This is a genomic window from Microbispora cellulosiformans (assembly GCF_008728085.1).
Classification (GTDB): Bacteria; Actinomycetota; Actinomycetes; order Streptosporangiales; family Streptosporangiaceae; genus Microbispora; species Microbispora amethystogenes.
This window is the reverse complement of sequence record NZ_VYTZ01000006.1, coordinates 57,290-114,388: the sequence shown is the minus strand read 5'-3', so window position 1 is coordinate 114,388 and position 57,099 is coordinate 57,290. Positions and strand designations below refer to the sequence as shown.

Sequence of the window (57,099 nt, the reverse complement as noted above, 5' to 3'; positions counted from 1 at the left end):
CTTCGGCCATCCGCGAGGACTGGCCACCCTGTTCGGCACGGAGATGTGGGAGCGCTTCAGCTACTACGGCATGCGCGCCGTGCTCGTGCTGTTCCTGACGGCGCCCGCCACCCGTGGCGGCATGGGCCTGCCGGAGACGACCGCCGTGGGCGTCTACGGCGTGTACGTCGCCTCGGTGTACCTGCTGGCCCTCGTGGGCGGCTGGCTGGCCGACCGGTTGCTTGGGGCGCGCAGGACCGTCCTCGTCGGCGCGTCGGTGATCATGGGTGGCCACCTGAGCATGGCGATGCCCATGGGCGGCGGCTTCGTCTGGCTCGGACTCGTGCTCATCGCGCTGGGCAGCGGCCTGCTCAAGCCGAACATGGCGGCGCTGGTGGGCGAGCTGTACCGGCACGAGGACGACGCCCGGCGCGACTCCGGCTACACAATCTTCTACATGGGCGTCAACCTGGGCGCGTTCCTCGGCATCATGATCGTGCCCTGGCTGCAGACCGGCGGCCGCTGGCACCTCGCCTTCGGCGCGGCGGCGGTCGGCATGCTCTTCGGCCTCGTGCAGTACATACGGGGCCGGGCGACCCTGTGCGGCGCCGGCGAGGAGCCCGACCACCGGCTCACGCCCGCCGAGGAACACCGCTTCAAGCTCGTCGCCGGGCTCGGCCTCGCCGTCGCCGCGGGCGGGCTGGCCCTGTGGGCGGTCAGCGGGACGCTCACCGTCGACCGCTTCGCCCTCGTGCTCACGGTCGTGACGGCCGTCGTGCCGATCGCGTACTTCGCCTTCCTGTTCTCGTCCCACGAGGTCACCGCGGAGGAGCGCAGGGGGCTGTTCGCGTACGTGTGGCTGTTCCTCGGCGCCGCGATCTTCTGGCTCGTCTACGACCAGGCCGGAAGCTCGCTGCTGCTGTTCGCCAAGAAGGACACCGACCTCGACGTGTTCGGCTTCACGATCCCGCCGGGCTGGGTGGGGAACATCAACTCTCTCGCGATCATCGTGCTCGCCCCGCTGTTCGCCGAGATGTTCCTCCGGGCCGGCACCCGGATCAGCACGCCGCTCAAGTTCGCGATCGGGCTGGTGATCGTCGGGCTGAGCTTCGTCGTCATGTCCGTCGCGGCGGGCGTCGCCTCGGACGGGGTGAAGGTCTCCATCATGTGGCTGCTGTCGGTCTACCTCATCCAGACCATCGCCGAGCTGTTCCTCAGCCCGGCCGGGCTCTCCGCCACCAACAAGCTCGCCCCCCGCGCCTTCGAGAACCAGCTCATGGGCGTGTGGTACCTCGCGATGGCCCTCGGCGACTCCGTCGGCGGCCAGACCTACCGGCTGACCACGGTCGTGCCCATGCCCGTGTACTACCTGGTCCTCGCGCTCGCCGCGGTCGCCGCGGGTCTCCTCATGCTGCTGTTCGTCCGCAGGCTCCGCGTCCTCATGGCCGAACACCACCTGCCCCCCGTGCCCGCCTCGTCCTGACCGCTTCGACTGGCCGAAGCCGGGTCAGGACGCTGAGAGGGGACGATCGCGCCGTACGCAGAATCCGGCCTGGCCCTGCCGACGTCCGCGTCTACACCCGCAATCGGGTGGTGCGGGGGTTGCGGTAGGTGAAGGCCCAGCGGTCGTCGCCGATCTTTCGGCGGGTGTAGCGGGTGGGGTGGCGGTAGCGGTCGCGGTTGTGGAACTGGCACGCCGGCCCGAGCAGCTTCAGGTCGGTCAGCCCGCCGCTGCACCAGTTCTCCACGTGGTCGATCTGGCACATCGTGGCGGGCAGGGGGCAGCCGTCCACCCAGCAGGTGGCATACCGGGCGAAGATCGCCCGGCGCTGGGCAGGGGTCGCCAGGCGGACCTTGCGGCCCATGTCCAGCACCTGCCCGGCAGCGTCCATGACGATCCGCACCAGAGTGCTGGTGCGAGCCAGCCGGTGCACACTGGAGGCGGGCAGCAGATGCCCGGTCGCCAGGATCAGCCCCGGCAACCCCCGCAACCACACCCCCGGCGGACCGTTCAAGCCCACCCCCAGCGGACTGTCCCCCAGCGGGGCATCCGCTCCCATCCCCGCCCAGGCCTCACCGCCAAGCCAGGCGCCACCTCTCAGCCAGGTGTCGCCGCCCTGTTCCGCACCCGGCGGAGCGTCGGCTCCCGCACCCGGCCTCCCGCGCGGCGCCGCACCAGGCGCGGAGGAATGCCGGTGGTCCCCCGCCTCACAGTCACCAGCAGGACAGTCGCCACCGCAGCGGTCCCCACCGACCTCACCACGGTCGGCGGGGCGAGCGGCGTCGGCACGCTCGTCGCCGTCGGCCGAGTGGGAGTGCGGGCCAGCGAGGTCCGGGCCGCCCGTGGCCGAGCGCTCCGGAGCGGAACGCTCGTCGCCGGAGGCGGGAGCATCCGTGGCAGGGTCCTGGCCGATAAGGGGCTCAGCCCACTGCTCATCGGCGCGCATCGGCGCATCATCGCTCCCGAACCGGTCACCGTCGCACTGGGGTGTGTCGCTCGCGCAGTGCCCACTGTCACGCCCCGGAACCTCACCGGCGGGGGGTTCGCCACCGGGAGCAGTCGCGGAGTGCCCGGGGCCCGGACGCTCGTCGTTGGGATCGGCGGCGGGCTGGTCTGTTGAGGGATCCGTGCCTGCGGGGTCGTCTGCTAGATCGTCTGTGGGGTCCGTGCCTGCGGGTTCGGTGCTCGCGGGGCCGGTGCTCGCGGGATCGGCGCCTGGGGAGTCGGCTGTGGGGTCGTCGGGGAGGGATTCGGCGTTGACCAGTACCAGAAGCTCGGTCGCGATCTTGTTCTCCAGGAACGCGATCAGCGCGTCCGCGTTCCGCACGCTCAGCGTCCGGTCGTCACCCTCGGCCTTCGGCTTGGCATAGGCGTCGAACAGGTGCTGCAACCGCGCGGCGGCCTCCACCGGCAGGTAGAACTCCCCCTCCACACCGCCGTTCCTGCGCCGGCGCACCCGGAGGAACCGGCGATCGAAATCGGCCTGCTCATCTTTCTCATGCCCGTCGGGGGCCAGCACCGCGCGCAGATACCGCCCGGCCTTGGCCACCTCCGCCGCACCCGCCGAGTTCGCCAACTCCAGCAGGATCCGCTCAGCGGTGGTCGCCTGGTCGTCGGTCAGACCGAACATGGCGGTGCAGATCGCCTCCACGATCCCCTCGGGCAAGGTGCCCTCGGCGAACCGCTCGCGCACCTCCGGGAGGCGGTGCAGTTCCATGCTCATCGTCACCAACCGGGCGGCTCCCGCAGGGGTCATCCCCCCAGCAGAGCGCAACCACAACTTGGTGGAGGCATGCCCGTGGTTCTTCGCCTCCCCGGCCCGGTGAACGCGGCCGACCCGGGCGGCCAACGCCGAGGTGATCCGGTCGCGCGCCGACAGCAACTCCTCGGCCTCGGCCAGGCACACCTCCGCCGCCTCCGGCACCGGTACCAGCGCCACCGCCCGCGCCGCCTCAGCAACCGTAGCCACCGCCACCCACGACGACCCCGCGCCGGAAGCACCACCACAAGCACCGCCGGAAGCCCCATCAGAAGCAGCACCGGCGGCGCCACCAGGGACGTCACCGGACTCGCCACCGGCAGGCCCATCACGGCGCGCATCCCGATTCTGGCCCGCAGCGTCCCGGTCAGTGTCAGAGGCGCCACCGGACGCACCGTCGGGAGCGGCGCCGAAAGCATCAGCAGGGTCACCGCTGTCGGCGCGCCTGATGCCGCCAGGAAAGACACCGTCGGGAGAGAAACCACCCGCGGTCTCGTTACCGGTGTATTCAGCGCCGGGGACATTGCCTCGACGAGTATCGGATGGACGGGCAGAGTCGGACGATTCCGTGGATACTGCCGAGTCGTCGAACCGGCTCGCGTGCTTTCGTGTCGCAGGGTCGACAATCGGCACATATTCGCGGGCGAGTGAATCTTCGGCGGACCACAGGGGCGAGCGGGCGATGAGCTGCTCCCACCAGCCGTCCGTACCAGCATCGTCCGAACGAGGGAGGCGCTCAGGATCAACGTCGAACAGATCCATCGCACCTCCCCGTTAGATTCGAAATCCTGTTTCAATTCTTCCACATCGGCCGGTCAAGAACAGCCCTGCGCGACGATTTGGTTGGAGCCACAGGCCGATTCCCAATCGTCGAATATGCGACCCTGTCGATCTATTGTCGATCTATTTCTGAATAGTCAGCCAGAACAGCTACAGCGTCGGCGTGAGCGGCTCCCGGGATGGGTATCCCGATCGGAAGCCGGCCGGAGAGCCTCCCGGGAAGGCCACGCCGGAGACGCCGTGCGAGGCGGCGGAGGAGGCAGCCGGGGAGGCGGCGAGGCGCCGTACCGCGTCCTCCAGCACCGCCGGAGGCTGGGTGAACGCCAGCCGCACGTATCGCTCCAGCGTGCCGTCCACGCCGAACCACGGCCCCGGGGCCAGCCGTACGCCCCGGGCGGCGGCGGCCTCGGCGACCGCGCTCGCCACCGGCGTGTCGAGCCGCACCCACAGCGACCCGCCGCCGGGCGGCGGGGTGAAGGCCCATCCCGGCAGTTGCTCGCGCAGGGCCTCGGTGAGCGCGGCGAGCGAGGCGCCGAGCGTGCGGCGGCGCTCGGCCCGCGCCTCCTCGATGCGCTCGAACAGGCACGCCACCACGAGCTGGTCGAACACGGCGCTCGCGATGTCCACGGCGGCGCGCAGCAGGGCCAGACGCCGCACCATCGCCGCGGTCGTCCGGATCCAGCCGACCCGCAGGCCGCCCCACCACAGCTTCGACGCCGATCCCACGCTGATCACCCGTCCGTCGGTGTCGAACGCGGCCAGCGGCGTCGCGCGTACGGCGGGGTCCAGCGCCATCTCGGCCCAGACCTCGTCGGCGACGAGCGTCGTGCCGTGACGCCGGGCGGCCCCGACCAGGGCGGCGCGGCCGGCGTCGTCCATCAGGTGCCCTGTGGGGTTCTGGAAGTCGGGGATGACGTAGGCGAGGCGGGCCGCCGACTGGCGCATCGCACCGCCCACCAGGTCGAGGTGCCAGCCGTCCTCCTGGACGCCCACCGGCACCAGGCGGGCCGACCGCAGGCGGGCCGCGTCGATCGCGTGCGGGTACGTCGGCGATTCGACCAGCACGGGGTCCCCCGGCCCCGCGAGCAGGGACATGACCAGGTGGACGGCCTGCTGCGCCCCGCCCGTCACGAGGATCTGCTCGGGCCGGGTGGGCAGCCCCCGCTCGCCGTACCGGCGGGCGATCGCCTCCCGCAGCGGCGTGAGCCCGAGCGGGTGGTAGCCCGTGCCCAGCGCGTAGCGGTGATAGACCCGCCCCGCCTCCTCCACGGCCTCTCCGAGGAGGCCGGTCGCGGGCGGGGCGGCGGCGTGCAGCGGCAGCAGCCCGTCCTCGTCGGAGGCGAGCCACGGGTTGTCGGCGCCCAGTGCGCCGGGGTCCGGCAGGGCGGTGCGGCTTCCCGACCCCTGCCTGCTCTCCAGGTAGCCCTGCTCGCGCAGCCGGTCGTACGCCGTGGTCACGGTGGTGCGGCTGACCCCGAGCGACTCGGCCAGGTGCCGTTCGGGCGGCACGCGCACCCCCACGGCGAGCCTCCCGTCGAGGATCAGGCCGCGTACGGCGTGCGCGAGCGCCCGGTAGTACGGGCGCGAGCCGGGCGGCACCCGGAGGAGCCTGGCGAGTTGAGGAGCGCTGACATACCGGTCCATGCGGTCCAATTTCGTTGATTGGCCCTTTTATGGCAAGCCCTTGGCCTGCACCATTGAGCCCACTATGACCGAACTCTCCCTTTCGCGTCCCCGCTCGCTCACGTTCCGGCTCGTCCGTCTCTATGTCGGCCTGGCGCTCTACGGCGGCGGGATCGCGCTGCTCGTCGAGTCGGGCCTGGGCCTCGACCCCTGGGAGGTCTTCCACCAGGGCCTCTCGATCCGCACCGGCTGGTCGATCGGCATGTGCATCAACCTGGTGGGCGCGCTGGTGCTGCTGCTGTGGATCCCGCTGCGGCAGCGGCCCGGCCTCGGCACGATCAGCAACGTCCTGGTGGTGGGCACGAGCGCCGACGTGGTGATGTGGCTGGTGCCCGCGCCCGGCGTGTGGCCGGTCCAGTGGACCTTCCTGCTGAGCGGGATCGTGGCCATCGCCGCCGCCTCCGGGCTCTACATCCACGCCGGCTTCGGCCCGGGGCCGCGCGACGGCCTGATGACCGGCCTGCACCGGATGGGCCTGTCGATCCGGCTCGCCCGTACGATCGTCGAGCTCGCCGTGCTCGCCGCCGGCTGGCTGCTCGGCGGCACCGTCGGGATCGGCACCGTCGTCTTCGCCCTGGCGATCGGCCCGCTGACGCAGGTCTTCATGAAGCTGTGGGCCCCGGCCGGGGTCACCACCCGGTCACCGGGTACGCAGCCGTCATGACGCGCCGCGCGGGGAGGTGAGCGCATGCGGATCGAGGACTACGCCCTGGTCGGCGACACGCAGTCGGCCGCCCTCGTCGGCCGGGACGGTTCGGTCGACTGGCTGTGCCTGCCGCGCTTCGACTCCCCGTCGTGCTTCGCCCGCCTGCTCGGCGACGAGACCAACGGCTTCTGGCGCCTGGCCGCCGCGGGCCGGGACACGGCCGCCCGGCGGGCGTACGTCGGCGACTCGCTGGTGCTCGCGACCGACTGGGAGACCTCCACCGGGACGGCCAGGGTGCTCGACTTCATGCCGGTCCGGTCCGGCAACCCCGACCTGGTACGGGTGGTGGAGTGCCTGTCGGGGACCGTCGAGATGACGACCGAGATCCGCATCCGCTTCGACTACGGCCGCATCGTGCCCTGGGTCCGCCGCACCGGCGGGCACCTGCACGCGGTCGGCGGGCCCGACTCGGTCTGGATCCACTCCCCCGTCCACCTGCAGGGCGGCGACTACCGGCACCAGGCCGCCTTCACCGTCTCCGCCGGGGACCTGGTGCCGTTCGTGTTCACCTGGCACCCCTCCCACCAGCCGCGGCCGAAGGCCATCGACCCTCTCTCCGAACTCGGCCTGACCGTACGGCTGTGGCAGGACTGGGCGGCGCGCTGCGGCTACCGCGGCCCGTGGCGCGACGCCGTGGTCCGATCGCTGATCACGCTCAAGGCCCTGACGTACAGCCCGACCGGCGGCATCGTGGCCGCGCCGACCACGTCGCTGCCCGAGCACCTCGGCGGGGTACGCAACTGGGACTACCGCTACTGCTGGCTCCGCGACGCCGCGATGACGCTCGACGCGCTCCTGCGGGCCGGGTACGTCGAGGAGGCCGACGCCTGGCGCGTGTGGCTGCTGCGCGCCATCGCCGGCCGCCCCGAGGACCACCAGATCATGTACGGCGTGGCCGGCGAGCGCCGCCTGCCGGAGACGACGCTCGACTGGCTGTCCGGGTACGAGGGCGCGCGGCCCGTCCGCATCGGCAACGGCGCCGCCGGCCAGTTCCAGCTCGACGTCTACGGCCAGGTGGTCAACGCGCTCTACCGGGCCCGCAAGCAGGGCATGGCGCCTGACGACTACACCTGGGCGCTGCTGGTGAAAGGGGCCGAGTTCCTCGAACGTCACTGGGACCAACCCGACGAGGGCCTGTGGGAGGTGCGCGGGCCGCGCCGCCACTTCGTCCACTCGAAGATCATGGCCTGGCTCGCCATGAACCGCATGACCCGGGGCGCGGCCGAGCTGGGCCGCACCGGGCCGTTCGAGCGGTGGGGCGCCCTGCGTGACCGCATCCACGCGGAGGTGTGCGAGAAGGGCTACGACCCGGTCCGCAACACCTTCACCCAGTCCTACGGCTCAACCGAACTCGACGCCGCCCTCCTGCAGATCCCCATCGTCGGCTTCCTGCCCCCCGACGACCCCCGCGTCACCGGCACCATCGACGCCGTCGAACGCGAACTCATGACCGACGGCTTCGTCCTGCGCTACCCCAGCCCCGAACACAACCCCGCCGAACACAACCCCGTCGACGGCCTCCCCGGCGGCGAAGGCGCCTTCCTCGCCTGCAGCTTCTGGCTCGCCGAAGCCCGCGCCCTCACCGGCCGCCACACCGAAGCCGTCCACCTCTTCGAACGCCTCATCAACCTCACCAACGACGTCGGCCTCCTCGCCGAGGAATACGACCCCCGCACCAGACGCCAACTCGGCAACTTCCCCCAAGCCTTCAGCCACATCCACCTGATCCACACCGCCCAGGCGCTGAGCGGCGCGCCCGCGCGCCCGGAGCCGGGCACCCTGTGACCGTACGGAGAGCTCTCAGGCGGGGAACGCGATCCACACGTCCGGCGGCAGGTCGGGCCGCCCCGGCACGGGCCTGCGCTCCTCGCTCCACGCGCCCGGGGCGATCTCCCCGGCGACGCGGCGCCAGAAGCGTACGGCGGCCGTGTTGGCGTCCTGGAAGGCCACCTCCCAGGAGCCGGGGTGCCTGGCCGTCACCTGCCGCACGGCGCGCAGCCCGATCCCCGACCCCCGCACGCCGCGTACGACGAAGAAGGCGCTGAGGACGCGCGTCCGCGCGGTGAGGCCGCGGACGAGAGCGAGACCGGCGGGGCGTTCGCCGCTGGTCAGCAGGTACGCCGCCCAGTCCGGGTCATGGAACGCCGCCTGGAGCCGCTCCCCGCGGAAGGTCCCGTCGGGATTGGGCAGCACTCTGCCGAATTCCGACATGTCATGCCGGAACATCAGCCACAGACGCTCCAGTACGGGATGGTCGGCGGCATCGGCAAGGCGGACGGCGAGATCGGGCATGACGGGTCCTTCACGACAGGAACGGGAGCAGGAGCGGAAGCAGGCGCCGGAAGCAGGCACTGGAAACGGGGCCTGAAAACGCCGAGAGCCTCCCGGCGGAATGTCCGGCCGGGAGGCTCTCAGTAGTGCACGGATAATATCAAGGCCCCTATACCGCAGTAGTAGGGGGAAATTGGCCTGTCCCCGGCCGGCCAGGCCGCGCGTACGGTGACGGCAGCCCCACCCGAGGTGCGCCTCGCGGTGGCAACCCCCCGATCGAGGAGACCCCGATGCGCCTGTCACGGTTCCTCCGCGCCCTCCCGGCCCTGGTCCTGGGCCTCGTCCTGCTGTCGCCCACGCCGTCCGCCCACGCCGGGGCGAGCGGGGTGAGCACAGTGAGCGCCGTGCGCGTGCTCCGGTACGACGCGAGCCGGGCGGCCGAGTTCCGCACGGTGATCGACCAGGCGGCCCAGGTCTGGAACGCCAGTGTCACCAACGTCCGGCTCGTGGCGGGCACACCGGCCGACTTCACCGTGCTCGCCGACAACGGCTGGCCGCGTACGAGCCGCACCAGCCTCGGCCGGGGCACCATCTGGATGGGCAGGGAGGCGACGAGCGAGGGCTACTACCCGCTGCGGATCGCCACGCACGAGATCGGCCACATCCTCGGCCTGCCCGACCGGCGCACCGGCCTGTGCTCCGACCTGATGTCCGGTTCCAGCGCCCCGGTGAGCTGCACCAACGCCAACCCCAGCGCGGCGGAGCGCAGCGCGGTCAACGCCAACTTCGCCGGTTCCGCCCTGCTCGGCGGATCCGCGGCGCTCTTCGTCGACCGCCCGGACGCCGCGCGCCTGGCTCCAGCGGCATAGGAGCAGGGTAGGAGCGGCGTAGGAGCGGCGTACGCACCGCGCCCCCCGGGTAGCGTGGCGGGCATGCGGATCGAGGACTACGCCCTCGTGGGCGACATGCAGTCGGCCGCCCTCGTCGGCCGGGACGGCTCGGTCGACTGGCTGTGCCTGCCGCGCTTCGACTCCCCGTCGTGCTTCGCCCGCCTGCTCGGCGACGAGTCCAACGGCTTCTGGCGCCTGGCCCCCACCGGCCACGAGGAGGCGGCCCGCCGGGCGTACGCCGGGGACACGCTCGTCCTGGAGACCGTCTGGGAGACCTCAACCGGCGCGGTCAAGGTGATCGACTTCATGCCGCCCCGCTCCGCCAACCCCGATCTCGTACGGATCGTGGAGGGCCTGTCGGGCACGGTCGAGATGAGCACCGAGATCCGCATCCGCTTCGACTACGGCCGCATCGTGCCCTGGGTCCGCCGCACCGGCGGCCATCTGCACGCCGTGGGCGGGCCCGACTCGGTCTGGATCCACTCCCCCGTCCACCTGCGGGGCGGCGACTACCGGCACGAGGCGACCTTCACGGTCTCAGCCGGGGAGCGGGTGCCGTTCGTGTTCACCTGGCACCCCTCCCACCATCCGGAGCCCGAACGGATCGATCCCCTGGAGCAGCTTGCCGAGACCACGGCCATGTGGGAGGCGTGGTCGTCCCGGTGCGGCTATCAAGGCCCCTGGCGCGACGCCGTGGTCCGCTCGCTGATCACGCTCAAGGCCCTGACCTACAGCCCGACCGGCGGGATCGTCGCGGCGCCGACCACCTCGCTGCCCGAGCACCTCGGCGGGGTGCGCAACTGGGACTACCGCTACTGCTGGCTCCGCGACGCCGCGATGACGCTCGACGCACTGACCGGCTCGGGGTACGTCGAGGAGGCCGACGCCTGGCGCTCCTGGCTGCTGCGGGCCATCGCCGGCCGCCCGGAGGACATCCAGGTCCTGTACGGCGTGGCCGGCGAGCGCCGCCTGCCGGAGACGACGCTCGACTGGCTGTCCGGCTACGAGGGGTCCCGGCCGGTGCGGATCGGCAACGGCGCGGCCACGCAACTCCAGCTCGACATCTACGGGGAGGTCGTGAGCGCGTTGTACGAGGCGCGCAAGCAGGGCATGCCGCCCGACGACCACGCCTGGGCGATGATCACCGCGGTGATGAGGTTCTTCGAGAACAACTGGGACCAGCCCGACGAGGGCCTGTGGGAGGTGCGCGGGCCGCGCCGCCACTTCGTCCACTCGAAGGTGATGGCCTGGGTCGCGGCCGACCGCATGGTCCGGGTGATCGAGGAGCTGGGCCGGGAGGGCGACGTGGAGCGGTGGCGGGCGCTGCGTGACCGCATCCACGCGGAGGTCTGCGAGAAGGGCTACGACCCGGTCCGCAACACCTTCACCCAGTCCTACGGCTCAACCGAACTCGACGCCGCCCTCCTGCAGATCCCCATCGTCGGCTTCCTGCCCCCCGACGACCCCCGCGTCACCGGCACCATCGACGCCGTCGAACGCGAACTCATGACCGACGGCTTCGTCCTGCGCTACCCCAGCCCCGAACACAACCCCGCCGAACACAACCCCGTCGACGGCCTCCCCGGCGGCGAAGGCGCCTTCCTCGCCTGCAGCTTCTGGCTCGCCGAAGCCCGCGCCCTCACCGGCCGCCACACCGAAGCCGTCCACCTCTTCGAACGCCTCATCAACCTCACCAACGACGTCGGCCTCCTCGCCGAGGAATACGACCCCCGCACCAGACGCCAACTCGGCAACTTCCCCCAAGCCTTCAGCCACATCCACCTGATCAATACGGCGCTGGCTCTCCAGTAGCCGTCAGGGCGTCTCAGGCAGCGGGCCGTCGGCGTGCGGGACCCGCTCGGCGGGGATGACGCCCAGGCGTCCCGCCTGGTAGTCCTCCATCGCCTGGATGATCTCGGCGCGGGTGTTCATCACGAACGGGCCGTAGTGCGCGACCGGCTCGCGGATCGGCCGCCCGCCGAGGAGCAGCACCTCCAGCGCGGGCTCGGCCTGCGGCTGGGCGGTGTCCGCGGCGAGGGTCAGCGACCCGCCCGGGCCGAAGAGGGCGAGCTGCCCCTTGCGGACCGGCCGCCGCTCGGCGCCCACGGAGCCCTGACCGGCCAGCACGTAGGCGAGGGCGTTGAAGTCCGGGTTCCAGGGCAGGTCGAGCCGGGCGCCCGGGCTGACGGTCGCGTGCACCATCGTGATCGGGGTGAACGTGACACCGGGGCCGGCGTGCCCGTCCAGGTCTCCGGCGATGACCCGGAGCAGCGCGCCGCCGTCGGCCGAGGCGAGCAGGGCCGCCTCACGCCCCCGGATGTCCTGGTAGCGGGGCAGGTGGAACTTGTGCGCGCGGGGGAGGTTGACCCACAGCTGGATACCGTGGAAGAGCCCGCCCGAGACCACCAGGTGCTCCGGGGGCTTCTCGATGTGCAGCAGGCCGGACCCGGCGGTCATCCACTGGGTGTCGCCGTTGGTGATGGTGCCGCCGCCTCCGTTCGAGTCCTGGTGCTCGAAGACGCCGTCGATGATGTAGGTGACGGTCTCGAAGCCGCGGTGCGGGTGCCACGGCGTGCCCTTCGGCTCGCCGGGGGCGTACTCGACCTCGCCCATCTGGTCCATGTGGATGAACGGGTCGAGCAGCGACTGCGGCACCCCGGCGAACGCGCGCCGTACGGGGAAGCCCTCGCCTTCGAAGCCGCTGGGGGCGGTCGTCACCGACCGTACGGGGCGGGGTCCGGCGACGGCCGGATCGGGTGCGGCGACGCGGGGCAGGGTCAGGGTGTCTGCGGTGACGGCGGGCATGGCCACCTCTCCTGGTTTAAAGTTCAACTTCTTACGCGTTGAACCAAGCCCGCCCGCAGGACATTCCCCACAGCTCAGGACCGGCGGCTCAGGACCGGCCGGCGATGCGGGCGAGGAGCCGGGCGAACTCCGGCGGCGGCGCGACGACAAGCCGGGTCTGCCCGTCGTGGCTGATCAGGTCGGCCTGGATGCGGGTCAGCTTGCCCCGGCGCCACCAGTACACGTGCGGGCTGAGCCCGTCGGCGTGACCGGCGTGCTCCCGGTGGGCGAACAGCCGCAGCCGCTCGATCGCCCGCACCACCCCGATGCCGGCCACCGGATGCACCGCGACCAGCCCCCGGTGCGGCAGCACGGCGAGCATGCCGTCCTCGGGCACGTGCGTGTGGGCGGGCAGGCGGCGCAGATGGGCGGCCGCGCTGGGCGCGGCCAGCAGCGTGACCTCGGTGCCGCCCAGGTCCAGCCGGGACACCGTGGGCCGCTCGTCGGCCAGGGCGTTGCCCACCGCGACGTCGAGCGCCTCCCCCGGCGGGATCGGCCAGCAGAAGGCCTCCTCGGGGCGGACCGGGCGGGCGCCGATCGTCAGCACCTCGATCAGGTCGGCGCTCAGGTGGCGGCCGATGATCCGGGACGGGTCGGGAAAGGCCGGGTCGTCGGCGGCGTGCACCCGCGTGCGCAGCAGCGGCTTGATCGGCTTGAGGTTGCAGGCGTCGAACGGCTCGCCCGACACGGCGTGGGCCAGATGCTCGGAGACCAGCATGGGCCAGTCCTCGCGGGTGCGCCGGGCGGCCTCACGGCGCAGGCCGACGAGGTTCACGACCCGCTCGCGCTCGGGGGAGGCCAGCGTCATCGACGTGCCGTCGGCGGCGAACCCGCAGGTGTAGCCCATGGTCTCGGCGACCAGCCCCAGCAGGGAGTCGAGATCGACGTCCTCGACGGCTCTCGGAGCGGGATCGTCCGGCCGCGTCCGGCTGAGCAGTCGCCGCAAGAGTCCCAACGCACCATCCCTTCGCCACCGCCCGGGCGCCTCCGGGCGCGTCTCAGGTTGCCGCGTCCGAGTCGCGGAATGCGCCCGAGGCTGGGCACGATTCGGTCACAATAGCCACATTCGTCTCCAACCACATACTCAGTTGTGGTGATCCATGCCCGACGGGCAGCCCCGCGAGGACCGGCACACCCAGGGGCGACAGGCGTTCGGCCAGCACCGGCAGCGGATCGCCGCAGTCCACCCACGACCCGAGCACGATTCCCGCCGCGCCGTCCAGGCAGCCCGCCTGGAGCAGCTGTGTCACCATCCGGTCGATCCGGTACGGCTCCTCGGTCACGTCCTCCAGCAGCACGATCCGGCCCTCCCCCCGCATCGCGTACGGCGTGCCGCACAGGGCGGCGAGCAGGGCGAGGTTGCCCCCTGTGAGCCGTCCCTCGGCCCGTCCCGGCACGATGACGCGGTCGCCCGTGATCGGGGCGGGCGTGCCGCCCTCGAACAGGGCCTGCCGCAGGCAGGCGAACGTGACCGGTTCGGGCCCCTCGGGGTCGCTGATCGTCGCGCAGGCCGGCATCGGCCCGAAGAGCGTCGCCAGGCCGAGCCTGTCGGCGAAGGCCCGGTGCAGCGCGGTGACGTCGCTCGACCCGAGCAGGATCTTGGGACCGGCCGCCGCCATGGCGTCCCAGTCGAGCAGCCCGAGGAGCCGGGTCACGCCGTAGCCGCCCCTCGCGCAGATGACGGCCGCCACCCCGGGGTCGCACCAGGCCGCCTGGAGATCGGCGGCGCGCTCGGCGTCCGGCCCCGCGAGATAGCCCTCCCGGGCCCGCACCGACGCCCCGTACACGACCCGCAGGCCCAGCGCCTCCAGGACCGCCCCGCCGCGCTCCAGCCGTACGGGATCCACCGGGCCGGCGGGCGCGACCAGCGCGACGGTGTCTCCCGGCCGCAGCCGCCGTGGCGCCTCCGGCACCGTTACCGAGGCGACACCCCCCGCCCCGCCGCGGATGCGCTCGCTCACCCTTCAAAGGGTGTCAGACTTAGCGGTATCTATGCGACCTCCGACGCACATCCTCGTGGTCAACGGCGTCAAGGTCCGTCGCCCGGTGTTCGTGATCGCGGCCCCGCACTCCGGCGCGGACCTGCTGGGCCGTGCGCTCAAGCGCTCCCCCGGCTTCCACGTGACCATGGGCAGGGGCCCGGTGACCCGGGTCGTCTACGCCTTCGCCCGGAGGCCCTCGATCGCCCGCAGCGGCGGGGCGCCCCGGGTGCTGCGCGACGTGCTGGCGGAGGCCTGGCAGGTCGTCCCGGCGTCCTGCGCGGAGTGCACGACCGCCTGCCGGGAGGCCGGCGGCATCATCGGCGCCGGGCCCTGCGTCGGGCCGGGGACGCTGACGCGGTTCGGCGACGCCAGCCCCGACCTGATCTACAGCACGCCGGTGCTGCTGCGGGCGTTTCCGGACGCCCGGTTCATCCAGGTCGTCCGCGACGGCCGTGACGTCGTCGCCGACATGCTGGCCGACCCCGCCTGCATGGCCTGGGTCAAGCCGCACATGCTGAGCGAGGACGCCGAGTTTCCCAACCCGTTCCTCGGCGTGCGCTCGGCCGAGCACCGGCAGCGCTGGGCCGAGATGCCGGCCGCGGGCAAGTGCGCCCTGCGCTGGCGCGGCGCCGTACGGCTGAACGCGGCCCTGCGCCGCGAACTGCCCGCCGAGCACCTGCTCACGCTCCGGTACGAGGACCTGGTGGCCGCGCCCGGCGAGGCGATCGACGCGGTGTCGTCCTTCCTGGAGACCAAGGTCTCGATGATCGCGTTGTACGGCGCGACGATCCCCCGGCCGGGCGGCTGGCGCACGCGCCTGTCCGGCGAGGACGCCGAACTGGTGGAGAAGGTGGCCAGGGAGGAACTCGCCCGCCTCGGCTACCGGTGAACGCCTTCCGCGTTCAGGACCCGCCGGACCCCGAGCCGGTGAACTGGGTGCGGTACAGCTCGGCGTAGGCGCCGCCCCGCTTCAGCAGCTCCTCGTGCCGGCCCTGCTCGACCACCCGGCCGTCCTCGATGACCAGGATCGCGTCGGCCTCGCGGATGGTCGACAGCCGGTGGGCGATCACGAGCGAGGTCCGTCCCCGCAGGGCCGTCTTCAGCGCCTGCTGCACCGCCGCCTCGGACTCGGAGTCGAGGTGGGCGGTGGCCTCGTCGAGCACGACGACCCGGGGCGCCTTGAGCAGCAGCCGGGCCAGGGCGATGCGCTGCTTCTCCCCGCCCGACAGCCGGTATCCGCGGTCGCCGACGACCGTCTCCAGCTCCTCGGGCAGGTTCTTGACCAGGTCGGCGATCTGGGCCGCGCGCAGGGCCTCCCAGACCTCCTCGTCGGTCGCGTCGGGGCGGGCGTAGCGGAGGTTGCTGCCGATCGTGTCGTGGAACAGGTGGGCGTCCTGCATGACCACCCCGACCGTGTCCCTGATGCCGTCAAGGGTGGCGTCGCGGACGTCGAGCCCGTTGATCCGCACGGCCCCCTCGTCCACGTCGTACAACCGGGAGACCAGCGAGGTGATGGTGGTCTTGCCCGCGCCCGAGTGGCCGACGAGCGCCACCAGCTCGCCCTCGCGGGCGGTGAACGACACGCCCTTCAGCACCTCCTGGGAGGGACCGGTGTCCGGGCGGGCCACCGACTCCAGCGAGGCCAGCGAGACGTCGGAGGCGGCCGGGTAGCGGAAGCGCACGTCGTCGAACTCGATCGTCACCGGCCCGTCGGGGATCGGCCGCGCGTCCGGCTTCTCGGCGACCATCGGCTTGAGGTCCAGGACCTCGAAGACCCGGTCGAAGCTCACCAGCGCGGTCATCACGTCGACGTGCACGTTCGACAGGCTGGTCAGCGGGCCGTAGAGGCGCATGAGCAGGGACGACTGGGCGACCAGGGTGCCGAGCGCGAACGCACCCGAGATCGCGAGGGAGCCGCCGAGTCCGTAGACGAGCGCGGTGGCGAGCGCGGCGACCAGTCCCAGCGCGATGCGGAACACCGCGCCGTACATCGCGACGATCACGCCGACGTCGCGGACCCGGCCCGCCCGCTCGGCGAAGTACGCCGCCTCGTCGTCCGGCCTGCCGTACAGCTTGGTGACCATCGCCCCGGCCACGTTGAAGCGCTCGGTCATCACCGAGCTCATCTCGGCGTCGAGCTGCATCTGCTCGCGGGTCAGTGCCGACATCCGGCGGCCGACCCACTTGGCGGGGAAGATGAAGATCGGTAACAGGACCAGCGCGACCAGCGTGACCTGCCACGACAGCACGATCATGGTGCCGAGCACCAGCACCAGGCTGATCACGTTGGAGACCACCGACGACAACGTGCTGGTCAGCGCCCGCTGCGCGCCGATGACGTCGGTGTTCAGCCGGGAGACCAGCGCGCCGGTCTGGGCCCGCATGAAGAACGCCACGGGCATGCGCTGGACGTGGTCGTAGACCTCCGTGCGCAGGTTGTAGATCAGGCCCTCGCCGATGCGCGCGGAGAACCAGCGCTGCGCCAGGCCGAGCCCGGCGTCGACGACGGCCAGCGCGGCGATCGTGACGGCGAGCCACAGCACCACCTGGACCCGCTTGGGCATGATGCCCTCATCGATGATCGCCTTCATCAGCAGCGGGTTGGCGACCACGATGACCGCGTCGACCACCACCAGCGCGAGGAACCCGGCGATCTGCGCCCGGAAGGGCCGCGCGTACCCGGCGATGCGCCGGACGGTCCCCGGCGCGATGCGCTCCTTCGTCACGGAGCTGTCACGCCGCAGGGACCGCATCACCTGGAAGCCGTAGCCCCCGTTCATCATCGACATATGCCGTACATCCTCCCAGGCGTGCAGCGATGGGAGGACTCCCCCGATTCCCCCGTCAGCTCGAAGCGAACAGCGCCCGTCAGTCCGACGCGAACAGCGCCCTTCAGTTCGACGCGAACAGTGCGCGGATGCGCGCCACCTGTTCGGCCCGCTCGGCGGCGGCCTGCTCCTCCAGCGTGCGCCCCGGCGCGGCCCGCAGCAGGCGCTTGGTGGCGGTCGCGGCTGCATGGTCGGTGGCCAGCAGCGCGGCGGCCAGGTCACGGGTGGTCTGGCCGAGCTCGCCCGCCGGCACCGCGATCTCGGCCAGGCCGAGCCGTACGGCCTCCTCGGCCCCGACGACGCGGGCGGTCAGGCACATCTCGATGGCGCGGGGAACCCCGACGATGTCAGCCAGGGGCTTGGTCCCGGTCAGGTCGGGAACCAGCCCCAGCGCGGGCTCCTTCATGCAGAACTTCACGTCGTCCGCGACGACACGCAGGTCGCACGCGAGCGCGAGCTGGAAGCCCGCCCCGATCGCGTGGCCCTGCACGGCCGCGATCGACACGATCTCCGGCCTGCGCAGCCACAGGAAACCCCTCTGTGCCTCCGCGATCAGCCTCTCCAGCTCGGTTTCGCCGAGCGCCGCGGCGCTCGCGAACGATTCCTGCCCGGGCACTCCCTCGGGCGTGAACATGCGCAGGTCGATTCCGGCTGAGAAGGACGGCCCCTCGCCTCTGACCACGACCACTCTCACCCGCTCCGGCAGGGTGTCCCCTATCCGGGCCAGAGCCGACCAGGTCGCGAACGTCTGCGCGTTGCGCTTGTCCGGCCGGTCCAGGGTGACGGTCGCGATCTCGCCGTCCACCTCGCAGCGCAGTCCGATCTCGGCCGGCGCGGCCGCCGAGACCGTCGACACATCGGAGCCTTCGCCCGTCTCAGGGGCGTGCTCCGGATCCCCCCCCACTGCCGCTTCCGCCATGCCTGCTCCTGCCTTCGATGAGGAGCCACGTCGCCTCGCACGGCCGGTCCGGTGCGGCGCACCGCCCGTGCCGGGCGTCCGCGCTCCTGTTCGACCCGCGGTCGTGCCCGAGCCTACCGAACGACGTTCTGGTTAGCCGGACCCGGCCACGCCCTCTCACAGGAACGAGCGGCTGCGGTCGCGCGTCTTGAGGTGGATCTAGCGCTTGGACTTGCCCCGGGTCGCCCCGCCGCGCCCGCGCAGAGTCACTCCGGACTCGCTCAGGATGCGGTGGATGAACCCGTACGACCGGCCAGTCGAAGCGGCCAGAGCGCGGATGCTCTCACCCGCGGAATAGCGCTTCTTGAGATCGCTGGCCAGCTTTTCCCGGTCGGCCCCGGTCACCCGGGTGCCCTTCTTCAGAGTCTCGGCCACGAGTACCTCCTGTAGTGCCAGACTTCCGCAGCGTTACTTCAGCCCATGATCAGTCATTTCGACGGGATCGGCTACCTACTCCGCGGGAAAAGATCCCTACCCGCTCAAATTAAGATCAGGCAAGCGCCACAAGATCGGAAAATTCGTCGCTCCATGCGTCTTCCACTCCGTCTGGCAGCAGAATCACCCTATCCGGCTTCAGCGCCTCCACGGCGCCCTCGTCATGGGTGACCAGCACAATCGCGCCCGTGTAGGAGCCGAGGGCGGTGAGCACCTGATCACGGGAGGCCGGATCGAGGTTGTTGGTGGGCTCGTCGAGCAGCAGCACGTTGGCGCTCGACAGCACCAGCGTGGCGAGCGCGAGACGGGTCTTCTCACCGCCGGACAGGACCCCCGCCGGCTTGTCCACGTCGTCGCCGGTGAACAGGAACGAGCCGAGCACCTTGCGCAGGTCGACGTCGGCGAGGTCGGGGCCCGCGGAGCGCATGTTCTCCAGCACGGTGCGCCCGGCGTCGAGGGTCTCGTGCTCCTGCGCGTAGTAGCCGAGCTTGAGCCCGTGGCCGGGCAGGACCTCGCCGGTGTCGGGCGTCTCGATGCCGCCGAGCAGGCGCAGCAGGGTCGTCTTGCCCGCGCCGTTCAGGCCGAGGATGACGATCCGGGAGCCGCGGTCGACGGCGGCGTCGACGTCGGTGAACACCTCCAGCGAGCCGTACGACTTGGACAGGCCGCGGGCCGTCAGCGGCGTCTTGCCGCAGGGCGCCGGCTGCGGGAAGCGCAGCTTGGCGACGCGGTCGGACCGGCGCTCGCCCTCCACGCCCGACAGCAGCCGCCGGGCGCGGCGCTCCATGTCCTGGGCCGCCTTGGCCTTGGTGGCCTTCGCCCGCATCCGGTCGGCCTGGGACAGCAGGGCGGACGCCTGCCGCTCGGCGTTGGCGCGCTCCCGCTTGCGCCGCTTCTCGTCGGTCTCCCGCTGCGCCAGGTAGGCCTTCCAGCCGACGTTGTAGGTGTCGATGACGCAGCGGTTCGCGTCCAGGTGGAGCACCCGGTTTACCGTGGCTTCAAGAAGGTTGACGTCGTGGCTGATGATCACCAAGCCGCCCTGGTGGGAACGCAAAAATTCGCGAAGCCAGCCGATCGAGTCCGCGTCGAGGTGGTTTGTGGGCTCGTCGAGCAGGAGAGTCTCCGCCCCGCTGAACAGGATTCGCGCCAGTTCGACCCGCCTGCGCTGCCCTCCGGACAGGGTCTGCAGCGGCTGGCCGAGAACCCGGTCGGGCAGCCCGAGGCTGGAGGCGATCGAGGCCGCCTCCGACTCCGCCGCGTAACCGCCGAGGACGTGCAGGCGGTCCTCCAGCCGGCCGTACGCGCGCACCGCCCGGTCGCGCACGCGCTGGTCGTCGGCGGCCATCCCGGTCTCGGCCGCGCGCAGGTCGCGCAACACCTCGTCGAGCCCGCGGGCCGACAGGATCCGGTCGCGCGCCAGCACGCTCAGGTCTCCCGTACGGGGGTCCTGCGGCAGGTAGCCGACGCTGCCGGAGATCGTGACCGAACCCGTGGCGGGCAGGCCCTCACCCGCGAGGACCTTGGTGAGGGTGGTCTTGCCGGCGCCGTTGCGCCCGACCAGCCCGATCTTGTCGCCCGGGTTCACCCGGAACGAGGCGCCCTCGATGAGCAGGCGGGAGCCCGCGCGAAGTTCGACGTCGGTAGCGATGATCATGATGGAGGGGACACTCCCGTGGGTGATGCGGACAGGACCGGTGCCGGGAGCGATCAGTCGGGAGCGCTCATGGGCTCAAGTGTAGTGCCGCCGTCACCGCGACCGGCTTCGTCGAGCCCCGCCCGCCGGTCAGGGGTCGAGCAGCCGGATCCGTACGGCGCGGAACAGGTCCGGTGCGCCCTCCAGGACGGCCAGCCGCGGATCGGGAACGGTGAGGAACGGCCCGGCCTCCAGGGCGAACAGCGGCGCGAGACGCCGGTCCTCCCTGATCTCGTCGACCGCCCGCCGGTCCCCGCCGAGCACCACCGCCTCCAGGTCGGCCAGCCGCGGCGTCAGCAGCCGGACGGCCACGTCGGCGGCGGCCCGCAGCGCCTCGGCCGACTGCTTGTCCCTGCGCCGGGCGAAGCGCTGCTGGGACCATCCCCCCGCCGCGCTGCGCCCGTGGACCTGACGCGACCCGACCTTGGCCGCGACCAGGCGGGTGCCGGTGAAGACGCCGGCGGCGTGCCCGCCGAGCCGGGCCAGCAGCACGCCGACGGTCCGCTCGCGGCAGGCGTGGGCGACCAGCGCCGCCGCCGGAGCCGGCAGGGCCGCCTCGCTCTGCCCGGCTCCGGGCGGCGTGACGAGCGGCGTGACGAGCGGCGTGACGAGCGGCGTGACGGGCGGCGTGACGGGCGACGGGCGCAGCGGCGGGAACGGCACGTGGCATTCGGCGACCGCGCCGTCGGCGGCGTCGAGGCGCACGACGTCCGGCAGGGTGACCGCCTCGATCGCGCCATGCCGTGCGGCGAAGCGCGTGATCCAGCCCGCGAGCCGCTCGGGGGGCACCGAGACCCATCTGCCGCCTCCGGCGGCGGGCCGTCCCGTCATGGCTGATCAGCCTACCGGTGTGGTCGTTTGCCGGATTCCGTCCAACTCGCGGGGAAATGTAGGTGAATTTCCCCCTGTAAGGGTCAACGGCCCCGGGGAGCCGCCCCACAATTCACCCCGTGACGCTCCCCTCCTCGCCGGCGTCGCCGGTCGCCGCGTCCGTTCCGGGCGCCCCGTCGGCATACCATCCGGACGACCCGCAGGGACACCACCCGGCGGGCCTCGTGCGGCGGTACACCCCCGCCGCCTCCGCAACCGGGCCCCTGCCCTCGTCCTTCGTCCCGGGGACTCCCCACACCGGTCTCCATAGCAGTCCTCACAGCACTCCGCCCCGGCCGCCCGTCCCGTTGTTCCTGCCGGTGGTCGACCTCGATACCGGCGGCGCGATCGCCGTACAGGTGGTCCCCGAGGACCCCGCGTGGGGCGCCGCTCCGGACGCCGTCACGTACGCCATGCCGGACCCGGGCGGCGTGACCGGCGGTGTGGCTGCCACGGTGAACGGCGTGCTGGCCGCGGCCCGCGAGGAGACCGCTCTGCCGCTGGTGCTGCCGATCTCCGCCGCCGTGGTCGCCGCCGGGTCGGCCGGCACGGCGCCGCTGCACGAGGCGCTGCGGATGTGCAACCGCCGTCCGCGCGAGGTCATCTTGATGATCGAGGGCGATGTCGCGGCCGTGGGGCGCACCGCCCTGCTGTCCGGAATCGACGGCCTGCGAGCGGTGGGCTACCTCGTCGCCTTCGGCGAGCTCGGCACGGCCCCGCTGCCGCTCGACCTGCTCGCCGACGCCGCGCCGTACGTGATCGCGCTCTCCGCCGATCTGCTGGCGCGGGGAACGCGCGACCCCCGGCGCGGCGCGCTCGTGGAGTCGCTCGTCCGCCTGGCGCGCGGCGCCGGGGCGCACGTGCTCGCCCCCGGCGTACGCGAGGAGACGCAGCTCGCGGCGGTGCGCGGCTGGGGCATCCGGCTCGCCCAGGGCCCCCTGCTCGCGCCGCCCGACTGGCGGCCCTCGCACGGCCACAACCGCGTCCATGTGCCGCTGCCGGTGCCGGAGGCCGAGGCCGCCCCCGCCGCGCCGGGCCTCATGGGGCCGGGCGCGAGCGGATTGGGACCACGCGTCCAGGAGTTCCTGCTCCCGGCGGTGACGCTGCCGGCCGGCTCGACGGCCGAGGAGGTCGTCGGCGTGCTCAGCGCGGAGCCGTCGATCACGAGCGTGGTCCTGGTGGACGAGTACCAGCGCCCGCAGGGCAGCGTCGACCGCAGCCGGTTCCTGCTGTTCATGGCCGGGGCGTACGGCCACGCCCTGCACGCGAAGAAGCCGGCCAGCCGCCTGGCCGACCCCGCGAAGATCGTGGCGAAGACCACCCCGGCGATCGCGGCCATGCAGGTGGCCGGGCGCGACACCACCCGCGCGTACGACGACCTGGTGGTGGTCGACGAGGTGGGCCGGTGCATGGGCGTGGTCCGGATCAGCGACCTGCTGCGGCACGTCGCCGAGATGCAGGCCGCCCGCTGACCCGCCCGGCGGCGGGTCAGAGCCAGCCCTGCGCCTGGGCCTTCCGCACGGCCTCGATGCGGTTGCGCGCCCCGGTCTTCTGGATTGCCGCCGACAGATAGTTGCGCACGGTGCCCTCCGACAGGTGCAGCCGCAGCGCGATGTCGTTGATGGTCGAGCCGTCCGCGGCGGCCGACAGCACGTCCCGCTCGCGCGGCGACAGGGGGTTCGGCCCGGCGCTGAGCGCCGCGGCGGCCAGCCCGGGGTCGATCACCCGCTCGCCCCGGAGCACCCGCCGGATGGCGGCGGCCAGGTCGCGCGCCGGGCTGTCCTTGACCAGGAACGCCACCGCCCCGGCCTCCATCGCCCTGCGCAGGTAGCCGGGCCGGCCGAAGGTCGTGAGGATCACCACCCGGCACCCGGGGACCCGCCGGCGCAGCTCCTCGGCGGCGGCGATGCCGTCCCTGCCGGGCATCTCGATGTCCAGCAGCGCGATGTCCGGCCGGGTCGCCTCGGCGACCGCGACCGCCTCGTCGCCGTTCGCCGCCTCCCCCACCACCTCGATGTCGGGCTCCAGGCCGAGCAGCGAGGCCAGCGCGCCCCTGACCATGCTCTGGTCCTCCGCCAGCACGACCCTGATCATCAGGCCAACCTATCCGCGACGATCTCGGGAGTGAGGTCCGGGGGCGGGGCGACCGCGATCCGCACCCGGAACCCCCGCCCGCCACTCTCGACCTCCAGGTCGCCGCCCGCGGCGCGGGCCCGCTCGCCGAGCCCGGTCAGGCCGTTGCCCGGCCGGTACGGCCCGCCCCGCCCGTTGTCGGCGACCTCCAGCGCGGCGCCCCGCTCGCCGTACGACACGGTGATCTCGCAGCGGGTGGCCCGGGCGTGCCGTACGACGTTGGTGGTGGCCTCGCGCACGGCCCAGCCGAACAGGCCGTCGAGGTCCTCGGGCAGCGGGGCGCCGGACGTGCGGACGGTGAGGGCGATCCCGGCGGCGGCGAGGGCGGCGCGGGCGCCGTCGATCTCCTCCGGCAGCGAGCTGCGGCGGTAGCCGGTGACGGCCTCGCGCACCTGGAGCAGCGCCTGTCTCGCCACCGCCTCGATGTCGGCCACCTCCCCGGCCGCCTTCGGCGACCCCTGCTCGGCCAGCCGGCGGGCGAGCTCGCTCTTCAGCACGATCAGCGAGAGGCCGTGTCCCAGCAGGTCGTGCAGGTCGCGGGCGATCCGCAGCCGTTCCTCGGCGGCGGCCAGCCTGGCCACCTCGCTCTGCGCCTCCTTGAGCTTGTCGATGAGCACGCGGGTGTTGCGGACGCTCATGAACAGCACGCCGAGAGTGGCGCTCTGCAGCACGAGCATCCACAGCAGCCCGTCCTCGGCGCCGATCATCAGGCCGTCGGCGATCAGGACCGCCGTCATGGCCCCGATGCCGAGCACGGCGCGCCGGGGCGGCAGGGCCATCGCGTAGACGACGGCCAGGTAGACCGGCAGGGTCAGCCAGCTCTCGCTGCGGAACACCAGCGGGAAGACGGCCCCCATCAGGGTCGCGAGGCCGAGCAGGGGGAACATCCACCGGGGGCGGTGGCCGAGGCCGCGCGGCCCCAGCACGACCGTCAGGTAGACGCCCACGAAGGCCGCGAGCGCGACCATCCGCCAGACCGCCTGCGCCGTTCCCACCCTGCCGTCGATCACCTCGGCCACCGGGTAGAACAGGTAGATCAGGCCGAGCGACATGCCGATCAGCCGCCGCAGGCGGTACGGGCCGTCGTCCGGTCCGCCGAAGCTGAAGACCTTGGCCAGCCGGCTCATCGCGTCGTCCCTCCGCTCTCCGCCGGGTCAGGCACGCACCACGGCGCGGCGGTAGGCGAGCACCGCGACGGCTCCCAGCGCGACGGCCCAGGCCACGATGCCCGCCACGTCCGACCCGTACGGCGCCTGCCCGGCGACGATGCGCCACCCGATGCCCGCGTAGTCGTACGACGGCAGCACTTCGGCGACGTTCCGCATGGCCTCCGGCATGAGCGACGTGGGGATCCACAGGCCGCCCAGCAGGGCCAGGCCGAACATGGAGATCATGGCCACGGGCTGGGCGGTGTCGGGCCGCAGCGCCGAGCCGATGGCGAGGCCGAGCGCCACGAAGGGGATGGTCCCGATCCACATGAACGCGAGCAGCCCGATCCACTGCCCCACCGGCAGCGACACGTGCTGGGTGAAAACCGCGGCCAGTCCCACCAGCACCAGCGCGGGCAGCACCAGCAGCAGGGACGCGACGAGCTTGGTCGCGAGGATGGCCCAGGCGGGCAGCGGGGTGATCTGGAGCTGCCGCAGCCAGCCGCTGTGCCGCTCCTGCGCCCAGGGCACGGCCGTGGACATCACCGACGAGGCGAGCGCGCCGTACGCCGCCATGTTGACCATCAGCAGCACGCTGCCCTTGATCCCGGTGGCCTCGTCCGTCTGCGCGCCCCACAGGTTCGAGTACAACAGGTAGAAGCCGAGCGGGAAGGCGACGACGAAGATGACGTACCGCTTGTTGCGCAGCATGCGCAGCACTTCGACCTTCAGGTAGTGCGGCATCGTCACGACTCCTTGGTGAGAGCGAGGAAGGCGTCCTCCAGGTCGGCCCCGTGGACCTGGAGATCGCGCACGTCGAGGGTGGTCTTCCGGTACAACGCCTCGACCGTCGCGTCGAGGTCGGTGGTGCGCAGCGTGACGCGGCCCGCCTGGAGCTCCACGCCGGTCGTCCCCGGCAGGCTCGCAAGGCCGGCGGCCGGCTGGTCGCCCAGCCGGAAGCTCACCGACTGCCCGGCCACTCCCGCCTTGATCTCGGCGGCGCTGCCGTCGGCCACGACCCGCCCCCGTGCGATCACGACGACCCGGTCGGAGTTCTCGTCGGCCTCCTCCAGGTAGTGCGTCGCGAACAGGATCGTGCGCCCCTGCGCGGCGTACCGCCGCATGTTCTCCCAGAACGTACGGCGGGACTCGACGTCCATGGCCGCGGTCGGCTCGTCGAGCAGCAGCAGCCTCGGCCCGCCCGCGACCGCCAGGGCGAAGCGCACCCGCTGGGTCTGCCCGCCGGACAGGCGGTTCGCCCGGCGCCCGGCCAGCTCGGTCAGGTCGGCGAGCCGGAGGATCTCCTCGCGCGGCAGGGGGTTCGGATAGAGCCGGCGGACGAAGTCCACGGTCTCGGCCACGGTCAGCTCGGGGATCAGCTCGCCCTCCTGGAGCATCGCGCCGATCTCGCCGTGGGCGACCGCGGTCTCCGGCGGCTCGCCGAAGACCCGGATCTCGCCCGCCGAGGGCCTCAGCAGGCCCAGCAGCATGTTGATGGAGGTGGACTTCCCGGCCCCGTTCGGCCCGAGGAGCGCGACCGTGCTACCGGCCGGGACCTCCAGGTCGAGGCCGTCGACCGCGAGCACGTCGCCGTACCTCTTGGTGACGTCCGTGAAGGAGATGGCGTTCATGCCGACAAAACTAGAAGCGGGCCGGGAAGGGCGGCAGTGGGATGCCTCCGGCCTCCGCGATGACATATGTCATCGCGGGCGGCCGTCGCGGCGCGTCAGAGGCGGCAGGCGAAGATGGCGGTGACGAGGATCGCCTTGGCGCCGATCTCCCAGAGCTGGTCCATGACCTGCTGGTGGCCCTTGCGCGGGACCATCGCCCGCACCGCCACCCAGCCCTCGCGGTGCAGCGGGGAGACGGTCGGCCCCTCCATGCCCGGGGTGATGGAGATGGCCTCGTCGATGCGCTCGGCCCGGATGTCGTAGTCGATCATGACGAAGTCGCGCGCCACCAGCACGCCCTGCAGGCGGCGGATGAGCTGCTGGAAGCCGTTGGCCTCCGGCGCCCCGGCCCGCTTGATCAGGATGGCCTCGGAGTGCGCGATCGGCTCCCCGAAGACCTCCAGCCCCACGTTGCGCAGCGTCGTGCCGGTCTCCACCACGTCGGCCACCGCGTCGGCGACGCCGAGCCTGATCGCGGTCTCGACCGCGCCGTCAAGCTTGATCACCCGGGCGTCCACGCCCTGGTCGGCGAGATACTTGCCGAGCAGCCCGGCGTACGAGGTGGCGATGCGCAGGCCGGACAGGCCGGCGACGCCGGAGTGGGCGCCGGCCGGGGCGGCGAAGCGGAAGGTGGACCGCCCGAACCCGAGCGGCATGACCTCCTCGGCCGGGGACCCGGAGTCGAAGAGCATGTCGCGCCCGGTGATGCCGGCGTCCAGGGTGCCCTCGCCGACGTAGACGGCGATGTCGCGCGGGCGCAGGAAGAACAGCTCACAGGAGTTCTCGGAGTCGACGACCACGAGTTCCTTGCTGTCCCTGCGCTGGCGGTAGCCCGCCTCTTTCAGGATGGTCTGGGCGCCCTCGGAGAGCGCGCCCTTGTTCGGTACGGCGATGCGCAGCATGAGTTGAAGATCCTTTCAGGCAGGACGAGGTCGATCGGTCTTTCGGACATCCGGGGCCGCCGCGGCGGCTACAGATGCTTGTAGACCTCGTCCAGCCCGATCCCGCGGGCCAGCATGAGCACCTGGACGTGGTAGAGGAGCTGGGAGATCTCCTCCGCCGCCCGCTCCGCCGACTCGTGCTCGGCCGCCATCCAGCTCTCCGCGGCCTCCTCGACGACCTTCTTGCCGATGGCATGGACGCCGGCGTCCAGCGCGGCCACGGTGCCGGACCCCGCGGGCCGGGTCCGGGCCTTGTCTGCCAGCTCGGCGAACAGCTCTTCGAAGGTCTTCATGGTCTCTCTCGGAATCGTGGGGCCTGGGTCGTGTCCGGCGAATCATGCCCTGCTGCGCGTGGTCCAGGCGGCGCCTCGCTGCGTTGTCGTCGTCGCCGATAACGCTGTTATCGGCTCCTCCTCCGCCTTGCGATGCATCCACCTGGATCCACGCTCGCGACGGGCAGCATTCGTCGGACACTCCCCCCCGTTCAGGGTATCGGGCCAAGGGTAGTTGCGGACGCGGGGCGTCCGCGCCCCGCGTCCACCCTGCGAGATCAGCCGAGAATCTTGCGGGCCAGCCGAAGCTGCTCCAGCGCCTGCTGCGACTCCCCGCCCTCGTGGCCGTTGAACGGCCACACGGTGATGTCCTTCGGGCCCGCGTAGTGGTTGTACGCCCCGAACACGGTGGAGGGCGGGGTGACACCGTCGCGCAGGGCCACGGAGAACCGGGCGGGCGTGCGGGCCCGCGCCGCGAAGTGCAGCCCGTCGAAGTAGCCGAGCGTGGCGAAGATCTCCTCGACCCGGGTGCGGTGGATGCCGCAGAACCGCCCCAGCTCGCCGTACGGGTCCTCGTCGGTGATCTCCACCGCGTGCCGGATGTCGCACATGAACGGCACGTTGACGAAGGCGTACGCGAGGTCCGGCACGAGCGCCGCGGCGGCCAGCGCCATGCCGCCGCCCTGGCTGCCGCCGGTCACGACGACGCGCCCGGCGTCCACGAGGGGATGCGACCTGGCCGCCTCCACCGCCCGCACGACGTCGGTGTAGAGCCGCCGGTAGTAGTAGTCGTCCCGGTCGAACACGCCCTGGGTGAGCTTGCCGGGGATCTGCGCGCCGTTGCCGCCGACCGGGTCGGGCGTGTCGCCCGAGCGCCAGGTGCCGCCCTGTCCGCGGGTGTCCATCACGAAGGTCGCGTACCCGGCGGCGGGCCACAGCAGCCAGTCGTGCGGCCGGCCGCGGCCGCCGCCGTACCCGATGAACTCCGTCACGCACGGCAGCGGGCCGGACGCACCCGCCGGCGCGATGAACCACCCCTTGATCGGATGCCCGCCGAACCCCGCGAACGTCACGTCTGCCACGTCCACCAGCGCGAGATCGGCCTCGTACGGCTCGAAGACGGCGTTCAGGTCGTGCTCGCGCGCCTCGGCGAGCGTGCGGTCCCAGAAGGCGTCGAAGTCCACCGGCTCCCGGCGCTCGGGCAGGTACGCACGCAGTTGGTCGAGGGGCATGTCAACGAACATGGGGGCTCCCGTGAACTGATGGGGCATACGCCGGTCAAGGCTACACAAGTGCCTCGTTTCAGCGTTCTGACCCGGTTAAGGGTCTCCATTCGCAGTGGATCTCGTCAGCCGATACGGCGTTCACCTGCGCAATCATGGCCGATGTGCGGTAAAGACCGGATTGACGGGCTGAAACACCCTCTTGCAACTAATCCGGTTTAGTGCTGGACTCTGCACGAATTCCACGCGTGTGAGGTGCGTCCGCACGGCACGATCTCGCGGCGGGCCGCCTCTCGGGGGCACGACACGTCAATCGATCACTGTCCGTGAGAACCGTCCGTCAGATCGGAGACCTCCATGCGACGAACGCCGGCGGCCACCCGCGCCGCTCTGCCCGCCACCCTGATCGCCGTCCTGATCACCGGGCTCGGCGCGGGCTGCGCGACGAGCGGCACCCCGGAGACCAGGCAGGCCGACGCGAACGCCCCCGCCGCGATCACGTGGTGGTCCACCGGAGGCGACGACGAGAGCGCGGCCTTCCAGAAGGCGGCCGACCTCTACACGAAGTCGCACCCCAATGTGACGATCAAGGTGCAGACGCTGAGCTGGGACGACGCGTACGCCAAGCTGCTCGCGGCCTCCACCAGCCGGAGCGGGCCGGACGTCATCTCCGGCGGCATGACCTGGACCATCCAGTTCGGCCTGCGCGGCGGGATGGTCGACCTGCGCAAGTACGGCGCCGAGCAGCTCAAGGCCCAGGCGCAGCCCGCCCAGTGGAAGTCGGCGGTCTCCCCCGACGGCACCGTCTACGGCATTCCGCTGGACATGTCCACCGAGGCGCTCTACTACCGGACCGACCTGCTGGAGAAGGCCGGCATCAAGGAGCCGCCCACGTCCTGGGACGAACTGACCGCCGACATCGGGAAGCTCAAGGACGCCGGGGTCAAGACCCCGTTCAGCATCGACTGGGGCAACCTCGACTGGATCGGCTACTTCAACTTCCTCTACCAGGCCGGCGGCAGCTTCTACACGCCGGACTGCAAGCCCTCGCTCGGCACCCCCGAGGCCGAGCGGGCGCTGTCGTTCTGGATCGACCTGCACCGCAAGTACGGCGCGCCCACCGACACGGTGACCACCTCGGACGCGCTGGACGCGGGCACCGCGATGGTCTACGGCGGCACCTGGAACGCGCTCGGCATCGACACCTCCAAGCCCAAGCTGAAGGGCAAGTGGGCGGTGGCCCCGCTGCCCGCCGGTCCGGCGGGCCCGACGACCTTCATCGGCGGCCGGGCGGTCGGGGTGACGTCCTACAGCAAGCACATCCAGCAGGCGGCCGACTTCGTGAAGTACCTCTACACCGACGAGGCGGTCGACGCGGTGAACGCCGAGTCGAAGGCCCGCAACGTCGCCTACATCCCGCCGCGTCCGGACAAGGTGGCCGGCTCGCCGTTCCAGCCGCAGCACTCCCAGGTGTTCGCGAAGATCATCAGCACCGGCGCAGCGGCTCCCGGATGCCCCGGCTGGGACGAGAGCGCGGGCGACGTGGCCAAGCATCTCCAGTCGGCGATCCTCGGCAAGGCCGACATGAAGACGGCCCTGGGCGAGGCCGCCAAGGTCATGGAGCGCAACGCCGGTTGACCCCCCGCCGACGGCCGCCGACCGGCCGGTGACACCTGACCTCTCACCGGCTCGCGGCACCCCTCCCCGGCTGCCCCGCGTTCGTGTACGGATCGCGGGGCGGCCCCTCACTGGACTGGAGAGACTCCATGGCAACCCCTGCCGCCGTGTCCCGCCACCGATGGCGCCGCCACGGCACGTCCTATCTGATGCTGCTGCCGTTCCTCGCCCTGTTCGCCGGCTTCCTGGTCTGGCCGCTGGCCAACTCGCTCTATCTCAGCTTCACGAAGTTCGACGGGGTGACCGCCCCCGAGTTCGCCGGCCTGGAGAACTTCCGGCGCCTATTGTTCGACGACGACAGGTTCCGCCACGCCCTCGGCAACACGTTCCTCTACGTGGTGGCGTCGGTCGGCATCGGCACGCTGCTGTCGCTCGGCCTCGCGCTGGCCTTCGGCGGGTCGGGCTGGCGGCACCGCGTCATGCGGACCGTCTTCTTCCTGCCCTCGGTGACCTCGTCCATCGCGCTCATGCTGCTCTGGAAGTGGATCTTCAATCCGGGCGACTTCGGCCTGGCCAACACCGTCGTGGGATGGTTCGGCGGCCGGGCCGTCGAGTGGCTGGCCACGCCCGGGCTCACGATCCCGATCCTCGTGCTCATGTCGGTGTGGGGCGGGATGGGCTACGGCATGGTCCTGTACGTCGCCGGGCTGGGCTCCATCCCCCAGGAGTACTACGAGGCGGCCCGCATCGACGGCGCCACGCCCTGGCAGCAGTTCCGCCGGGTGACGCTGCCGCTGCTCCGCCCGGTCACCACGTACGTGGTCGTGACCGGCCTGATCGGGGCCTTCCAGGTCTTTGAAGCCGTCTACATCGTGTTCCGGGGCACCAACAACATCGGCGGCGTGCTCGACTCGGGCCTGATGATCGTGCCCTACCTCTACGACCAGGGCTTCACGCACTTCAAGCTCGGCTACGCCTCGGCGATCGCCTGGGTGCTCTTCCTGATCATCTTCGCGATCAGCATGGTCAACCTCCGCATCGGCCGCGCGCTGAAGGAGCTGTGATGGCCACCGCTCCTCTCACCGCCCCCGTCACCGCGCCTCCCGCGCCCACGCCGCGGCGACCGGGTTCCGGCACCCGGCGTGGCGGCCTGCTGCGCCTGCCGTTCTACCTGCTGTCGCTCACCATGATCGCGCCGTTCTACTGGATGCTGATCACGGTGTTCAAACCGGTGACGGAGCTCGACAGGCAGCCGCCGTCGTTCGTGCCCGAGCACCCCACCCTGGACAACTTCTACGACCCCGGATACTCCCCCACCAAGGTCAATCCCGGACATCTCCAGGGCCTCTTCCAGCGGTTCCAGGTCGACTTCGGCTTCGGCCGGTTCATGTTCAACAGCCTGCTGATCACGGTCACGATCACGGTGGGCTCGCTGCTGATCGCCTCGCTGGCGGCGTACGTGATCACCAAACACCGGGTGCCGGGGCGGCGGCTGATCTTCCTGATGATCGTCGCCTCGATGATGGTGCCCTGGCAGACCACGCTCGTGCCCAACTACGTCATCATGCGGAACCTGGGCTGGCTGGACACCTACCAGGGCTACGTCATCCCGGCGCTGGCCAAGGCGTTCGTGCTGTTCTTCCTGGTGCAGTTCCTCCACTCGATCCCGGACGAGCTCATCCAGGCGGCCCGGGTCGACGGCGCCGGGGAGTGGCGCATCTGGTGGCGGATCGTGCTGCCGCTGCTGCGCCCCGCCCTCGCCGCGATGTCGATCTTCATCGTGCTCGCCGAGTGGAACAACTTCCTGTGGCCGCTGATCCTCGTGCAGAGCGACGAGATGGCGAACATCCCGGTCGCGCTCGCCCGCCTCAACTCCTACTTCACGGGCGCGCAGAACCAGGGGGCGATCATGGCGGGCGGCCTGCTCGCCTCCCTGCCGTCGATCGCCTTCTTCCTCGCCTTCCAGCGCTACTTCACCCGCGGCATCGTGCTGAGCGGCCTCAAGGGCTGAGCAGCACCGAGGGGAGGGATCGCGATCCTGATGGTCGCGATCCCTCCCCTCGGGAAGGCCCGGTCGAAGGTCCAGGCTCAGCAGAGTCGACTCAGAAGGGCCGGCTCAGCAGGGTCGGCTCAGCAGGGTCGGTTCAGAAGAGCCGGCTCAGACAGCACGCTCAGCGGCCGGTGTAACGGCGGCCGCCACTGCCGCGCCCGCCACCGCCGCTGTATCCGCCGCCGGTGCCGCCGCTGCCACCGCTCCCACCGCGAGGACGTCCGGCACCGCCGTAGGAGCGCTCACCGCCATGGGGCCGGTCACCGCTGTGCGGCCGGTCGCCGCCGTACGAACGCTCGCCACTGTAGGAACGCTCGCCACCGCCGCGTCCGGTGCCACCGCCGCCGCCACCGCTGCGGGAGCGGTCGCCGAAGCGCCGGGGGCGGCCGGCCCGGGACTGGTCGTCCGGCCGGGACCGAAGCGGCGTGCGCACCTCCGGTTCCCACACGGGCACCGTGTCGCCGCTCGGCCGCCTGGCCCCGGCGATGTCGGCCAGGACCGGGTCGCCCGGAGTCACCCGGTGCCGGGACGCGGTGACCCCCGCCTTGCGAGTCAGTGACTCGGTGGCGCGGCGCTCGCTCGGCAGCACCAGCGTCACCACCACCCCGTGCTCGCCGGCGCGGGCCGTACGGCCGCCGCGGTGCAGGTAGCTCTTGTGGTCGGCCGGCGGGTCGACGTGCAGCACGAGGCTCACGTCGTCCACGTGGATGCCGCGGGCCGCGACGTCCGTGCAGACGAGCACGCCGATGTCGCCCCGGCGGAACCCGTCGAGGATGCGGGTGCGCTGGTTCTGCCGCTTGCCGCCGTGCAGGCCGCCGGCGCGGACTCCCGCGCGGGCCAGCTGCTTGACGACCCGGTCCACGCCGTGCTGGGTCCGCACGAACAGGATGGTCCGGCCGTCGCGGTTGGCGATCTCCGCGGTGACGTCCGTCTTCTCCTCCCGGTGCACCTGGAGCAGGTGGTGCTCCATGGTGTCGACCGGGGAGGTGGCCGGGTCCAGCGAGTGGACGACCGGGTCCGTCAGGAACCGCTGGACCAGCTTGTCCACGTCGCCGTCGAGCGTCGCGGAGAACAGCAGCCGCTGGCCGCCCGCCGGCGTGCGCGCCAGAATCGCGGTCACCACCGGGAGGAATCCGAGGTCGCACATGTGGTCGGCCTCGTCGAGGACGGTGATCTCGACCTCGCCGAGGTCGCACTCGCCCTGCTCCATCAGGTCGGTGAGGCGGCCGGGCGTGGCGACGACGATGTCGACCCCCCGGCGCAGGTCCTCGATCTGACGGCCCATCGGCATGCCGCCGACGACCGTCCTGGTGCGCAGCGACAGCCCCCGGCCGAGCGGCTCGATGGCGTTCGCCACCTGGAACGCGAGTTCGCGGGTGGGCACGAGGACGAGGGCGCGGGGCCGCCGGGGGCGGGCCCGCTCCCCCGCGATCCTGGCCAGCGTGGGCAGGCCGAACGCGAGGGTCTTGCCGGAACCGGTCCGGCCCCGCCCGAGGACGTCGAGTCCGGCGAGGATGTCGGGAATGGCCGCCTGCTGGATCGGGAACGGCGCGGTGATGCCCTGGCGGGCGAGCCCCGTCACGAGCGGCCTGGGCAGTCCCAGGTCCGCGAACTCAACGGGGTTCTCGGTGATACCGGCGGTCGTGCCGTCACCGAGGTCAAGCATGGTCACGTAATCGTGCCTTTCGTAGGAGATCCCGCCACGTGGACGGGTTGAGAACGTGCCGGAGCACGTGGGGGCGTCACTTCTGCGAAAGGACGACCCATGACGTACGGCGAGCCGTACCTTTCGGGCGCTGCACGCCGGTGGCTCACCGGCGGCCCGTGCGCCCGAGTAACCGTGCGCACAGAGAACCGTGCGCGGGCGTCCGGTGCGGCGGGCCGCCAGGCGGCGGCCTCCCACGGACGCTCGACTCGCGTCGCACAAGATGAAGCAAAGAATCACTGTACGGCATTCCCGCGCCGCGTGGGGCGACACAAAGCGACACGGACCCGCGCGGCGGGATGAGCACCGGCGGGCGGCCTCCCGGCGGAAGGCCGCCACGGACCGGGCGGAGCAGACGGCGGCGGGACGGATCAGACGTTGAAGCCGAGCATCCTGAGCTGGTCGCGGCCCTCGTCAGTGATCTTGTCCGGGCCCCACGGCGGCAGCCAGACCCAGTTGATGACCACGTTGGAGACCAGGTCGGCGAGGGCCGAGTTGGCCTGGTCCTCGATGACGTCGGTGAGAGGGCAGGCGGCGCTGGTGAGCGTCATGTCGATCGTCGCGATCGGCCGCTCGCCCTCGCCGGCCGGGTCGAGGTTGACGCCGTAGACGAGGCCCAGGTCGACCACGTTGATCCCGAGTTCGGGGTCGACGACGTCCTTCAGCGCCTCCATCAGGTCGTCCAGGCTGGGAGACCCGTCGAAGGCGCCGGGCTCGGCGGCCTCCGTCACGGTTCCCGTGGGGGTCTCGGTGGGCTTGCTCACGTCGTCTCCTCAGCTCTTCTCCCGGGCCGGGTCACGCTCTCCGCGTGCCGGTCAACACCGGTGGGGCGTCCGGTCATCCCTGGCTCCGCATCAGCGCGTCCTTGTAGGCCATCCAGGCCAGCAGCGCGCACTTGACCCTGGCCGGGAACTTCGCCACGCCGGCGAACGCCACGGCGTCGCCCAGCACGTCCTCGTCGGGCTCCACCTGGCCCCTGCCCTGCATCAGCCGGGTGAACTCCTCCACCACCGACAGCGACTCGTCCACCGTGGAGCCGGTGGCGAGCTCGTGCAGCACCGAGGCGGCGGCCTGGCTGATCGAACAGCCCTGGCCGTCGTAGGACACGTCGAGCACCTTGCCGCCGTCGGCCACCTTCACCCGCAGCGTCAGCTCGTCGCCGCAGGTGGGGTTGACGTGGTGGACCTCGGCGTCGAAGGGCTCCCGCAGACCCCGCCCCTGGGGATGCTTATAGTGCTCCAGGATCAGCTCCTGGTACATGGATTCAGCGATCATGTTCAGCCGAACACCTTCTGCACGTGGTGGAGGCCGCGGACCAGTGCGTCGATCTCGGCCGTCGTGTTGTACAGGTAGAAAGACGCCCGTGTGGTGGCCGGAATTCCGAACCTGAGATGCAGCGGCCGGGCGCAGTGATGACCTACCCGGACCGCGATCCCGTACACGTCGTCGAGGATCTGCCCCACGTCGTGGGGGTGGATGCCCTCCAGTGTGAACGAGATCGTGCCGCCGCGGGCGATGGGCGTGCGCGGCCCGATGATCCTCAGGCCGGGGAGCTCCGGCAGCGCCTCCAGGGCGTACGCCACCAGTTCCTTCTCGTGCGCCTTGATCTGGTCCATGCCGACGGCGGTCAGGTAGTCGACCGCCGCGCCGAGCCCGATGGCCTCCACGATGGGCGGCGTCCCGGCCTCGAACTTGTGCGGCACCGGCGCGTACGTCGAGTGGTCCATCCAGACCGCCTCGATCATCTCGCCGCCGCCGAGGAACGGCGGCATCGCGTCGAGCAGCTCACGCCGGCCCCACAGCACGCCGATGCCGGAGGGGCCCACCATCTTGTGGCCGGTGAACGCGACGAAGTCGACGCCCAGCTCGGCCACGTCCACGGCCTGGTGCGGCACTGACTGCGACGCGTCGAGCATCATCAGCGCGCCGACCTCGCGCGCCCGCGCCAGGATCGGCGAGACCGAGTTGACCGTGCCCAGCACGTTCGACTGGTGCGTGATCGAGACGATCTTCGTCCGCTCGTTGACCAGCTCCTCCAGGCCCTCGACGTCGAGGCGGCCCTCGTCGGTCACCGGGAACCAGCGCAGTGTCGCGCCGGTGCGCTGCGCGAGCAGCTGCCACGGCACGATGTTGGAGTGGTGCTCCATCTCCGAGATCACGATCTCGTCGCCGGGGCCCATCCGGAACCGCTCGTCCTCGTTGATGGGGTTGCCGAAGGCGTACGCCACGAGGTTGAGGGCCTCGGAGGCGTTCTTGGTGAAGACGATCTCGTCCCGCGACGGCGCGCCGACGAACGCGGCGATCCGGTCGCGGGCGGCCTCGTACGCCGTCGTCGACTCGCTGCCGAGCACGTGCAGCGCCCGGCCGACGTTGCCGTAGTGCCAGGTCAGGTGGTCGCGCATGGTCTCGACCACCTGGGCCGGCTTCTGGGAGGAGTTGCCGGAGTCGAGGTAGACCAGCGGCCTGCCTCCGGGAAGCTCGCGGGTGAGGACCGGGAAGTCCTTCCTGATCCTCTCCACGTCGAAGCCGGGCACGGCACTCATCAGGCGGACGCCGCCTTCGAGGTGTACGCCTCGTAGCCCTCGGCCTCCAGCTTGTCGGCCAGCTCGGGGCCGCCCTCCTCCACCACGCGCCCGGCGGCGAAGACGTGGACGAAGTCCGGCTTCACGTAGCGCAGGATGCGGGTGTAGTGGGTGATCAGCAGCACGCCGGTGTCGCCGGAGGCGCGGAACCGGTTGACGCCCTCGGAGACGACGCGCAGGGCGTCGACGTCGAGGCCGGAGTCGGTCTCGTCCAGCACCGCGATCTTCGGCTTGAGCAGTTCGAGCTGGAGGATCTCGTGCCGCTTCTTCTCACCGCCGGAGAAGCCCTCGTTGGTGTTGCGCTGGGCGAAGGCCGGGTCGATGGACAGCGCGTCCATGCCCGACTTCAGCTCCTTGGCGAACTCGCGCAGCTTCGGCGCCTCGCCGCGGACCGCGGTGATCGCGGAACGCAGGAAGTTCGACACGCTGACGCCGGGGACCTCGACCGGGTACTGCATGGCGAGGAACAGCCCGGCGCGGGCGCGCTCGTCCACCGCCATGTCCAGCAGGTCCTCGCCGTCGAGCAGGACGCTGCCGGAGGTGACGGTGTACTTGGGGTGCCCCGCGATGGCGTACGCCAGCGTGGACTTGCCCGAGCCGTTCGGGCCCATGATGGCGTGGGTCTCGCCGCTGCGGACCGTCAGGTCGACGCCGCGCAGGATCTCCTTGTCGCCCACGGCGACGTGCAGGTCACGAATCTCAAGGGTGGACACTGTGTATTTACTCCTTCGAGAGCGAGACGTACACGTCGTCGCCTTCGATCTTGACTCGGTAGACGTTGACGGGCCTGGTCGCGGGCGGCCCGGTGGGCTTCCCGCTGCGCAGGTCGAAGCAGGAGCCGTGCAGCCAGCACTCCAGCGTGTGGTCGTACACCTCGCCCTCGCTGAGGCGGACCTCGGCGTGCGAGCACACGTCGTGCAGGGCGAAGACCTCGCCGCCGGTCCGCACCAGCGCGACCGGCGTGTCCCCGACCTCCACGCCGACGACGCCGCCGTCGGGGATGTCCGCGACCTGGCAGACCTTCTCCCAGTGGGGCGTCTCGCCGCTCATCGGGCCAGCTCCGCCTCGACCGCGGACAGCACGCGCTCACGCAGCTCAGGCAGCTGGATCTTCTCCAGCAACTGGGCGAAGAACCCGTGGATGACCAGGCGGCGGGCCTCGTCGAACGGGATGCCGCGGGCCTGCAGGTAGAAGATGTGCTCGTCGTCGAGGCGACCGGAGGCGGACGCGTGTCCCGCTCCCGCGACCTCGCCGGTGAGGATCTCCAGGTTCGGCACCGAGTCGGCGCGGGCGCCGTCGGTGAGGAGGAGGTTGCGATTGAGCTCGTAGGTGTCGGTGCCCTCGGCCTCGGCCCGGATGATCACGTCGCCGATCCAGACCGCGTGGGCCTCGTCGCCCTGCAGCGCGCCCTTGTAGGTCACGTTGCTGCGGCAGTTCGGCACGCTGTGGTCCACCAGCAGGCGGTGCTCCAGGTGCTGCCCGGCGTCCACGAAGTAGAGCCCGGTGAGGTCGGCGTCGCCGCCCGGCGCGGTGTACGACACCGAGGGCGACAGCCGTACGAGGTCGCCGCCGAGGGTGACCACGAAGGACCGGAACGTCGCGTCCTTGCCGAGCCTCGCGTGGTGGTGGGAGACGTGAACGGCGTCGTCGTCCCAGTCCTGCAGGCTGACGACCTTGAGCGTCGCGCCCTCGGCCACGTCGAACTCGACGTTGTCGGCGTAGACCGCGCTGCCGCGGTGGTCCAGGACCAGCACGGCCTCGGCCAGCGGCTCCACCGACACGAGGATGTGCCCGTACGCCGCGGCGCCGTCCCCGGACCCGCGCAGCGTGATCACGGTGGGCCGGGAGGCGGCCGTCATCTTCGGGACCGTGACGACGGTGGCCTTCTCGAACGACGAGTACGCCTGGGCGCTGACCCGGTCGGCCGGGGTGTAGGCCCGGCCGAGCCGCGCGTCGTCGCGGGCGACGGTCTCGACCCGCACCTCGGGCGCGGCCTCGACGTCCACCACGACCCCGCCGGTGACGGCGGCCGTGCCGTCGTGCAGCCCCTTCAACCGGGCGAGCGGCGTGAAGCGCCACTCCTCCTCGCGGCCCGTCGGCACCGGGAAGTCCGCCACGTCGTACGACGCCTTCTCGTGCAGCGTCGACAGCGGTTTGGTCTCCAGGCCCATCAGCCGACCGCTCCTTCCATCTGCAGCTCGATCAGGCGGTTGAGCTCCAGGGCGTACTCCATGGGCAGCTCGCGGGCGATCGGCTCGACGAACCCACGGACGATCATGGCCATCGCCTCGTCCTCGCCGAGGCCCCGGCTCATCAGGTAGAACAGCTGGTCCTCCGACACCTTGGAGACCGTGGCCTCGTGGCCCATGGAGACGTCGTCCTCGCGGACGTCGACGTAGGGGTAGGTGTCGGACCGGCTGATCTGGTCGACCAGCAGCGCGTCGCACTTGACGGTCGAGGCCGAGCCGGCCGCGCCCTCGTCGATCTGCACCAGGCCGCGGTAGGACGTGCGGCCGCCGCCGCGCGCGACGGACTTGGAGATGATCGTCGAGGAGGTCTTCGGCGCGAGGTGCACCATCTTGGCGCCCGCGTCCTGGTGCTGGCCCTCGCCGGCGAAGGCGACCGACAGCGTCTCGCCCTTGGCGTGCTCGCCCATGAGGTAGACGGCCGGGTACTTCATCGTGACCTTGGAGCCGATGTTGCCGTCGATCCACTCCATGGTCGCGCCCTCGTACGCCACGGCGCGCTTGGTGACCAGGTTGTAGACGTTGTTCGACCAGTTCTGGATCGTCGTGTAACGGCAGCGGGCGCCCTTCTTCACGACGATCTCGACGACCGCCGAGTGCAGCGAGTCGGACGAGTAGATCGGCGCGGTGCAGCCCTCGACGTAGTGGACGTAGGAGTTCTCGTCCACGACGATCAGCGTCCGCTCGAACTGGCCCATGTTCTCGGTGTTGATCCGGAAGTAGGCCTGCAGCGGGATCTCGACGTTCACGTTCGGCGGCACGTAGATGAACGAGCCACCGGACCACACGGAGGTGTTGAGCGCGGCGAACTTGTTGTCGCCGACCGGGATCACCGTGCCGAAGTACTCCTTGAAGAGCTCCTCGTGCTCGCGCAGGCCGGTGTCGGTGTCGACGAAGATGACGCCCTTCTCCTCGAGGTCCTCACGGATCTTGTGGTAGACGACCTCGGACTCGTACTGGGCGGCGACACCGGCGATGAGGCGCTGCTTCTCCGCCTCCGGGATGCCGAGCTTGTCGTAGGTGTTCTTGATGTCGGGCGGCAGCTCGTCCCAGGAGGCGGCCTGCTTCTCGGTCGAGCGCACGAAGTACTTGATGTTGTCGAAGTCGATGCCCGTGAGGTCGGAGCCCCAGGTCGGCAGCGGCTTCTTATGGAACAGCCGAAGGCCCTTGAGGCGCAGGTCGAGCATCCACTCCGGCTCGTTCTTGAGCGCGGAGATGTTGCGGACGACCTCTTCGGACAGCCCACGCTTGGCCGTGGCCCCCGCCACGTCCGCGTCGGCCCAGCCGAACTTGTAATTCCCGAGGCCTTCCAGCTCCGGGCGGTCGGTGACAGTCACCTGCCGGACTCCTTGCTCGTCGATGTGCTCGATATATGTGCGGTCGGTATGTGTGCGGCCGGTGTGGGCCGACCCGATGGATCGGCACGCGCGTGCCGCGCGGCCAGCGCGGGTGAACTGACGTGGGTGGTGCAGACGCCGTCGCCGTTGGCGATCGTGGCCAGCCGCTGCACCGGAGTGCCGAGCAACCGGGCGAACGCCTCGGTCTCCGCCTCGCACAGCTGCGGGAACGCCGCCGCGACGTGCGCCACCGGGCAGTGGTGCTGGCACAGCTGCTCGCCGCCCTTGCCGGTCGCGGTCGCGGACGCCGCGTAGCCCTCCGTCGAGAGCGCCTCCGCCAGCACGCGGACCCGCTGCTCGGCCGGGACCTCGCGCATCAGCGTCTCCAGCCTGCCGACCAGCCCGGACACCTGAGCCTGCGCGAACTCCGACACCGCCTCGCCGCCCAGGCGCTCGGCCAGGAAGCGCAGCGCGCTGCCGGCCAGGTCGTCGTAGGCGTGGACGAAGGCGCTGCGGCCCGCGTCGGTGATCGCGAACATCTTGGCCGGCCTGCCACGTCCCCGCTGACCGCGGGGGCGGGCCGTACGCGGCTCGATCATGCCGTCGGCCAGCAGCGCGTCGAGGTGGCGGCGCACCGCGGCCGGTGTCAGCCCGAGCCGTTCGCCGAGCGCCGCGGCGGTCACGGGGCCGTGCTCCAGGATGAGCCGCGCCACCCTGGCCCGGGTGCCCCGCTCGGCGCTGATGTCCTTGCCGACGGTGGCGGAGGCGATGGTGGTGGTGCCCGCACGCGCGGGGGACGGGGACGCCGAGAACGGCCGCGTCGCCACGGCCTTCTCCGCGCTCTGTCTCCCCTGCACGTTTTTCACAACATCAGTGTGCCGTAATTCCTTCCCGGTCGACAAACCCAAGACGAGGTCGGCGGGCATGCAATTTCTCACGCAGGCAAGGCTTACCTAACCTGGGACGACGGCGCCGCGAAGGTTTTCCGCGTCCTTTACTCCGCGGGCGTCCGGGAGCGGCATCCGCCGACGAGAGCGCGCCCCCCGCTCCCTAAACTCGATGCAGTCGACGACGTGGAGCGGCGTCCGGGTTTCCGTCCCGCTCCGCGGTCGCGTCTGTGAGGGGAGGCCGGTCGCGTGACCGGGGTTGACAGCACGCCCGGCGGCGTGGGTGACAGCGGCGCCGGTGACACCGCGCCGGCGGTCGAGATCGACGGACTGGTCAAGCGGTACGGCCGCACCACGGCCGTCGACGGGCTGGCTCTCACCTGCGCCCGGGGCGCGGTCACCGCCATCCTCGGCCCGAACGGCGCGGGCAAGACCTCCACGATCGAGATCTGCGAGGGGTTCCGCAGGCCGGACGGCGGAACCGTGCGGGTGCTCGGGCTCGACCCGGCCGATTCCGCGCTGAAGCCACGTCTGGGGATCATGCCGCAGGCGGGCGGGGTGCCTCCGGCCGCCCGCGCGGGCGAGTGGCTGCGGGTGGTCTCCCGCTTCTACGCCCATCCCCTCGATCCGGACGCCCTGCTCGCCCTGCTCGGGCTGACCGCGCACGCGCGCACGCCGTACCGGCGGCTGTCGGGCGGCCAGCAGCAGCGCCTGTCGCTCGCGGCGGCCGTCGTCGGGCGGCCCGAGCTGGTCTTCCTGGACGAGCCGACGGCCGGGCTCGACCCGCAGGCCAGGCACGCCTGCTGGGACCTGGTCACCGCGCTGCGCGACGCGGGGGTCTCGGTCGTGCTGACGACCCACCAGATGGACGAGGCCGAGAAGCTCGCCGACCACGTGGTGGTCATCGACCACGGACGGGTGGTCGCCGAGGGCACGCCGTCGGCGCTGACCGGGGCCGAGCGCCAGCTCAGGTTCCGCGCCCGTCCCGGCCTCGACCTGGAGGAGCTGCTCGCGGCGCTGCCGCCGGGCAGCGCCGCCAAGGAGTCGCCGTCGGGGCACTACATCATCGAGGGACTGGTCGGCCCCCAGCTGCTGGCGACCGTCACCGCGTGGTGCGCCACCGAGGGCGTGACCACCGAGGACCTGCGCATCGAGCGGCGCACGCTGGAGGACGTCTTCCTCGAACTGACCGGCAGGGAGCTGCGGTGAGCGCGATCACCACGCTGGACCTCACCCCGCGGCCCGGGGCCGCGCCGCTGCACCGGATGGTGCTCGCGCAGGCGGGCGCGGAGATCCGGGCCATGCTGCGCAACGGCGAGCAGCTCCTGCTCACCATGATCATCCCGGTCCTGCTCCTGGCCGGCTTCTCCGCCGCTCCGCTGGTGGACGTCGGCGGCGGCCGGCGGGTCGACTTCGTCGCCCCCGGCATCCTCGCGCTCGCGGTCATGTCGACCGCGTTCACCGGCCAGGCCATCGCCACCGGCTTCGAGCGGCGGTACGGCGTGCTCCGGCGCCTCGGCGCCACCCCGCTGTCGCGTACGGGGCTCCTGCTGGCCAAGACCGTCGCCGTCGTCGCGGTCGAGGCGCTGCAGATCGTGGTGATCACCGTGGTGGCCCTGGCCCTCGGCTGGTCGCCGCACGGCGGCCCGTCGCTCGGCGCGCTGTGGGCCGTGCCGCTCCTGCTGCTCGGCACCGCGGCCTTCAGCGGCCTCGGCCTGCTCATGGCGGGCACGCTGCGGGCGGAGGCGACACTCGCCGGAGCCAACCTCGTCTACCTGGTGCTGCTCGGGCTCGGCGGCGTGCTGTTCCCGCTCGACCGGTTCCCGGGCGGGGTGCGGCAGGTGCTGGAACTACTGCCGATCAGCGCGCTCACCTCCGGCCTGCGCGCCGTCCTGAGCGACGGCGGCGGCTTCCCCGGCGGCCCGCTGCTCGTACTGCTCTGCTGGGCCGTCGCCGCCCTCGCCCTGGCCGCCCGCACCTTCCGCTGGGAGTAGCCCCCGGCCGGGACATTGCCCGTTTGCGCCCGATGTCGGCACCGTATGATTGCGGAGTTTGCGCTGATCAAGTGACGGGTGAGGGTTGGGCATGACGGCTGAATCGCTGTCCGGGGCGGCCGAGCCGTACCGGGCGGGGCCGCGGGCCGGGCGAGCGCTGCGGGCGGCGTCGGACGCGGTGCCGCCGCCGGGGCTGGTGCTGCTGGCCATCCTGTCGGTCCAGGTCGGGGCCGGGCTGGCCAAGAACCTGTTCACGCAGGTTCCCCCCGCGGCGATGGTGTTCCTGCGCATCGCCACCGGCGCCGTCATGCTCCTGGTCGTGGTGCGGCCGAAGGTGCGCGGGCTGTCGAGGCGCGACCTCGGCGTCGGCGTCGCCTTCGGGCTCAGCCTGGGCCTGATGAACCTGTCGTTCTACGAGGCCCTGGCCCGGCTGCCGATCGGGATCGCGGTGTCCATCGAGTTCCTCGGGCCGCTCACCCTGGCCGTGGTGTCCTCCCGCCGCCGGCTGGACCTGCTGTGGGTGGCGCTGGCCGCCGCCGGCGTGATCCTGCTCGCGCCCTGGGGCGAGGCGGGCTCCGCGAGCTGGGCCGGCATCGCGTTCGCCGCGCTGGCCGGGACGTTCTGGGCCGCCTACATCGTGTTCTCGGCTGCCACCGGCGCCCGCTTCCCCGGCGCGAGCGGGCTGACCTTCGCCATGATCGTGGCCACGGTCCTCACCACCCCCCTCGGGGTCGCGGCGGGCGGCGACGCCCTGCTGCGGCCCGAGATCCTGCTCCTCGGGGCCGGCGTCGGTCTGCTCTCGTCGGTCATCCCCTACTCTCTGGAGCTGGAGGCCCTGCGCCGGATGCCCAAGCGGGTCTTCGGGATCCTGATGAGCCTGGAACCCGCCGTCGCCGCGCTCGTCGGCCTGTTCGTCCTGCACGAGGTGCTCCAGGGCCGCGAGTGGGCGGCGATCGGCTGCGTGGTCGTCGCCTCCATCGGCGCCACCCGCGCCGGCGACTGATCCGTCCCGCCGCCGTCCCTCAGCCACCGCGCCCTCGTGCGGGACCTACTGCGGCGCCTGCCGCGGCGGGTCGGCCGACCAGATCGCGCGTACGTGCTGGAGATGGTGGTGCGTCAGGCGCTCGGCCGCCGGGGCGTCGCCGCGGACGACGGCGTCGAGAAGGCCGAGGTGCTCGCGGGCGGAGGCCACCAGCATGCGCGTGTCGGGCAGCCCGCGCAGCCCATAGAGCCGGGCCCGGGCACGCAGGTCCCTGACCGTCTCCACCAGCCGGGCGTTGCCCGACAGGCCGAGCAGCGCCAGATGGAACCGCTGGTCCGCCGCGACGTAGGCGAGCAGGTCGCCGCGGGCCGCCGCCGCGACGATCTCCCGGGCGAGCGGGCGCAGCTCCTCGGCCTCGGCGCCGCGGCCCTCCCGGGCCAGTTTGGCCACCGTGGGCGCCTCGATCAGCCGCCGGATCTCGATGATCTCGTCGAGGTCCCGCTCGGACACCTCGGCCACCCGGAAGCCCTTGTTGCGCAGGGCCTCGAACAGGCCCTCCTTCGCGAGGTCGAGCATCGCCTCGCGCACCGGCGTGGCGGAGACGCCGAACCTCGCCGCCAGGGCGGGCGCCGAGTAGACGACGCCCGGCCGCATCTCTCCGGCCACCAGCGCGTCGCGCAGCGCCTGCGCCACCTGCTCGCGCAGGTTCTGCCGGGTGGCCGGGACCGCCGGGCGGGCGTCGCCGGATCCCGCGGGCCCAGGGTTCGGGAGCACACGTTTCGGGGGCACAGGTTCTGGAGGCACAGGTTCTGGAGGCATGGGTTGTGGAGGCATGGGTTGCCCGCGCACCGGTTCGCCGGATACCGGTTCTCCGCGCATCGGCCTTCCCCTCGTCCCGGACATCGTCCGGCCACCGCCCCCTCACGCTCCACGGCCGATCGTACCGTTTCCCCGTCCGCGATGATCAACGCGTACGGGCTCCGGGAGCGGGCCCTTCACGCAGGCACGGGCGCTCGGGGCGGAGAGGGGACCACCCCGCGGGCCGCCTACCATGAGTGTCGTGAAGCCCACGATTGACCGGATCCGCGCCGCCCTGCTCGCCCTGTTGCGCTCGATCGTGTTCCCGACGGCCGAGTCGATGCGGCGGTGGGCGCTCGCGGCGATCGTGGTCAACGTCGGCATCACCGTCACCGGCGCCGCCGTCCGCGTCACCGGCTCGGGCCTCGGCTGCCCGACCTGGCCGCGTTGCACGCCCGGCAGCTTCGTGCCCGCCCGGATCGACACCCACGCGCCGCTCAACATGGCGATCGAGTTCGGCAACCGGCTGCTGTCGTTCCTGGTGCTCGCGGTCGCGGCCGCATGCGTGGTCGCCGCCTGGAGGCTGGGACGCGGCGAGCACGGCCGTCCAGGACAGGGCAGGCCGGTCCTGCTGCGGCTCGCGCTGCTCCAGCCGGCCGGGGTCGTCGTGCAGGCGCTGTGGGGCGGCCTGGTGGTGCACAGCATGCTCAACCCGGTGACCGTCAGCGTCCACTTCCTTTTCTCGATCGGCATGACCGCCGCCGCCGTCGTGCTGTGTGCGCGGGCGTCCGAGGGGGACGCCCCGGCGCAGCGGCTGGTCCACAAGGACATCCGCACGCTGGGCTACGTGCTGGTCGCCGCCGCCTTCACGCTGCTGCTCGCGGGGGTCGTGGTGACCGGAACCGGCCCGCACTCGGGAGACGAGGCGGCCTCGCGGTTCGGCTTCGACATCCAGACCGTGGTGCGGCTGCACACCGACGTCGCCTACGTCGTCGTCGGGCTGACGTTCGCCCTGCTGTTCGCCCTGCACGTGACCGACTCCCCCGGCCGCGCCCGGCGCGCCGCGCTCGTGCTGCTCGGGGTGGAGCTGTCGCAGGGCGTGGTCGGATACGTCCAGTACTTCCTCGCCGTGCCCGCGGCCCTGGTGCTCCTGCACGTGCTGGGAGCGACGCTCGTGTGGATCTGCGCGCTCCGCGTCGTGTTCCTCATGCGCACCCGGGGGCCCGCGCCCGTCCCGGCCGCCGGACAGCCGGAGCTCCACCACGCGGGGGTGTGACCGAGGTGGGTGGCTTACCCCACTCCTTGTCCCGCCTGGCGCCCTGGACCTGGTCGCGTACGGCCCGGCGCCGGGGCTTCCAGGCGCTCGTCGCCCTGAGCGTGCTGCCGCTGGCGCCGATCACCTGGGCCTGGCTGACGAGCGCGGCACACCGGGTGACGGCGGAGCCGGGCACACGGTGGACCGCCTCGGTGCCCGCCATGCCGGCCGCGCTCGTGCTCGGCGCGGGCGTCATGGGCGACCGCCCCTCCGCGATGCTGAGCTCCCGGCTCGACATCGCGGCGGAGCTCTACCGCGCGGGCCGGGTGCGGGCCCTGCTGCTCTCCGGCGACAACAGCCGCAGGAGCTACGACGAGCCGACGGTCATGCGCGACTACCTGGTCTCCAGAGGCGTCCCCGCCGGGCGGATCGTGCTCGACTACGCCGGGTTCGACACCTGGGACTCCTGCGTCCGGGCCAAGGAGATCTTCGGGGCGTCGCATCTCGTGGTGGTCACGCAGGTCTTCCATCTCCCCCGGGCCGTCGCGCTGTGCCGGACCGCCGGGCTCGACGCGTTCGGCGTCGGCGACGACTCCAGCCACGACTGGCCGGTGGAGACGGCGGCCTACGCGGTGCGGGAGTTCCCCGCCACCGCCAAGGCCCTGCTCGACGGCCTGGTTCTGCACTCCTCGCCACGGTTCCTCGGCCGGCGCGAGGTCACCCTCGACCACGCGCTGGCCTCCTGACGCCGCGAAACTTTCATCCGGCCGCCTGCGGTGACCTGGGCGGACAGGGGTGCGCGGGCCTGGTCCGCTGGCCGGTCGCGGAGGACGGCGTTAGGGTCCGGGGCACGTGGGAGCGCTCCCACCTGTCCGTACGGGAGGTGAGGCCACACCACAGTGGCTATCGCACCGCGGGTACGAGGCGGACCCTCCTCCGCCCACCCATCGCGCGACGCCGGGGAGGCCGTCACAGCGGCCTCCCCGGCGTCTCCCGCGAATCCGGATTCAGTTCACCGTCGCGCGCCGCTCAGCCGCAGCTGATGTCGCTGATCGTCGGCGCCGCCGACCCGGAGCCGAGGAACCCGGCCGTGGCCGAGGCCCCCGGGGCCAGCGAGTTGTTGTAAGTCGGCGCGTGGATCATCGCGAACGGCCCGCTCTGCATCGAGGTCCCGTTCCACGCCTGGGTGACCGTCGCGCCGTTCGACAGCTGCCACTGGATGTACCAGCCGTTCAGCGGCGTCGTGCCGGTGTTCTTGATCGTGGCCTCGCCCTGGAAGCCGCCCGGCCAGGTGTTGGTCAGCTTCACCGTGGCGGTGCAGGCCGGGTTCCCGGTCGTCGGCGACGCCGAAGGGCTCTGGCTGGGCGTGACGCTCGGGCTGGCGCTGGGACTGGCGCTCGGGGACGCGCTCGGCGACGGGTTGCCGCCGACGAAGTCCACGTCCGAGCAGCCGTAGAAGGTCTCCTGGCTGTCGGACCGGTACCAGACGGCGTAGATGATGTGCCGGCCGCTCTTGTTGGGCAGCTTGCCCGAGAAGCGGTAGGCGCCGTTGGTGACCGCGGGCTCGGGGTCTGCTGTGAGGAACGGCTGCTCCTCCATGTCCGCCCAGGTCAGCGGCTTGGTCGGGTCGTAGCCGTCCTTGGTGACGTAGAGCTTGAAGCCGCCGGGGTGGGGCACCCAGGCGCCGTAGACGAAGTCGTACGTCGCGCCGGCCCTGACCGTGGTGGTCGGCCAGTCGGTCCTGGCCGCGTCGTAGGCGGCGTACTTGCTGAAACCGCCGCTGCACAGCTGGCCGTCCGGGATGAAGCCCCGGGTGCGGCCGCCGCCGTCGGAGCGGAGCACGCCGTACCAGTCGTAGAGGGGCTGGGTGCCGCCGGCCGCCACCGCGTCCTTGCAGGCGGCGTTCTTGGGGATGATCTGGCCGCCGGTCAGGCCGTCGGTGTAGCAGGCGTAGGTGCGGCTGGCGGGGGCCTGCAGGGCGCCGTGGGCCTCGGCGGCGGTCTGGGTCACGATCGCGACGACGCCGGCGAGCAGGGCCGCCACCGCGGCGAAGACGGCGAGGTTGCGCCTGGATCTCAACCGCGGAGTTCGCAGGGGCAGGAATCTCACAGGGGTTCTCCTCTGATGGGCGGGCACGCCTCCGGTGAGGAAGGTCGCGCCGTCTTGAGCTGTCGTACGAGAAGAACGCGTGCGGCATCGCCGCACGCCCTCCTGAGCCCACCCATCAGTGGCCACCGCGCACAGTGATTGAAACACGCGCGAGGCGCCCCGGCCAACCGCGACCGGCGAATCCGCCGATCATCTCGCCCCGATCACCGTGGCGGCGGGCCGTACCCTCCGGGACCGGGCGGCGGCTGCTGCCCGTAACCGCCAGGAGGGAGGCCACCGGGGGTAGGGCCACCGGGAGCATGACCGCCGGAGGGAGGGCCGCCGGGACCGGGCGGGCCGTACCAGGGCGGCACGGCAGGGCCGCCCGGCCATCGGCCCGGCGCCGGCGCGCCGGGGGCGTACCCCGGCGGCGGCACCCCGCGCGCCGCGTCCGCCTGGTGGCGCTCCGGCAGCGGGAACGACATCCGGGCGTAGGCCATCAGGTCCGCCAGCGACCGCTGCTGGGCGCGGAAGGTCTCCTCGTCGACCCCGCCCCTCGCCGCGCGGGCGTGCAGCAGCCCGAGCTCGGTCGAGGCGAGCTGATAGTCGATCATGGCTCGCGCCCCCGCCCGGCCGCCGAGTGCCTTCGCCCAGGCCCGGGCGTGCCGCCGGCGGCGCAGCGACGACAGCATGAAGATGTCCGCCTGGTTGATCAGCCCGTTTCGCTCGTACGGCGGCAGGTAGTGCTGGATCAGCCCGACGATCCGCCGCCTGTCCCGGAAGATCACCACGAGCTCGACCACGAGCAGCAGCATCAGCAGCAGGTAGGCGACGGCCAGCCCGCCGAGCCCGCCGAAGGTGGCCAGGCCGTTCCAGAGGCCGTGCAGCAGCATCGCGCCGATCCAGCCGACGACGATCACGATGACGCCCGCCGCGCCCCGGCGCTGGGCGGCGTACGCGACCGCGACGCCGATCAACGAGGTGAACAGCGGGTGGGCGAACGGCGAGAGCACGGCCCTCAGCACGAGCGTGGCGGCGAGCCCCTGGGCGCCGTTCTCCTGCAGCGCGGCGATGTAGTAGCTGACGTTCTCGGACATGGCGAAGCCCAGCCCGACCATGCTGGCGTAGATGATCCCGTCGGTCGGGCCGTCAAGCTCGTGCCGGCGGAACCACAGCAGCCCGAGCAGCACCAGGCCCTTCGCCGTCTCCTCGACCGGCGGCGCGCCGAAGGTGGCGACGAGGTTCCGCGCGTTGCCGACGTCGCCGAGCTGGTGGGCGACGTAGACGAGGTTGAGCGAGTTCAGCAGCCCGGCGAGCAGCACGGCGATGCCGGCGCCCCAGGCGAACGCGAAGGCCAGGTTGCTGCGCGGCTCGGGTTCCATGCGGTCCAGCGCGAGCACGCCCGCGAGCAGCAGCGGCACCGGCGCCACCGCGAGCCCGAGCGCGATGAAGAACTGGACCGGGTCGCCGTTGATGATGTCGAAGGAGAACGACACCAGGGCGCAGATCCCGGCGATGACCAGGCCCGCGATCAGACCGACGGACGGGCGTTCCTTCAGGACGGCGCGAGGGTCGAGGCCTGCCACTTTGCGACTGTAACCGAACACGGCCGCTGCGGTCCTCCTCCGTTCCCAGGAGATCCCAAAGATCCCGTGCCGGGAAGTATCCCGCATGTCGAACCGGAGGATCGGCGAACTGGCCCGGAACCCACGGCACAATGGTCGATCATGAACGTCGCACCACGCGGCGGGCTCGGGCGGCGCGGCTTCCTGCGCGTCGCGGCAGCGGCGGCCGTCGGCACGGTCGCCGGCACTGTCGCCGCCTGCGAGCCCGCCGTACAGCTCGGGGGATCAGGACAGGCCGCGTCCCCGGGAACGGCCGCCTCGCCCGGGTCGTCCCGCAGTCCCGCACCGGAACGGCTCCTGGGCGGCGACCCGGACTGGCGGATCCACCGGACCGGCCCCGACGAGGCGATCGAGGGCTACTGCGACCGCGCGAGCGTGCTGCCCGGCGAGGCCTTCGGGCTGCACGTGTCCACGACCGGGGACCGCTTCCGGGTCACCGCCTACCGGATGGGCTGGTACGGCGGCGCCCTGGCCCGCCGGGTGTGGCGCTCACCGTGGGCGCGAGGCCGCGACCAGGGCCGCGGCGAGGGGGCGGCCGGGGACACCCGCATCGTGCGCGCCGGTTGGCGGCGGAGCATGACGGTGCCGACCGAGGGCTGGCCCGAGGGGGTCTATCTGCTGCGCCTCGACTCCGAGCGCGGCCACCAGCGGTACGTGCCCCTGGTCGTGCGCTCGGCCTCCGGAGACGGCCGTACGGTGCTCGTCCACGCGACCCCGACCTGGCAGGCGTACAACCGGTGGGGCGGCTACAGCCTCTACTACGGGGAGGACGGCAGATACGAGAGCCGGTCGCTCGCGGTCAGCTTCGACCGGCCGTACGACCGGACCGGGATGGAGAAGTTCCTGATCCACGAACGGCCGGTGGTGGCGCTGGCGGAACGGCTCGGCCTGCCCCTGGCCTACACGACGCACGGCGACCTGGAGGACGGCCACGACGTGCTGTCCGGCGCCTCCGCCGTGATCTTCCTCGGCCACGACGAGTACTGGACGCCCGGGGTCCGCCGCACCGTGGCCGGGGCCCGTGACGCGGGCGTCAACCTCGCCTTTCTGGGCGCCAACACCTGCTATCGCCGCGTGCGACTGGAGGACGACGGCCGGACGGTGGTCTGCTACAAGACCGCGGTGGACCTCGACCCGCTGGTCCGCAGGCGCCCGTCGCTGGCGACCACCGACTTCCGGGCGGCGCCGAAGGCCGACCCCGAGTCGTCGCTCGTGGGGGTCTACTACGACGGTTATCCGGTCGACGCGCCCTTCGTCGTGCACGAGCCCGGCCACTGGATCTTCGCCGGCACCGGCGCGCGCCGCGGCGACGCCTTCCCCCACCTGGTGGGGGTGGAGTACGACCGGGTGAACACCGGCGTGCCGACGCCGAGGCCGCTGCAGATCCTCGCCCACTCGCCGGTCACCTGCGTGGGACGGCCCAGCTTCGCCGACGCGGCCTACTACACCGCGCCGGGCGGGGCCGGGGTGTTCGCCTCGGGAACCATGCGGTGGGCCGAGACGCTCATGGCGGGCACCCGGGACCTGCCCCGCGCGCACGGCATCGGCGCGCGCACCCGGGCCTTCGTCACGACCGCGACGACCAACCTGCTGAAGGGCTTCGCCGAGGGCCCGGCGGGTGAGCGCCTGGCCGCGCCCGACGACAACGTGCGCAGCACCTACCGCCGCTGAGGGCAGGCGCGGCATCTCCCGCGCGTACCCGGCGGCGGTGGTCGCGCTGCGGCGCGCCCTGCCGTCCGTGGCGGCCTCCGCCGCGACGATGGCCCTCGCCGCGCCGGCCCTGCTGGCGGCGGACATGAACGCCACCAAGGACCTCGGCCCGCTCGCCGCGATCGCCGTACTGGCCGCGACGCTGGTGATGACCACCCTGCTGCCGGCGCTTCTGACGGCCCTCGGGCGGGGCGTGTTCTGGCCCGCGGTCCCCTGCCTCCGCGGGGACCGGCCCGGGCCCCGCGGCCGGTCCGCGGCCGTGTGGGAGCGGATCGGCGCGCTGGTCTCCCGGCGGCCCCGCCGCACCTGGGTGATCACCGCACGCCGCGATGGACCGGGACCTGGCCGTGATCGTGCCGCTCGTCTCGGCGGTGGTCACGCTGGTCCTCGCCGTCCTGCTGCGCGCGGTCGTCGCCCCTCTGCTGCTGCTCGGCTGCGCCCTGCCGTCGTCGGGCGCCGCGCTGGGCGTGTCGGCGCTGCTGTTCCACGCCCTGGGGTTCCCCCACACCGACCAGACCGTGCTCACGCTCGGCTTCCTGTTCCTGGTGGCGCTCGGCGTGGACTACACGATCTTCCTGATGGCCCGGGCCCGAGAGGAGGTCCGGAACGCAGCCGCTCCTCCTGGATGTGGCCCAGGCGCCCGGCCTCGGCGGCGCGCGCCCGCACGCGGCGGTAGGCGCGCACCGCCACCCCGGCCGCGACCGGCCGCACCGCCCCACGAGGCCGGCCGCCGCCACGCCCACCAGCGCGTACCCGGCCGCATCGAGCCGGAGGCCGCGCTCGGACAGCGCGGACGCGGAGCCCAGCGCGGCGAGGACGCCGAGGACGGCCGTCCATGGCTCGACCGTACGCAAGGACGCGCCGGCCGGCATCAGCGCTGTGACGTAGTTCCGGCGGCGCTCAGACGAGCAGCGAGTCGATGGCGACGGCGAGGAACAGCAGCGCCAGATAGATGTTCGACCAGTGGAAGAACCGCATCGGCCGCAGGTCGACGCCGGTCTTGCCGGCGTTCACCCGGCCCAGCAGGCGGTGGACCTCCACCAGGCAGACCACGCCGAGCACGAGCGCGACGGCGGGGTAGAACAGGGAGGTGCCGGCGACCGGCCACAGCAGCAGCGAGCACAGCACGGTGGCCCAGGTGTAGGCGACGACCTGCCGCACGACCCGGCGCTCGGTGGCCACCACGGGGAGCATCGGCACCTCGGCCGCCGCGTAGTCCTCGCGGTAGCGCATGGCGAGGGTCCAGGTGTGCGGCGGCGTCCAGAAGAACACCACGCCGAACAGCACGACCGGAGCCCACGACAGCCCGCCGGTGATGCCGGCCCAGCCGATCAGCACCGGCATGCACCCGGCGATGCCGCCCCACACGATGTTCTGTGACGTACGCCTCTTCAGCACCAGCGAGTAGACGAAGACGTAGAACAGGATCGCGCCCAGCGACAGCGCGGCGGCCAGCGCGTTCACCGTGAGGGCGAGGCCGAGGGTGGACAACGTGCCGAGAATCACACCGAAGACGAGCGCGCCCGCCGGGGAGACGTCGTGCTTGGCGAGCGGCCGCCTGCGGGTCCGCCGCATCGTGCGGTCGATGTCCCGGTCGATGTAGCAGTTCAGCACGTTGGCGCTGCCCGCGGAGAGCGTGCCGAAGACCATCGTCGCGGTGGCCGTCCACAGGTCGGGCAGCCCGCGCGCCGCCAGGAACATGACCGGCAGGGTCGTGATCAGCAGCAGTTCGATGATCCGCGGCTTGGTGAGCGCCACGTAGGCCTTCACGAGCGCCCCGGCGGAGCGGGGAGCCGTGGCCGTCGCGGTCGGCCCGAGGGGGGCCACCGCCTGCTTGTTCGTCAGGACCGTCAAGGCGCTTCCAACACGTGCGAGGTCAACGCGTAACCTTCTGATTAGGGCGGATCTCCGGGCAGCGGCCGGCACTTGAGCATTCACTGTAGTCGCCGGAGTGGGTGGTCCCCGAACCGGGGGCGAAGTCGCGGGCGCGTACCGGAGGTGCCTACCAAACGGTATTACTGCCGACCCGTTAGGGTCCCGTGTGGGCGGGAAATGCCAGAACCGGCGCGAAAACCAGAGGGGATCGAGCAGTTGAGCAGCGCAAGCCTTGAGTGGAGTGACCTTGACCGGCAGTCGGTCGACGTCGTACGTGCACTTGCGATGGATGCCGTGGAGAAGGCGGGATCGGGTCACCCCGGCACCGCGATGAGCCTCGCCCCCGCCGCCTACCTTCTCTTCCAGCGGGTCCTGCGGCACGACCCATCGGATCCCAAGTGGGCGGGACGCGACAGGTTCGTCCTTTCCTGTGGGCATTCGAGCCTGACGCTTTACATCCAGCTCTACCTGTCCGGCTACGGCCTGACCCTCGACGACCTGAAGTCGCTGCGCCAGTGGGGCAGCCTCACCCCGGGTCACCCGGAGTACGGCCACACCCTCGGCGTGGAGACCACGACCGGCCCGCTCGGCCAGGGCATCGGCAACGCGGTCGGCATGGCCATGGCCGCCCGCCGCGAGCGCGGCCTGTTCGATCCCGACGCGGCCGAGGGCGCCTCGCCGTTCGACCACATGATCTGGTGCTTCGCCTCCGAGGGCGACCTCGAGGAGGGCATCAGCCACGAGGTCAGCGCGCTCGCCGGCCACCAGAAGCTCGGCAACCTCGCCGTCGTCTTCGACTCCAACCACATCTCCATCGAGGACGACACCCAGATCGCCCTCTCCGAGGACATCTCCAAGCGCTACGAGGCGTACGGCTGGCACGTCCTGGAGGTCGACTGGACCGCCACCGGGGAGTACCAGGAGGACGTCCAGGCGCTGTACGCGGCGATGGAGGCGGCCCGCGCGGAGACCGATCGGCCCACGTTCATCAAGCTCCGCACGGTCATCGGCTGGCCGGCGCCGAACAAGCAGAACACCGGCAAGATCCACGGCTCGGCCCTGGGCGCCGACGAGGTCGCCGCGACCAAGCGCGTCCTCGGCATGGACCCGGAGAAGAGCTTCGACGTCCCCGGCGAGGTGCTGGACCACGCCCGCGAGGTCGTCCAGCGCGGCCGCGCGCTGCGCGCCGAGTGGGACGAGGGCTACCAGGCCTGGCGTTCGGCCAACCCGGAGCGGGCGGAGCTGTTCGACCGCATCTCCGGCCGCAAGCTGCCCGAGGGCTGGGACAAGGCGCTGCCGTCGTTCGAGATCGGCTCGCAGGTGGCCACCCGCAAGGCGTCCGGCGAGGTGCTGAGCGCGCTCGCGCCGGTGCTGCCGGAGCTGTGGGGCGGCTCGGCCGACCTGGCCGAGTCCAACAACACCACGATGAAGGGCGAGCCGTCCTTCATCCCGGACGAGTACCAGACCAAGGAGTTCCCCGGCAGCAGGTACGGCCGGACCCTCCACTTCGGCATCCGCGAGCACGGCATGGGCGCGATCCTCAACGGCATCGCGCTGCACAACGGCACCCGCCCGTACGGCGGCACGTTCCTCGTGTTCAGCGACTACATGCGCCCCTCGGTGCGACTCGCCGCACTGATGAAGCTGCCGGTGACCTACGTCTGGACGCACGACTCGATCGGCCTCGGCGAGGACGGCCCGACCCACCAGCCGATCGAGCACCTGTGGGCGCTGCGCGCGATCCCCGGCCTCGACGTCGTCCGCCCGGCGGACGCCAACGAGACCGCGGCCGCCTGGAAGGCCGTGCTGGAGCACGACGACCGGCCGGCGGGCCTCGCCCTGACCCGGCAGAACGTCCCGACCCTGGAGGGCACCGGCGACGCCGACGCCGTCGCCAGGGGCGGCTACGTGCTGCAGGACGCGTCGAACGGCCAGCCGGCCGTGGTGCTCATCGGCACCGGCAGCGAGGTCCAGCTCGCCGTCGAGGCCCGCACGATCCTGGAGTCTCAGGGCATCCCCACCCGCGTCGTCTCGATGCCGTGCGTGGAGTGGTTCCAGGCGCAGGACCCGGCCTACAAGCAGACCGTGCTGCCCCCCGCCGTGCGTGCCAGGGTCGCCGTCGAGGCGGGAATCCCGCTCGGCTGGCGCGAGTTCGTGGGTGACGCGGGCGAGGTCCTCGGTCTCGATCACTTCGGCGCCTCCGCGCCGTACAAGACGATCTACGAGCAGTTCGGCCTCACCGCCGACCGCGTCGTCGCCGCCGCCAAGGCCAGCCTGGCCAAGACCGGCGCCGACAAGGGCGAGACGACCGGAAACTGAGGGACGAAGGATGAATGAGAACCTGAAGCGGCTGTCCGACGCCGGAGTCTCCATCTGGCTCGACGACATCAGCCGGGAGCGGCTGCGCTCCGGCAACCTCTCCGCCCTGATCCGCGACAAGAACGTGACCGGGGTCACCTCCAACCCCACGATCTTCGCCTCCGCGCTCAGCAAGGGCGACGCGTACGACGCGCAGCTGCGCGACCTCGCCACGCGCGGGGTGACGGTCGAGGAGGCCGTACGCGCGATCACCACGTTCGACATCCGCTGGGCGGCCGACGTGCTGCGGCCGGTCTTCGACGCCACCCGCGGCGTCGACGGGCGGGTGTCGATCGAGGTGGACCCGCGCCTGGCCCGCCGGACCGACGCGACCATCGCCGAGGCCCGCGCGCTGTGGTGGATGGTCGACCGGCCGAACGTGCACATCAAGATCCCCGCGACGGTCGAGGGCCTGCCGGCGATCACCCAGGCCATCGCCGAGGGCATCAGCGTCAACGTCACGCTGATCTTCTCGCTGGAGCGCTACCGCCAGGTGCTCGACGCCTGGCTGAGCGGGCTGGAGAAGGCGAAGGCCAACGGCCTCGACCTGGCCACGATCGAGTCGGTCGCGTCGTTCTTCGTCAGCCGCGTGGACACCGAGATCGACTCCCGCCTCGACAAGATCGGCACGCCGGAGGCCGCAGAGCTGAAGGGCCGGGCCGCGGTGGCCAACGCCCGCCTGGCGTACGCCGCGTACGAGGAGGTCATGAACTCCCCGCGCTGGCAGACGCTGCGCGCGGCGGGCGCGCACCCGCAGCGTCCGCTGTGGGCGTCCACGGGCGTGAAGAACCCCGACTTCCCCGACACCCTGTACGTCGAGCAACTGGTCACCGCGGGAGTGGTGAACACGATGCCCGAGAAGACGCTGGACGCCTCGGCCGACCACGGCCGGATCTCCGGCGACACCATCCGCCCCTTCTACCAGCAGGCGTGGGACGTGATGGCCTCGCTCAAGCAGGCCGGCATCGACTACGACGACGTCGTCCGCGCGCTGGAGGAGGAGGGCGTCGAGAAGTTCGAGACGTCCTGGGGCGAGCTGCTGGAGACCGTCGACGGCGAGCTGCGGAAGGCCTGATCTTCATATGACTATCGAGGTGACCCTCGGCGACGAGGCGGACGCCGTCGGCGCTGTCAGGGACAAGCTCGTGGCCGAGGGGGTGCCCGCGGCTCTCGCCGCGGGCGACCCCGCCCTCTGGGGGCCGCAGGCGCAGCCCGAGGCCGCGATCCGGCTGGGCTGGCTCGGCCTGCCGAACACGAGCCGGGAGCTGCTGCCGCAGATCGCGACGCTGGTCGAGCGGGCCCGCGCCGCGGGCCTGGACCACGTCGTGCTCGCCGGGATGGGCGGCTCCTCCCTCGCCCCCGAGGTGATCTGCGCCACCGAGGACGTCCCCCTGACGGTCCTCGACACCACCGACCCGCACCAG

At 71.9% G+C, this 57,099-nt stretch carries 50 protein-coding genes and 2 pseudogenes (2 of these 52 only partly in view); 21 read left to right on the top strand and 31 right to left on the bottom strand.

Annotated elements, in window-relative coordinates; all coding sequences use genetic code 11:
• A protein-coding gene (locus F5972_RS17675; RefSeq protein ID WP_150934666.1) for a peptide MFS transporter crosses the window boundary here: on the top strand, positions 1-1,462 show its 3' portion. It extends 44 nt beyond the left edge of the window; the window shows 1,462 of its 1,506 coding nt (coding positions 45-1,506); its start codon lies off the left edge, out of view; its stop codon occupies positions 1,460-1,462.
• 91 nt (positions 1,463-1,553) lie between these two features.
• Here the strand turns inward: F5972_RS17675 and F5972_RS17670 are convergent, their stop codons facing one another.
• Complete coding sequence (locus tag F5972_RS17670) at positions 1,554-3,449, bottom strand: HNH endonuclease signature motif containing protein (protein ID WP_191910178.1); 1,896 nt, start codon at positions 3,447-3,449, stop codon at positions 1,554-1,556.
• Between the two features lie 720 nt (positions 3,450-4,169).
• Positions 4,170-5,663, bottom strand: coding sequence for a MocR-like transcription factor YczR (gene yczR, locus F5972_RS17665; protein ID WP_150934664.1), 1,494 nt, complete (start codon positions 5,661-5,663; stop codon positions 4,170-4,172).
• A gap of 64 nt (positions 5,664-5,727) precedes the next feature.
• Here yczR and yczE point away from each other — a divergent pair, with 64 nt between their 5' ends.
• Positions 5,728-6,366 (top strand): membrane protein YczE, encoded by a 639-nt coding sequence (gene yczE / locus F5972_RS17660; RefSeq protein ID WP_150934663.1) that lies wholly within the window; start codon positions 5,728-5,730, stop codon positions 6,364-6,366.
• Positions 6,367-6,390: 24 nt separating this feature from the next.
• Positions 6,391-8,193: a glycoside hydrolase family 15 protein gene (locus F5972_RS17655; RefSeq protein ID WP_150934662.1), complete on the top strand. Its 1,803-nt coding sequence runs from the start codon at positions 6,391-6,393 to the stop codon at positions 8,191-8,193.
• A 15-nt stretch (positions 8,194-8,208) separates the two neighbouring features.
• Here the strand turns inward: F5972_RS17655 and F5972_RS17650 are convergent, their stop codons facing one another.
• Positions 8,209-8,700 carry a GNAT family N-acetyltransferase gene (locus F5972_RS17650; RefSeq protein WP_150934661.1) on the bottom strand — a complete coding sequence of 164 codons (492 nt, stop codon included), beginning with the start codon at positions 8,698-8,700 and terminating at the stop codon, positions 8,209-8,211.
• A gap of 269 nt (positions 8,701-8,969) precedes the next feature.
• Between F5972_RS17650 and F5972_RS17645 the strand changes: the two genes are divergently transcribed.
• Together F5972_RS17645 and F5972_RS17640 are read left to right on the top strand one after the other, a co-directional pair.
• Positions 8,970-9,548, top strand: coding sequence for a snapalysin family zinc-dependent metalloprotease (locus tag F5972_RS17645; RefSeq protein ID WP_150934660.1), 579 nt, complete (start codon positions 8,970-8,972; stop codon positions 9,546-9,548).
• A gap of 63 nt (positions 9,549-9,611) precedes the next feature.
• Positions 9,612-11,381: a glycoside hydrolase family 15 protein gene (locus F5972_RS17640; protein WP_150934659.1), complete on the top strand. Its 1,770-nt coding sequence runs from the start codon at positions 9,612-9,614 to the stop codon at positions 11,379-11,381.
• Positions 11,382-11,384: 3 nt separating this feature from the next.
• On the opposite strand, the gene F5972_RS17635 is transcribed toward F5972_RS17640, so the two are convergent.
• The 3 genes from F5972_RS17635 to F5972_RS17625 form a co-directional block, all read right to left on the bottom strand.
• Positions 11,385-12,374 carry a pirin family protein gene (locus F5972_RS17635; protein ID WP_150934658.1) on the bottom strand — a complete coding sequence of 330 codons (990 nt, stop codon included), beginning with the start codon at positions 12,372-12,374 and terminating at the stop codon, positions 11,385-11,387.
• A gap of 88 nt (positions 12,375-12,462) precedes the next feature.
• Entirely contained in the window at positions 12,463-13,368 is a 906-nt protein-coding gene (locus F5972_RS17630) for a hypothetical protein (RefSeq protein WP_225311597.1), read from the bottom strand.
• Between the two features lie 43 nt (positions 13,369-13,411).
• Entirely contained in the window at positions 13,412-14,374 is a 963-nt protein-coding gene (locus F5972_RS17625; RefSeq protein WP_225311596.1) for a S66 peptidase family protein, read from the bottom strand.
• A gap of 31 nt (positions 14,375-14,405) precedes the next feature.
• Here F5972_RS17625 and F5972_RS17620 point away from each other — a divergent pair, with 31 nt between their 5' ends.
• The gene (locus F5972_RS17620) at positions 14,406-15,284 is read left to right on the top strand and encodes a sulfotransferase family protein (protein WP_150934657.1); all 879 of its coding nucleotides are present in this window, start codon (positions 14,406-14,408) and stop codon (positions 15,282-15,284) included.
• A gap of 13 nt (positions 15,285-15,297) precedes the next feature.
• Here the strand turns inward: F5972_RS17620 and F5972_RS17615 are convergent, their stop codons facing one another.
• From F5972_RS17615 to F5972_RS17595, 5 genes are all read right to left on the bottom strand, one after another.
• Positions 15,298-17,184, bottom strand: a complete 1,887-nt coding sequence (locus tag F5972_RS17615) for an ABC transporter ATP-binding protein (RefSeq protein ID WP_150934656.1) — start codon at positions 17,182-17,184, stop codon at positions 15,298-15,300.
• Between the two features lie 103 nt (positions 17,185-17,287).
• Positions 17,288-18,142 carry an enoyl-CoA hydratase/isomerase family protein gene (locus F5972_RS17610; RefSeq protein ID WP_150934655.1) on the bottom strand — a complete coding sequence of 285 codons (855 nt, stop codon included), beginning with the start codon at positions 18,140-18,142 and terminating at the stop codon, positions 17,288-17,290.
• A 198-nt stretch (positions 18,143-18,340) separates the two neighbouring features.
• A complete protein-coding gene (locus F5972_RS17605; RefSeq protein WP_030904785.1) occupies positions 18,341-18,556 on the bottom strand; it encodes a helix-turn-helix domain-containing protein in 216 nt (71 codons plus the stop codon).
• A gap of 115 nt (positions 18,557-18,671) precedes the next feature.
• Positions 18,672-20,270: an ABC-F family ATP-binding cassette domain-containing protein gene (locus F5972_RS17600; protein ID WP_150934654.1), complete on the bottom strand. Its 1,599-nt coding sequence runs from the start codon at positions 20,268-20,270 to the stop codon at positions 18,672-18,674.
• Between the two features lie 129 nt (positions 20,271-20,399).
• Positions 20,400-21,140: an acVLRF1 family peptidyl-tRNA hydrolase gene (locus tag F5972_RS17595; RefSeq protein WP_150934653.1), complete on the bottom strand. Its 741-nt coding sequence runs from the start codon at positions 21,138-21,140 to the stop codon at positions 20,400-20,402.
• A gap of 119 nt (positions 21,141-21,259) precedes the next feature.
• On the opposite strand from F5972_RS17595, the gene F5972_RS17590 reads away from it, so the two are divergent.
• Positions 21,260-22,651, top strand: a complete 1,392-nt coding sequence (locus tag F5972_RS17590) for an EAL domain-containing protein (RefSeq protein WP_225311595.1) — start codon at positions 21,260-21,262, stop codon at positions 22,649-22,651.
• 16 nt (positions 22,652-22,667) lie between these two features.
• Here F5972_RS17590 and F5972_RS17585 read toward each other — a convergent pair whose 3' ends face one another.
• The 7 genes from F5972_RS17585 to F5972_RS17555 all read right to left on the bottom strand — a co-directional run bounded on the left by F5972_RS17585 (position 22,668) and on the right by F5972_RS17555 (position 28,587).
• Positions 22,668-23,273, bottom strand: a complete 606-nt coding sequence (locus F5972_RS17585; RefSeq protein ID WP_150934652.1) for a response regulator transcription factor — start codon at positions 23,271-23,273, stop codon at positions 22,668-22,670.
• Positions 23,273-24,439, bottom strand: coding sequence for a sensor histidine kinase (locus tag F5972_RS17580; RefSeq protein WP_150934651.1), 1,167 nt, complete (start codon positions 24,437-24,439; stop codon positions 23,273-23,275). Before F5972_RS17580 ends, F5972_RS17585 begins: the two co-directional genes overlap by 1 nt.
• 27 nt (positions 24,440-24,466) lie before the next feature.
• Entirely contained in the window at positions 24,467-25,204 is a 738-nt protein-coding gene (locus F5972_RS17575; protein ID WP_150934650.1) for an ABC transporter permease, read from the bottom strand.
• Between the two features lie 2 nt (positions 25,205-25,206).
• Positions 25,207-26,091 carry an ABC transporter ATP-binding protein gene (locus tag F5972_RS17570; protein ID WP_150934649.1) on the bottom strand — a complete coding sequence of 295 codons (885 nt, stop codon included), beginning with the start codon at positions 26,089-26,091 and terminating at the stop codon, positions 25,207-25,209.
• 95 nt (positions 26,092-26,186) lie between these two features.
• Complete coding sequence (gene hisG, locus F5972_RS17565; protein ID WP_150934648.1) at positions 26,187-27,032, bottom strand: ATP phosphoribosyltransferase; 846 nt, start codon at positions 27,030-27,032, stop codon at positions 26,187-26,189.
• A 68-nt stretch (positions 27,033-27,100) separates the two neighbouring features.
• Positions 27,101-27,364, bottom strand: a complete 264-nt coding sequence (locus tag F5972_RS17560) for a phosphoribosyl-ATP diphosphatase (protein ID WP_150934647.1) — start codon at positions 27,362-27,364, stop codon at positions 27,101-27,103.
• A gap of 257 nt (positions 27,365-27,621) precedes the next feature.
• Entirely contained in the window at positions 27,622-28,587 is a 966-nt protein-coding gene (locus F5972_RS17555; RefSeq protein WP_150934646.1) for an acetylxylan esterase, read from the bottom strand.
• A 336-nt stretch (positions 28,588-28,923) separates the two neighbouring features.
• Between F5972_RS17555 and F5972_RS17550 the strand changes: the two genes are divergently transcribed.
• From F5972_RS17550 to F5972_RS17540, 3 genes are all read left to right on the top strand, one after another.
• Positions 28,924-30,204 (top strand): extracellular solute-binding protein, encoded by a 1,281-nt coding sequence (locus tag F5972_RS17550; protein WP_150934645.1) that lies wholly within the window; start codon positions 28,924-28,926, stop codon positions 30,202-30,204.
• A 128-nt stretch (positions 30,205-30,332) separates the two neighbouring features.
• Positions 30,333-31,247 (top strand): carbohydrate ABC transporter permease, encoded by a 915-nt coding sequence (locus F5972_RS17545; RefSeq protein WP_150934644.1) that lies wholly within the window; start codon positions 30,333-30,335, stop codon positions 31,245-31,247.
• The gene (locus F5972_RS17540; protein WP_150934643.1) at positions 31,247-32,194 is read left to right on the top strand and encodes a carbohydrate ABC transporter permease; all 948 of its coding nucleotides are present in this window, start codon (positions 31,247-31,249) and stop codon (positions 32,192-32,194) included. The genes F5972_RS17545 and F5972_RS17540 overlap by 1 nt, the downstream gene beginning before the upstream one ends.
• A 160-nt stretch (positions 32,195-32,354) precedes the next feature.
• Here the strand turns inward: F5972_RS17540 and F5972_RS17535 are convergent, their stop codons facing one another.
• The 9 genes from F5972_RS17535 to F5972_RS17495 all read right to left on the bottom strand — a co-directional run bounded on the left by F5972_RS17535 (position 32,355) and on the right by F5972_RS17495 (position 40,969).
• Positions 32,355-33,899 (bottom strand): DEAD/DEAH box helicase, encoded by a 1,545-nt coding sequence (locus tag F5972_RS17535; protein ID WP_150935026.1) that lies wholly within the window; start codon positions 33,897-33,899, stop codon positions 32,355-32,357.
• A 410-nt stretch (positions 33,900-34,309) separates the two neighbouring features.
• Entirely contained in the window at positions 34,310-34,702 is a 393-nt protein-coding gene (locus tag F5972_RS17530; protein WP_373868694.1) for a metal-sulfur cluster assembly factor, read from the bottom strand.
• A gap of 73 nt (positions 34,703-34,775) precedes the next feature.
• Positions 34,776-35,213, bottom strand: a complete 438-nt coding sequence (gene sufU, locus F5972_RS17525; protein ID WP_117410045.1) for a Fe-S cluster assembly sulfur transfer protein SufU — start codon at positions 35,211-35,213, stop codon at positions 34,776-34,778.
• A gap of 2 nt (positions 35,214-35,215) precedes the next feature.
• A complete protein-coding gene (locus F5972_RS17520; protein WP_150934642.1) occupies positions 35,216-36,481 on the bottom strand; it encodes a cysteine desulfurase in 1,266 nt (421 codons plus the stop codon).
• Entirely contained in the window at positions 36,481-37,233 is a 753-nt protein-coding gene (gene sufC, locus F5972_RS17515) for a Fe-S cluster assembly ATPase SufC (RefSeq protein WP_150934641.1), read from the bottom strand. Before sufC ends, F5972_RS17520 begins: the two co-directional genes overlap by 1 nt.
• 7 nt (positions 37,234-37,240) lie before the next feature.
• Complete coding sequence (locus F5972_RS17510) at positions 37,241-37,570, bottom strand: non-heme iron oxygenase ferredoxin subunit (protein ID WP_150934640.1); 330 nt, start codon at positions 37,568-37,570, stop codon at positions 37,241-37,243.
• Positions 37,567-38,691 carry a Fe-S cluster assembly protein SufD gene (sufD, locus tag F5972_RS17505; RefSeq protein WP_150934639.1) on the bottom strand — a complete coding sequence of 375 codons (1,125 nt, stop codon included), beginning with the start codon at positions 38,689-38,691 and terminating at the stop codon, positions 37,567-37,569. Before sufD ends, F5972_RS17510 begins: the two co-directional genes overlap by 4 nt.
• The gene (sufB, locus tag F5972_RS17500; RefSeq protein WP_150934638.1) at positions 38,691-40,103 is read right to left on the bottom strand and encodes a Fe-S cluster assembly protein SufB; all 1,413 of its coding nucleotides are present in this window, start codon (positions 40,101-40,103) and stop codon (positions 38,691-38,693) included. Before sufB ends, sufD begins: the two co-directional genes overlap by 1 nt.
• Positions 40,100-40,969, bottom strand: coding sequence for a helix-turn-helix transcriptional regulator (locus tag F5972_RS17495; RefSeq protein ID WP_191910177.1), 870 nt, complete (start codon positions 40,967-40,969; stop codon positions 40,100-40,102). Before F5972_RS17495 ends, sufB begins: the two co-directional genes overlap by 4 nt.
• 300 nt (positions 40,970-41,269) lie before the next feature.
• Between F5972_RS17495 and F5972_RS17490 the strand changes: the two genes are divergently transcribed.
• The 3 genes from F5972_RS17490 (at position 41,270) to F5972_RS17480 (ending at position 43,987) form a co-directional block, all read left to right on the top strand.
• Complete coding sequence (locus F5972_RS17490) at positions 41,270-42,199, top strand: ABC transporter ATP-binding protein (protein ID WP_150935025.1); 930 nt, start codon at positions 41,270-41,272, stop codon at positions 42,197-42,199.
• A gap of 56 nt (positions 42,200-42,255) precedes the next feature.
• Entirely contained in the window at positions 42,256-42,984 is a 729-nt protein-coding gene (locus F5972_RS17485) for an ABC transporter permease (RefSeq protein ID WP_150935024.1), read from the top strand.
• A 91-nt stretch (positions 42,985-43,075) separates the two neighbouring features.
• On the top strand, positions 43,076-43,987 hold the full coding sequence (locus tag F5972_RS17480; protein WP_150934636.1) for an EamA family transporter: 912 nt from the start codon (positions 43,076-43,078) through the stop codon (positions 43,985-43,987).
• A 45-nt stretch (positions 43,988-44,032) separates the two neighbouring features.
• On the opposite strand, the gene F5972_RS17475 is transcribed toward F5972_RS17480, so the two are convergent.
• Entirely contained in the window at positions 44,033-44,740 is a 708-nt protein-coding gene (locus tag F5972_RS17475; RefSeq protein ID WP_225311594.1) for a GntR family transcriptional regulator, read from the bottom strand.
• 286 nt (positions 44,741-45,026) lie between these two features.
• Between F5972_RS17475 and F5972_RS17470 the strand changes: the two genes are divergently transcribed.
• Entirely contained in the window at positions 45,027-46,040 is a 1,014-nt protein-coding gene (locus tag F5972_RS17470) for a COX15/CtaA family protein (protein WP_225311593.1), read from the top strand.
• Between the two features lie 5 nt (positions 46,041-46,045).
• The gene (locus F5972_RS17465) at positions 46,046-46,765 is read left to right on the top strand and encodes a SanA/YdcF family protein (RefSeq protein WP_225311592.1); all 720 of its coding nucleotides are present in this window, start codon (positions 46,046-46,048) and stop codon (positions 46,763-46,765) included.
• Between the two features lie 283 nt (positions 46,766-47,048).
• Here the strand turns inward: F5972_RS17465 and F5972_RS17460 are convergent, their stop codons facing one another.
• On the bottom strand, positions 47,049-48,128 hold the full coding sequence (locus F5972_RS17460; RefSeq protein ID WP_225311591.1) for a lytic polysaccharide monooxygenase auxiliary activity family 9 protein: 1,080 nt from the start codon (positions 48,126-48,128) through the stop codon (positions 47,049-47,051).
• A gap of 203 nt (positions 48,129-48,331) precedes the next feature.
• A complete protein-coding gene (locus F5972_RS17455; RefSeq protein WP_225311590.1) occupies positions 48,332-49,693 on the bottom strand; it encodes a PrsW family intramembrane metalloprotease in 1,362 nt (453 codons plus the stop codon).
• A gap of 141 nt (positions 49,694-49,834) precedes the next feature.
• On the opposite strand from F5972_RS17455, the gene F5972_RS17450 reads away from it, so the two are divergent.
• The 3 genes and pseudogenes from F5972_RS17450 to F5972_RS38185 all read left to right on the top strand — a co-directional run.
• Positions 49,835-51,403, top strand: a complete 1,569-nt coding sequence (locus tag F5972_RS17450) for a N,N-dimethylformamidase beta subunit family domain-containing protein (RefSeq protein WP_225311589.1) — start codon at positions 49,835-49,837, stop codon at positions 51,401-51,403.
• Positions 51,351-51,731, top strand: a pseudogene (locus F5972_RS39390) (MMPL family transporter); the annotation flags it as partial. The gene F5972_RS17450 and the pseudogene F5972_RS39390, both read left to right, overlap by 53 nt.
• A 40-nt stretch (positions 51,732-51,771) precedes the next feature.
• Positions 51,772-51,990, top strand: a pseudogene (locus F5972_RS38185) (MMPL family transporter); the annotation flags it as partial.
• Positions 51,991-52,342: 352 nt separating this feature from the next.
• On the opposite strand, the gene F5972_RS17440 reads toward F5972_RS38185, so the two are convergent.
• On the bottom strand, positions 52,343-53,296 hold the full coding sequence (locus tag F5972_RS17440) for a heme o synthase (protein ID WP_150934631.1): 954 nt from the start codon (positions 53,294-53,296) through the stop codon (positions 52,343-52,345).
• Positions 53,297-53,494: 198 nt separating this feature from the next.
• On the opposite strand from F5972_RS17440, the gene tkt reads away from it, so the two are divergent.
• The 3 genes in view from tkt to F5972_RS17425 are tightly spaced (at most 10 nt apart) and all read left to right on the top strand, a layout consistent with a single transcriptional unit that may run on beyond the window.
• On the top strand, positions 53,495-55,636 hold the full coding sequence (tkt, locus tag F5972_RS17435; protein WP_150934630.1) for a transketolase: 2,142 nt from the start codon (positions 53,495-53,497) through the stop codon (positions 55,634-55,636).
• A gap of 10 nt (positions 55,637-55,646) precedes the next feature.
• The gene (tal, locus tag F5972_RS17430; RefSeq protein ID WP_150934629.1) at positions 55,647-56,750 is read left to right on the top strand and encodes a transaldolase; all 1,104 of its coding nucleotides are present in this window, start codon (positions 55,647-55,649) and stop codon (positions 56,748-56,750) included.
• A gap of 7 nt (positions 56,751-56,757) precedes the next feature.
• On the top strand, positions 56,758-57,099 hold the start of the coding sequence (locus F5972_RS17425; protein WP_150934628.1) for a glucose-6-phosphate isomerase. 1,284 nt of this gene lie beyond the right edge of the window; the window shows 342 of its 1,626 coding nt (coding positions 1-342); it begins with the start codon at positions 56,758-56,760; its stop codon lies beyond the right edge, outside the window.

Excerpts from the sequence above, each read along its gene's own strand:
- yczR (WP_150934664.1), bottom strand. The coding sequence starts at position 5,663 with ATGGACCGGTATGTCAGCGCTCCTCAACTCGCCAGGCTCCTCCGGGTG.
- yczE (WP_150934663.1), top strand. The coding sequence starts at position 5,728 with ATGACCGAACTCTCCCTTTCGCGTCCCCGCTCGCTCACGTTCCGGCTC.
- F5972_RS17655 (WP_150934662.1), top strand. The coding sequence starts at position 6,391 with ATGCGGATCGAGGACTACGCCCTGGTCGGCGACACGCAGTCGGCCGCC.
- F5972_RS17650 (WP_150934661.1), bottom strand. The coding sequence starts at position 8,700 with ATGCCCGATCTCGCCGTCCGCCTTGCCGATGCCGCCGACCATCCCGTA.
- F5972_RS17645 (WP_150934660.1), top strand. The coding sequence starts at position 8,970 with ATGCGCCTGTCACGGTTCCTCCGCGCCCTCCCGGCCCTGGTCCTGGGC.
- F5972_RS17640 (WP_150934659.1), top strand. The coding sequence starts at position 9,612 with ATGCGGATCGAGGACTACGCCCTCGTGGGCGACATGCAGTCGGCCGCC.
- F5972_RS17635 (WP_150934658.1), bottom strand. The coding sequence starts at position 12,374 with ATGCCCGCCGTCACCGCAGACACCCTGACCCTGCCCCGCGTCGCCGCA.
- F5972_RS17620 (WP_150934657.1), top strand. The coding sequence starts at position 14,406 with ATGCGACCTCCGACGCACATCCTCGTGGTCAACGGCGTCAAGGTCCGT.
- F5972_RS17615 (WP_150934656.1), bottom strand. The coding sequence starts at position 17,184 with ATGTCGATGATGAACGGGGGCTACGGCTTCCAGGTGATGCGGTCCCTG.
- F5972_RS17610 (WP_150934655.1), bottom strand. The coding sequence starts at position 18,142 with ATGGCGGAAGCGGCAGTGGGGGGGGATCCGGAGCACGCCCCTGAGACG.
- F5972_RS17600 (WP_150934654.1), bottom strand. The coding sequence starts at position 20,270 with ATGATCATCGCTACCGACGTCGAACTTCGCGCGGGCTCCCGCCTGCTC.
- F5972_RS17595 (WP_150934653.1), bottom strand. The coding sequence starts at position 21,140 with ATGACGGGACGGCCCGCCGCCGGAGGCGGCAGATGGGTCTCGGTGCCC.
- F5972_RS17585 (WP_150934652.1), bottom strand. The coding sequence starts at position 23,273 with ATGATCAGGGTCGTGCTGGCGGAGGACCAGAGCATGGTCAGGGGCGCG.
- F5972_RS17580 (WP_150934651.1), bottom strand. The coding sequence starts at position 24,439 with ATGAGCCGGCTGGCCAAGGTCTTCAGCTTCGGCGGACCGGACGACGGC.
- F5972_RS17575 (WP_150934650.1), bottom strand. The coding sequence starts at position 25,204 with ATGCCGCACTACCTGAAGGTCGAAGTGCTGCGCATGCTGCGCAACAAG.
- F5972_RS17570 (WP_150934649.1), bottom strand. The coding sequence starts at position 26,091 with ATGAACGCCATCTCCTTCACGGACGTCACCAAGAGGTACGGCGACGTG.
- hisG (WP_150934648.1), bottom strand. The coding sequence starts at position 27,032 with ATGCTGCGCATCGCCGTACCGAACAAGGGCGCGCTCTCCGAGGGCGCC.
- F5972_RS17560 (WP_150934647.1), bottom strand. The coding sequence starts at position 27,364 with ATGAAGACCTTCGAAGAGCTGTTCGCCGAGCTGGCAGACAAGGCCCGG.
- F5972_RS17555 (WP_150934646.1), bottom strand. The coding sequence starts at position 28,587 with ATGTTCGTTGACATGCCCCTCGACCAACTGCGTGCGTACCTGCCCGAG.
- F5972_RS17550 (WP_150934645.1), top strand. The coding sequence starts at position 28,924 with ATGCGACGAACGCCGGCGGCCACCCGCGCCGCTCTGCCCGCCACCCTG.
- F5972_RS17545 (WP_150934644.1), top strand. The coding sequence starts at position 30,333 with ATGGCAACCCCTGCCGCCGTGTCCCGCCACCGATGGCGCCGCCACGGC.
- F5972_RS17540 (WP_150934643.1), top strand. The coding sequence starts at position 31,247 with ATGGCCACCGCTCCTCTCACCGCCCCCGTCACCGCGCCTCCCGCGCCC.
- F5972_RS17535 (WP_150935026.1), bottom strand. The coding sequence starts at position 33,899 with ATGCTTGACCTCGGTGACGGCACGACCGCCGGTATCACCGAGAACCCC.
- sufU (WP_117410045.1), bottom strand. The coding sequence starts at position 35,213 with ATGATCGCTGAATCCATGTACCAGGAGCTGATCCTGGAGCACTATAAG.
- F5972_RS17520 (WP_150934642.1), bottom strand. The coding sequence starts at position 36,481 with ATGAGTGCCGTGCCCGGCTTCGACGTGGAGAGGATCAGGAAGGACTTC.
- F5972_RS17510 (WP_150934640.1), bottom strand. The coding sequence starts at position 37,570 with ATGAGCGGCGAGACGCCCCACTGGGAGAAGGTCTGCCAGGTCGCGGAC.
- sufD (WP_150934639.1), bottom strand. The coding sequence starts at position 38,691 with ATGGGCCTGGAGACCAAACCGCTGTCGACGCTGCACGAGAAGGCGTCG.
- F5972_RS17485 (WP_150935024.1), top strand. The coding sequence starts at position 42,256 with ATGGTGCTCGCGCAGGCGGGCGCGGAGATCCGGGCCATGCTGCGCAAC.
- F5972_RS17480 (WP_150934636.1), top strand. The coding sequence starts at position 43,076 with ATGACGGCTGAATCGCTGTCCGGGGCGGCCGAGCCGTACCGGGCGGGG.
- F5972_RS17450 (WP_225311589.1), top strand. The coding sequence starts at position 49,835 with ATGAACGTCGCACCACGCGGCGGGCTCGGGCGGCGCGGCTTCCTGCGC.
- tkt (WP_150934630.1), top strand. The coding sequence starts at position 53,495 with ATGCCAGAACCGGCGCGAAAACCAGAGGGGATCGAGCAGTTGAGCAGC.
- tal (WP_150934629.1), top strand. The coding sequence starts at position 55,647 with ATGAATGAGAACCTGAAGCGGCTGTCCGACGCCGGAGTCTCCATCTGG.